The organism is Streptomyces arenae (assembly GCF_022343545.1).
Classification (GTDB): Bacteria; Actinomycetota; Actinomycetes; order Streptomycetales; family Streptomycetaceae; genus Streptomyces; species Streptomyces humi.
The window spans coordinates 1-56,396 of the sequence record NZ_JAKQYH010000016.1 but is presented as its reverse complement, the minus strand read 5'-3'; the positions used below and the strand labels follow the sequence as shown (position 1 = coordinate 56,396).

At 72.9% G+C, this 56,396-nt stretch carries 52 protein-coding genes (1 of these 52 running past the window's edge); 24 read left to right on the top strand and 28 right to left on the bottom strand.

Features of this window, described 5'->3' with window-relative positions; all coding sequences use genetic code 11:
- Positions 1 to 204, top strand: the 3' portion of a protein-coding gene (locus MB828_RS08705) for an FHA domain-containing protein (RefSeq protein ID WP_046728356.1). It extends 186 nt beyond the left edge of the window; the window shows 204 of its 390 coding nt (coding positions 187–390); its start codon lies off the left edge, out of view; it ends in the stop codon at positions 202 to 204.
- A gap of 26 nt (positions 205 to 230) precedes the next feature.
- Here MB828_RS08705 and MB828_RS08700 read toward each other — a convergent pair whose 3' ends face one another.
- From MB828_RS08700 to MB828_RS08690, 3 genes are all read right to left on the bottom strand, one after another.
- Positions 231 to 902, bottom strand: coding sequence for an O-methyltransferase (locus MB828_RS08700; protein WP_301647659.1), 672 nt, complete (start codon positions 900 to 902; stop codon positions 231 to 233).
- A 111-nt stretch (positions 903 to 1,013) separates the two neighbouring features.
- Positions 1,014 to 2,225 carry a DUF2330 domain-containing protein gene (locus MB828_RS08695; protein WP_301647658.1) on the bottom strand — a complete coding sequence of 404 codons (1,212 nt, stop codon included), beginning with the start codon at positions 2,223 to 2,225 and terminating at the stop codon, positions 1,014 to 1,016.
- Positions 2,226 to 2,585: 360 nt separating this feature from the next.
- A complete protein-coding gene (locus MB828_RS08690) occupies positions 2,586 to 3,971 on the bottom strand; it encodes an MFS transporter (RefSeq protein WP_133022163.1) in 1,386 nt (461 codons plus the stop codon).
- Positions 3,972 to 4,349: 378 nt separating this feature from the next.
- Here MB828_RS08690 and MB828_RS08685 point away from each other — a divergent pair, with 378 nt between their 5' ends.
- Together MB828_RS08685 and MB828_RS08680 are read left to right on the top strand one after the other, a co-directional pair.
- Entirely contained in the window at positions 4,350 to 6,380 is a 2,031-nt protein-coding gene (locus MB828_RS08685) for a bifunctional glycosyltransferase 87/phosphatase PAP2 family protein (RefSeq protein WP_430381352.1), read from the top strand.
- Positions 6,381 to 6,506: 126 nt separating this feature from the next.
- On the top strand, positions 6,507 to 7,988 hold the full coding sequence (locus MB828_RS08680; RefSeq protein ID WP_301647656.1) for a glycosyltransferase family 39 protein: 1,482 nt from the start codon (positions 6,507 to 6,509) through the stop codon (positions 7,986 to 7,988).
- Positions 7,989 to 8,134: 146 nt separating this feature from the next.
- On the opposite strand, the gene MB828_RS08675 is transcribed toward MB828_RS08680, so the two are convergent.
- Positions 8,135 to 9,304, bottom strand: a complete 1,170-nt coding sequence (locus MB828_RS08675; protein ID WP_301647655.1) for a steroid 3-ketoacyl-CoA thiolase — start codon at positions 9,302 to 9,304, stop codon at positions 8,135 to 8,137.
- Positions 9,305 to 9,564: 260 nt separating this feature from the next.
- Between MB828_RS08675 and MB828_RS08670 the strand changes: the two genes are divergently transcribed.
- A complete protein-coding gene (locus MB828_RS08670) occupies positions 9,565 to 10,800 on the top strand; it encodes a cytochrome P450 (RefSeq protein ID WP_301647654.1) in 1,236 nt (411 codons plus the stop codon).
- Between the two features lie 104 nt (positions 10,801 to 10,904).
- Here MB828_RS08670 and MB828_RS08665 read toward each other — a convergent pair whose 3' ends face one another.
- The 8 genes from MB828_RS08665 to MB828_RS08630 form a co-directional block, all read right to left on the bottom strand.
- Positions 10,905 to 11,591, bottom strand: coding sequence for a YoaK family protein (locus MB828_RS08665; RefSeq protein ID WP_301647753.1), 687 nt, complete (start codon positions 11,589 to 11,591; stop codon positions 10,905 to 10,907).
- A gap of 136 nt (positions 11,592 to 11,727) precedes the next feature.
- Positions 11,728 to 12,141: a transglycosylase SLT domain-containing protein gene (locus MB828_RS08660; RefSeq protein ID WP_301647653.1), complete on the bottom strand. Its 414-nt coding sequence runs from the start codon at positions 12,139 to 12,141 to the stop codon at positions 11,728 to 11,730.
- A gap of 288 nt (positions 12,142 to 12,429) precedes the next feature.
- Positions 12,430 to 13,239, bottom strand: coding sequence for an ECF transporter S component (locus MB828_RS08655; protein ID WP_046728348.1), 810 nt, complete (start codon positions 13,237 to 13,239; stop codon positions 12,430 to 12,432).
- Positions 13,236 to 15,137 (bottom strand): ABC transporter ATP-binding protein, encoded by a 1,902-nt coding sequence (locus MB828_RS08650; protein WP_301647652.1) that lies wholly within the window; start codon positions 15,135 to 15,137, stop codon positions 13,236 to 13,238. Before MB828_RS08650 ends, MB828_RS08655 begins: the two co-directional genes overlap by 4 nt.
- Positions 15,134 to 16,306, bottom strand: a complete 1,173-nt coding sequence (locus MB828_RS08645) for an energy-coupling factor transporter transmembrane component T (RefSeq protein ID WP_301647651.1) — start codon at positions 16,304 to 16,306, stop codon at positions 15,134 to 15,136. The genes MB828_RS08650 and MB828_RS08645 overlap by 4 nt, the downstream gene beginning before the upstream one ends.
- Complete coding sequence (locus MB828_RS08640) at positions 16,299 to 16,937, bottom strand: SCO2322 family protein (protein ID WP_430381351.1); 639 nt, start codon at positions 16,935 to 16,937, stop codon at positions 16,299 to 16,301. The genes MB828_RS08645 and MB828_RS08640 overlap by 8 nt, the downstream gene beginning before the upstream one ends.
- Positions 16,934 to 18,136: a prenyltransferase/squalene oxidase repeat-containing protein gene (locus tag MB828_RS08635; RefSeq protein WP_301647650.1), complete on the bottom strand. Its 1,203-nt coding sequence runs from the start codon at positions 18,134 to 18,136 to the stop codon at positions 16,934 to 16,936. The genes MB828_RS08640 and MB828_RS08635 overlap by 4 nt, the downstream gene beginning before the upstream one ends.
- A 324-nt stretch (positions 18,137 to 18,460) precedes the next feature.
- Positions 18,461 to 19,504 (bottom strand): hypothetical protein, encoded by a 1,044-nt coding sequence (locus MB828_RS08630; protein WP_301647649.1) that lies wholly within the window; start codon positions 19,502 to 19,504, stop codon positions 18,461 to 18,463.
- 269 nt (positions 19,505 to 19,773) lie between these two features.
- Here MB828_RS08630 and MB828_RS08625 point away from each other — a divergent pair, with 269 nt between their 5' ends.
- The 4 genes from MB828_RS08625 (at position 19,774) to MB828_RS08610 (ending at position 23,998) form a co-directional block, all read left to right on the top strand.
- On the top strand, positions 19,774 to 20,355 hold the full coding sequence (locus MB828_RS08625) for an XRE family transcriptional regulator (RefSeq protein WP_133022174.1): 582 nt from the start codon (positions 19,774 to 19,776) through the stop codon (positions 20,353 to 20,355).
- An 84-nt stretch (positions 20,356 to 20,439) separates the two neighbouring features.
- Entirely contained in the window at positions 20,440 to 21,015 is a 576-nt protein-coding gene (locus MB828_RS08620) for a hypothetical protein (RefSeq protein WP_301647648.1), read from the top strand.
- Between the two features lie 102 nt (positions 21,016 to 21,117).
- Positions 21,118 to 22,479 (top strand): MAB_1171c family putative transporter, encoded by a 1,362-nt coding sequence (locus MB828_RS08615; protein WP_301647647.1) that lies wholly within the window; start codon positions 21,118 to 21,120, stop codon positions 22,477 to 22,479.
- Complete coding sequence (locus MB828_RS08610; protein WP_301647646.1) at positions 22,472 to 23,998, top strand: NAD(P)/FAD-dependent oxidoreductase; 1,527 nt, start codon at positions 22,472 to 22,474, stop codon at positions 23,996 to 23,998. The genes MB828_RS08615 and MB828_RS08610 overlap by 8 nt, the downstream gene beginning before the upstream one ends.
- 4 nt (positions 23,999 to 24,002) lie before the next feature.
- Here the strand turns inward: MB828_RS08610 and MB828_RS08605 are convergent, their stop codons facing one another.
- The 3 genes from MB828_RS08605 to MB828_RS08595 form a co-directional block, all read right to left on the bottom strand.
- Positions 24,003 to 25,052 (bottom strand): MBL fold metallo-hydrolase, encoded by a 1,050-nt coding sequence (locus MB828_RS08605; protein ID WP_301647645.1) that lies wholly within the window; start codon positions 25,050 to 25,052, stop codon positions 24,003 to 24,005.
- A gap of 59 nt (positions 25,053 to 25,111) precedes the next feature.
- On the bottom strand, positions 25,112 to 25,687 hold the full coding sequence (locus MB828_RS08600; RefSeq protein WP_301647644.1) for a GNAT family N-acetyltransferase: 576 nt from the start codon (positions 25,685 to 25,687) through the stop codon (positions 25,112 to 25,114).
- 79 nt (positions 25,688 to 25,766) lie between these two features.
- Entirely contained in the window at positions 25,767 to 26,570 is an 804-nt protein-coding gene (locus MB828_RS08595; protein ID WP_301647643.1) for a FadR/GntR family transcriptional regulator, read from the bottom strand.
- Between the two features lie 95 nt (positions 26,571 to 26,665).
- Between MB828_RS08595 and MB828_RS08590 the strand changes: the two genes are divergently transcribed.
- The 4 genes from MB828_RS08590 to MB828_RS08575 all read left to right on the top strand — a co-directional run bounded on the left by MB828_RS08590 (position 26,666) and on the right by MB828_RS08575 (position 30,726).
- Positions 26,666 to 27,553, top strand: coding sequence for a carbon-nitrogen hydrolase family protein (locus tag MB828_RS08590; RefSeq protein ID WP_301647642.1), 888 nt, complete (start codon positions 26,666 to 26,668; stop codon positions 27,551 to 27,553).
- Positions 27,547 to 28,908 (top strand): APC family permease, encoded by a 1,362-nt coding sequence (locus MB828_RS08585; protein ID WP_133022386.1) that lies wholly within the window; start codon positions 27,547 to 27,549, stop codon positions 28,906 to 28,908. Before MB828_RS08590 ends, MB828_RS08585 begins: the two co-directional genes overlap by 7 nt.
- A gap of 120 nt (positions 28,909 to 29,028) precedes the next feature.
- Positions 29,029 to 30,486 carry an aldehyde dehydrogenase gene (locus MB828_RS08580; RefSeq protein ID WP_301647641.1) on the top strand — a complete coding sequence of 486 codons (1,458 nt, stop codon included), beginning with the start codon at positions 29,029 to 29,031 and terminating at the stop codon, positions 30,484 to 30,486.
- A 6-nt stretch (positions 30,487 to 30,492) separates the two neighbouring features.
- A complete protein-coding gene (locus tag MB828_RS08575; RefSeq protein ID WP_046728337.1) occupies positions 30,493 to 30,726 on the top strand; it encodes a ferredoxin in 234 nt (77 codons plus the stop codon).
- A gap of 17 nt (positions 30,727 to 30,743) precedes the next feature.
- Here the strand turns inward: MB828_RS08575 and MB828_RS08570 are convergent, their stop codons facing one another.
- Both MB828_RS08570 and MB828_RS08565 read right to left on the bottom strand, forming a co-directional pair.
- Positions 30,744 to 31,370 carry a maltokinase N-terminal cap-like domain-containing protein gene (locus MB828_RS08570; RefSeq protein ID WP_133022182.1) on the bottom strand — a complete coding sequence of 209 codons (627 nt, stop codon included), beginning with the start codon at positions 31,368 to 31,370 and terminating at the stop codon, positions 30,744 to 30,746.
- A 353-nt stretch (positions 31,371 to 31,723) separates the two neighbouring features.
- Positions 31,724 to 32,365 carry a TetR family transcriptional regulator gene (locus tag MB828_RS08565; RefSeq protein WP_301647640.1) on the bottom strand — a complete coding sequence of 214 codons (642 nt, stop codon included), beginning with the start codon at positions 32,363 to 32,365 and terminating at the stop codon, positions 31,724 to 31,726.
- Positions 32,366 to 32,584: 219 nt separating this feature from the next.
- Between MB828_RS08565 and MB828_RS08560 the strand changes: the two genes are divergently transcribed.
- The 3 genes from MB828_RS08560 to MB828_RS08550 are packed head-to-tail and all read left to right on the top strand — an operon-like array spanning position 32,585 to position 35,819.
- Positions 32,585 to 33,988, top strand: coding sequence for a glycosyltransferase family 4 protein (locus MB828_RS08560; protein ID WP_301647639.1), 1,404 nt, complete (start codon positions 32,585 to 32,587; stop codon positions 33,986 to 33,988).
- Positions 33,982 to 34,752, top strand: a complete 771-nt coding sequence (locus MB828_RS08555) for a class I SAM-dependent methyltransferase (RefSeq protein ID WP_133022185.1) — start codon at positions 33,982 to 33,984, stop codon at positions 34,750 to 34,752. The genes MB828_RS08560 and MB828_RS08555 overlap by 7 nt, the downstream gene beginning before the upstream one ends.
- Entirely contained in the window at positions 34,749 to 35,819 is a 1,071-nt protein-coding gene (locus tag MB828_RS08550) for a prenyltransferase (RefSeq protein ID WP_301647638.1), read from the top strand. The genes MB828_RS08555 and MB828_RS08550 overlap by 4 nt, the downstream gene beginning before the upstream one ends.
- A 99-nt stretch (positions 35,820 to 35,918) precedes the next feature.
- Here MB828_RS08550 and MB828_RS08545 read toward each other — a convergent pair whose 3' ends face one another.
- Positions 35,919 to 36,206 (bottom strand): hypothetical protein, encoded by a 288-nt coding sequence (locus tag MB828_RS08545; protein ID WP_133022187.1) that lies wholly within the window; start codon positions 36,204 to 36,206, stop codon positions 35,919 to 35,921.
- A gap of 137 nt (positions 36,207 to 36,343) precedes the next feature.
- On the opposite strand from MB828_RS08545, the gene MB828_RS08540 reads away from it, so the two are divergent.
- A complete protein-coding gene (locus tag MB828_RS08540) occupies positions 36,344 to 36,910 on the top strand; it encodes a hypothetical protein (RefSeq protein ID WP_301647637.1) in 567 nt (188 codons plus the stop codon).
- A gap of 13 nt (positions 36,911 to 36,923) precedes the next feature.
- On the opposite strand, the gene MB828_RS08535 is transcribed toward MB828_RS08540, so the two are convergent.
- The 3 genes from MB828_RS08535 to MB828_RS08520 all read right to left on the bottom strand — a co-directional run bounded on the left by MB828_RS08535 (position 36,924) and on the right by MB828_RS08520 (position 40,079).
- Positions 36,924 to 37,934, bottom strand: coding sequence for an LLM class F420-dependent oxidoreductase (locus MB828_RS08535; protein WP_301647636.1), 1,011 nt, complete (start codon positions 37,932 to 37,934; stop codon positions 36,924 to 36,926).
- Between the two features lie 99 nt (positions 37,935 to 38,033).
- Positions 38,034 to 38,849, bottom strand: a complete 816-nt coding sequence (locus tag MB828_RS08530) for a hypothetical protein (protein WP_301647635.1) — start codon at positions 38,847 to 38,849, stop codon at positions 38,034 to 38,036.
- Positions 38,850 to 39,164: 315 nt separating this feature from the next.
- Entirely contained in the window at positions 39,165 to 40,079 is a 915-nt protein-coding gene (locus tag MB828_RS08520; protein ID WP_301647634.1) for an N-acetylmuramoyl-L-alanine amidase, read from the bottom strand.
- Positions 40,080 to 40,397: 318 nt separating this feature from the next.
- Here MB828_RS08520 and MB828_RS46815 point away from each other — a divergent pair, with 318 nt between their 5' ends.
- Positions 40,398 to 40,538 carry a hypothetical protein gene (locus MB828_RS46815; RefSeq protein ID WP_430381350.1) on the top strand — a complete coding sequence of 47 codons (141 nt, stop codon included), beginning with the start codon at positions 40,398 to 40,400 and terminating at the stop codon, positions 40,536 to 40,538.
- Between the two features lie 111 nt (positions 40,539 to 40,649).
- Here the strand turns inward: MB828_RS46815 and MB828_RS08510 are convergent, their stop codons facing one another.
- The 3 genes from MB828_RS08510 to MB828_RS08500 all read right to left on the bottom strand — a co-directional run bounded on the left by MB828_RS08510 (position 40,650) and on the right by MB828_RS08500 (position 42,578).
- Complete coding sequence (locus tag MB828_RS08510; RefSeq protein WP_093496951.1) at positions 40,650 to 40,853, bottom strand: cold-shock protein; 204 nt, start codon at positions 40,851 to 40,853, stop codon at positions 40,650 to 40,652.
- Positions 40,854 to 41,228: 375 nt separating this feature from the next.
- Positions 41,229 to 41,696 (bottom strand): hypothetical protein, encoded by a 468-nt coding sequence (locus MB828_RS08505; protein WP_301647633.1) that lies wholly within the window; start codon positions 41,694 to 41,696, stop codon positions 41,229 to 41,231.
- A gap of 228 nt (positions 41,697 to 41,924) precedes the next feature.
- Complete coding sequence (locus MB828_RS08500; protein ID WP_301647632.1) at positions 41,925 to 42,578, bottom strand: class I SAM-dependent methyltransferase; 654 nt, start codon at positions 42,576 to 42,578, stop codon at positions 41,925 to 41,927.
- 212 nt (positions 42,579 to 42,790) lie between these two features.
- Here MB828_RS08500 and MB828_RS08495 point away from each other — a divergent pair, with 212 nt between their 5' ends.
- Entirely contained in the window at positions 42,791 to 43,843 is a 1,053-nt protein-coding gene (locus MB828_RS08495; RefSeq protein WP_301647631.1) for an aldo/keto reductase, read from the top strand.
- 102 nt (positions 43,844 to 43,945) lie between these two features.
- On the opposite strand, the gene MB828_RS08490 is transcribed toward MB828_RS08495, so the two are convergent.
- On the bottom strand, positions 43,946 to 45,691 hold the full coding sequence (locus MB828_RS08490; protein WP_133022194.1) for an MFS transporter: 1,746 nt from the start codon (positions 45,689 to 45,691) through the stop codon (positions 43,946 to 43,948).
- A gap of 179 nt (positions 45,692 to 45,870) precedes the next feature.
- Here MB828_RS08490 and MB828_RS08485 point away from each other — a divergent pair, with 179 nt between their 5' ends.
- Both MB828_RS08485 and MB828_RS08480 read left to right on the top strand, forming a co-directional pair.
- On the top strand, positions 45,871 to 47,067 hold the full coding sequence (locus MB828_RS08485; RefSeq protein ID WP_301647751.1) for a lipid-transfer protein: 1,197 nt from the start codon (positions 45,871 to 45,873) through the stop codon (positions 47,065 to 47,067).
- 63 nt (positions 47,068 to 47,130) lie between these two features.
- The gene (locus MB828_RS08480; RefSeq protein WP_301647630.1) at positions 47,131 to 48,561 is read left to right on the top strand and encodes an MFS transporter; all 1,431 of its coding nucleotides are present in this window, start codon (positions 47,131 to 47,133) and stop codon (positions 48,559 to 48,561) included.
- A gap of 115 nt (positions 48,562 to 48,676) precedes the next feature.
- On the opposite strand, the gene MB828_RS08475 is transcribed toward MB828_RS08480, so the two are convergent.
- Positions 48,677 to 49,330: a response regulator transcription factor gene (locus MB828_RS08475; RefSeq protein ID WP_133022196.1), complete on the bottom strand. Its 654-nt coding sequence runs from the start codon at positions 49,328 to 49,330 to the stop codon at positions 48,677 to 48,679.
- A gap of 239 nt (positions 49,331 to 49,569) precedes the next feature.
- On the opposite strand from MB828_RS08475, the gene MB828_RS08470 reads away from it, so the two are divergent.
- On the top strand, positions 49,570 to 51,141 hold the full coding sequence (locus MB828_RS08470; protein WP_301647629.1) for an alpha-L-arabinofuranosidase B: 1,572 nt from the start codon (positions 49,570 to 49,572) through the stop codon (positions 51,139 to 51,141).
- On the opposite strand, the gene MB828_RS08465 is transcribed toward MB828_RS08470, so the two are convergent.
- Positions 51,119 to 52,441, bottom strand: a complete 1,323-nt coding sequence (locus MB828_RS08465) for a sensor histidine kinase (RefSeq protein ID WP_301647628.1) — start codon at positions 52,439 to 52,441, stop codon at positions 51,119 to 51,121. The genes MB828_RS08470 and MB828_RS08465 overlap by 23 nt on opposite strands.
- 344 nt (positions 52,442 to 52,785) lie before the next feature.
- Between MB828_RS08465 and MB828_RS08460 the strand changes: the two genes are divergently transcribed.
- Genes MB828_RS08460 through MB828_RS08450 form a run of 3 tightly spaced genes read left to right on the top strand, consistent with a single transcriptional unit; the run spans position 52,786 to position 55,731 of the window.
- Positions 52,786 to 53,643, top strand: coding sequence for a MaoC/PaaZ C-terminal domain-containing protein (locus MB828_RS08460; RefSeq protein ID WP_301647627.1), 858 nt, complete (start codon positions 52,786 to 52,788; stop codon positions 53,641 to 53,643).
- Between the two features lie 53 nt (positions 53,644 to 53,696).
- Positions 53,697 to 54,773 carry a Zn-dependent alcohol dehydrogenase gene (locus MB828_RS08455; protein WP_301647626.1) on the top strand — a complete coding sequence of 359 codons (1,077 nt, stop codon included), beginning with the start codon at positions 53,697 to 53,699 and terminating at the stop codon, positions 54,771 to 54,773.
- 10 nt (positions 54,774 to 54,783) lie between these two features.
- Complete coding sequence (locus MB828_RS08450; protein WP_133022201.1) at positions 54,784 to 55,731, top strand: 3-oxoacyl-ACP reductase; 948 nt, start codon at positions 54,784 to 54,786, stop codon at positions 55,729 to 55,731.
- 71 nt (positions 55,732 to 55,802) lie between these two features.
- On the opposite strand, the gene MB828_RS08445 is transcribed toward MB828_RS08450, so the two are convergent.
- Positions 55,803 to 55,955 carry a hypothetical protein gene (locus MB828_RS08445; protein WP_165941407.1) on the bottom strand — a complete coding sequence of 51 codons (153 nt, stop codon included), beginning with the start codon at positions 55,953 to 55,955 and terminating at the stop codon, positions 55,803 to 55,805.
- Positions 55,956 to 56,396 lie beyond the last annotated feature (441 nt).

Sequence of the window (56,396 nt, the reverse complement as noted above, 5' to 3'; positions counted from 1 at the left end):
ACCGAGGGCGGCTGGCAGGTCACCTGGCTGCGCGGCTCCCAGGCGGAACCCTCCTCCGAGGTGCTGCTGAAGGTCGGGGAGTACGCCCAGGCCATCACCTACGGCGGCACGGTCGCGCTGCCGCGGGGCGGCTCCGGCGAGATCGTCGTCCGGGACCGCACCGCCCCGCGCAGCGTCAACGTGGGCTTCTACCACGAGGGTTGACCGGGGCGAGGGCCGGTAACGGCCGGTCAGGCCAGGACGCGGGCCAGGGCGAAGCCGTCGTACCCCTTGCTGCCGACCGTCTGGATCGCCGTGCCGCTCAGCCTCGGGTGCGCGGCGATCAGCTCGATCGCGGCACGGGTGCCGACCACGTCCGGCTCGGCACTCCCGGCGTCCACGACCCGGCCGCCGCGCACCACGTTGTCGACGACGATCAGGCTGCCGGCCCGGGTGAGTCGCAGCGCCCACTCCACGTAGTGCGGGTTGTTGGCCTTGTCGGCGTCGATGAAGACCAGGTCGAAGGGGGCCGGGTTCTCGTCGGCGAGCTTGGGCAGCGACTCCAGGGCGGGCCCGACCCGCACCTCGACGAGCCGGTCCAGACCGGCGCGGGCGATGTTGCGGACCGCCACCTCGGCGTGCCGGGCGTTGTACTCAAGCGAGACCATCCGGCCGTCGGCGGGCAGCGCCCGTGCCAGCCAGATGGTGCTGTACCCGCCGAGGGTGCCGATCTCCAGGATGCTGTGGGCGTCCTGGATCTGCGCGAGGAGCTGGAGGAGCTTTCCCTGGTTGGCGGTGACGCTGATGTGCGGCAGCTCGTTCGCCTCGCTCTCGCGCAGGGCCGCCTGGAGCGCCTCGTCGTCCGGTGACAGATGGCTGGTGAAGTAGAAGTCGACGTCGTCCCAGAGCTGAGAGCCGCTCATGCGTCCGCTGCCTTTCGCCTGTCCAGGAGGCTGTCCCCTGACAGCCACCTGGATAGCACTACTGAGACGGCCGCCGCCACGGTGATCCACCGCCCCGGCGGCGGCCGGAACTCAGCCGATCGGCGCAGGGGGCTGCGGCGGCTGCGGCGGCTGCCCAGGGGGCTGTGCCGGTGGCGGCGGCTGAGTGGGCGGTGGCTGAGTGGGCGGTGGCGGCCCGGCGGGCGGTGGCGGCGGTACCGGACGGCGGGAGCGCCGTACCGCGGCCAGCGACATGACCGTGACGACCAGCAGCAGCGCGCCGCCCACCGTCGCCAGCCAGGCCGGGACGCCCGCCACCGTGCTCAGCCGGTCCGTGTAGACGACCTGCTGGAACGGCGTGTCGGAGGCCGCCCGCCGCAGCACGTGGTCGCCGGAGATCCGGGACGGGTACGGGAACTCCTGGCCGATCGCCGTCAGGTACGGGGTGCCGGTGGCGAGCTCGCGCAGGACACCGGCCGGACGGCTGAGCCGGCCGGCGTAGACGACCCGGGGGCGTTCGCCGCCGATCGCGGTGCGCGGCTCCATACGGTGCGCGGCGAGGACGTACAGGCCCAGCGACTGCGGGGTGGCGGCGAGCCTGGACAGCCGCATCGGGTAGACCGGCCGGTCGCTGGCGAACGCGAGGCGCAGGGGGTCCAGGGCGCCGTGCAGGGTGGTGTTCGCGGTCTCGGGGGCGAGCTTGACGGCTACGTACTCCCAGCGCTCGGCGACGTACGGGGCGAGGGCGCCGCTCAGCCGGGGCGGGAGCGCGAAGCCGTTGCCGCGCAGCCAGCCGTCCAGGGCGCCGGGGTCGGTGGCGGTCAGCTGGGCCACGTCGAAGGGGCCGAGCCGCTGGCGCTCGACCACGCCGACGCCGGGGGGCTGGGCGCCGACGCCGGGCGGGACCGGTGAGGTGGCGCCGCCGGTGGTCAGCGGCCAGTCGCCGTCCGCGGGCCAGAAGTGGTGGCGGGTGCGGTGCACCGGGGCGGTGAGGGTGTGCAGCTGGTCGAAGAGGGCCGGGTCGGCGAGGGTGACCGTGGCGCGGTGCGGGACGGGCATGATCCAGGCGGCGCGGTCGGCGTCGCCGTCCACCGTCAGGCGCATCACGATCTGCTCGCGGGTGCCGTCCCAGCGCAGCACCGACTCCTCCCGGCCGACGGTGACCTGCCGGGTGGCGTCGGGCACCAGGGCGCCGCAGGCGCAGGCGTACGCGGGGGCGGCGAGGGAGCCGAGCTGGAGGGCGGCGAGGACGAGCAGGACCGCGAGTAAACGTGTGCGTCGGCGGGGTCGCCGCTGGCCGCTCATGAACCGATGCCCTCCGCTGCCGTCGAACAGGACTTCAGACGGTATAGCGGAGGGCGTGGTTCCGGGGCCGTTCCGTACAGCTACCGCCTGGCGACCGAGGGTACGGACGGGGCGGTCGGTTGGTTCGAAGGGGCTGGTGAAAGGGGCTGGGGGAAGGTGGTCGGCCGGTGGGTCGGTCGGGTGCGGGCCGGTGGGTCGGTCGGGTGCCGGCCCGGTGGGGGCTGGTCGCGCAGTTCCCCGCGCCCCTTCGGGGCGCGTTCAGCGGGCGCGTCTGCGGGGGTGTGTCCTGCGCGGGGCGTGTCCTGCGGGGGTGTGTCCTGCGCGGGGTGTGTCCTGCGGGGCGCGTCTGCGGGGTGTGTTTCAGTGGGGCTGTTCGATCGACGGGGCCGAGCCCGGCAGCGGCTTTCCGGCCGTCTCCGACATACGCCAGGCCGCGAAGCCGCCGATCACCGCCGCCGCCATCATGTAGTAGGCGGGCATCATCATGTTGCCGGTCGCCCCGATCAGGGCCGTCACCACCAGCGGGGTCGTGCCGCCGAAGAGGGAGACCGAGACGTTGAAGCCGATCGACAGGGAGCCGTAGCGGACCCGGGTCGGGAAGAGGGCCGGGAGGGCCGCCGGCATCGCCGCGGTGAAGCAGACCAGGAGCAGGCCCAGGGCGCCCATGCCGAGGCCGACCGCGAGCAGGCTGCCCTGGCGGATCAGCAGCAGCGCCGGGACGGACAGGGCGAGGAAGCCCGCGCAGCCCGCGGCGATGACCGGACGGCGCCCCACACGGTCGGTGAGCGCTCCGGCGAACGGCTGGACGATCATCATCAGCGCCATCACACCGAGGACGACCAGCAGGCCGTGCGTCTCGTCGTACTTCAGCTCGCTCGTCAGGTAGCTCGGCATGTACGACAGCAGCATGTAGTCCGTGACGTTGAAGACCAGGACCAGGGCCATGCACAGGAGCAGGGCCTTCCACTGGCCGGTGATCATCTCGCGCAGCGGGACCTTCGGGCGGGACTGCTCGGCCTTCGCCACCTCCGCCGCGAACGCCGGGGTCTCCTCCAGGCGCATCCGCAGGTAGAGGCCGACGATGCCCATCGGGCCCGCGATCAGGAACGGGACGCGCCAGCCCCAGGACGTCAGGTCGTCGGAGGACAGCAGTGCCGTCATGAGGGTCACCAGGCCGGCGCCGCCGATGTAGCCGGCCAGCGTGCCGAACTCCAGCCAGCTGCCGAAGAAGCCGCGCTTCTTGTCCGGCGCGTACTCGGCGATGAACGTGGACGCGCCCGCGTACTCGCCGCCGGTGGAGAAGCCCTGCACCAGGCGGGCGGCGAGGAGCAGGACGGGGGCGCCGACGCCGATCGCCGCGTAGGAGGGGATCAGGCCGATCGCGAAGGTGCCCGCCGCCATCATGATCATGGTCACGGCGAGGACCTTCTGGCGGCCCACGCGGTCGCCGAGCGGTCCGAAGACCATGCCGCCGAGCGGCCGCACCAGGAAGGCCGCGGCGAAGGCGCCGAACGTGGAGAGCAGCTGGGCGGTGGGGCTCCCGGACGGGAAGAAGACCTTGCCCAGCGTCACCGCGATGTAGCTGTAGACGCCGAAGTCGAACCACTCCATGGCGTTGCCCAGCGCGGCCGCCTTCACGGCGCGTTTCACCAGCGCGGGGTCGGTGACCGTGGGCGCGGGTGCCGGCGCGGCCGGACGGGGGCCGGGGACCTTGAGGGACGGGGTGACGGCTGTGACGGTCGCCAAAACGGGGCTCGCCTACCTTTCGACGGGGACGGGGCGCGGCCCGTACGGCGCCGGACGGGTCGGAAAGCGACGATAGGAGCACTTGGTGCCGTTACGTCGCGTACGCGAGTAGCTGCACTGTGCAGCTAAATACGCTGTATGCAGGGGCGTATGCCCGCTCGCGGAGCCTCATGCGGGCCGCGCACTGTGATCCTTCTCGCGCTCCGCCGGCGCAACCGGGTCCCGTACCGCCGTCTTCAGGTCGTCTTCGGGACAAAACGCGGGCGGCTGTCAGGTGAGGAGGGGGTTGCCCGCGTCCTCCTCAGGCGGGGGTGGGAGCCTCAAGGGGTTCTCGGAGCAAACGAGTGAACGCCGGACGGGGCGGGAGGCCGACGGGGCGTGGCGAAGGTGGAGCACGGCGGACGACCGGAGGAAGCAGTCATGGGGGCCGGGGCCGGGGCCCGGCTCAGAGCCGCCCGGCTCGGCCTGTGGGCGGTGGCGGCCGTGCTCGCCGTACGGCAGCTGGCCGTGGTGCTCGCCACCCCCAGCGGGCAGCGGCTGACCGACCTGGAGACCTGGGTCGGCCCCGGCGGCGTGCTGCACGTCAAGGGATCGCTGTACGACTCGACGACGTTCACGGGCACGCCGTTCGGCGGACTGGCGCTCAAGCCGCTCACCAAGGCCGCCCAGCAGGCCCTCGGCTGGGGCTGGACCTTCGGCACGCTGCTGCTGGTGGTCGCCCTCGGCCTGGTCGCCGCGCGGGCGCTGCCCCAGCCGGTGAGCCGTCGTACCTCGCTGCTGGCCACCCCCGTCGCCATCAGCCTGCTGATGCTCTCGCTGCCGGTCCGCAACACCCTCTGGCTCGGCCAGACCAGCATCATCCCGGTGCTGCTGGTGCTGCTCGGCTGCTTCACCGCCCGCGGGCAGCGCGACGGCGGCCTGTGCGTCGGCCTGGCCGCCGCGCTCCAGCCCGCCCTGCTGCTGTTCGCCCCGCTGCTGTGGTTCACCGGCCGCCGCCGGGCCGCCCTCGCCGCCGGCCTGACCTTCGCCGCGTGCACGGCACTGGCCTGGGCGGCGATGCCGCACGACTCGTACACCTACTGGATCCACCACATCGCGGGCACCGGGCTCGGCGGCGCGGCCGACGCGCTCGCCAACCAGTCGCTGCACGGCGCCCTGCTGCGGCTCGGGCTGAGCGGACCGCTGGAGACCGTGCTGTTCCTGGCGCTCGCCGCGGTCGTGGCCGGCGTCGCGCTGCGCCGCGCGGTGCGCTACGCCCGCGACGGACAGCTGCTCCTCGCGGTCGCGATCACCGGCTGCGCGGTGGTGGCGGTGTCGCCGACCGCCTGGCAGCACCAGCTGCTGTGGGTGCTGCTGGCGGTGGTCGGACGGGTCGGCAGGCGGGCCGCGGACCAGTACCTGTGGCCGGTCGCGGTGGTCCTGGTGGTGACGCTGCCGACGGAGATGCTGCTGCCGAACGTGTCCGCGCTGTACTCCCTGCGCGACAACCTGGTGCTGCTCGCCGCGCTCGCCGCGGCCACCGCCGTGCCGTTCCTGTCGACCGCCTCGCCGTACTACCGCTCACCGGTGCCCACCCGGTACGCGGCGCCGGCCGCGGCCCGCTGGTCCCGGGTACCGCTGCTGCCGTTCTGGCGCAGGGCGCTCACCCGGCCCAGCCTGCTGCTCGAACTGCTGCTGATCCGGGTCTGCTACGCCGCGTACTCCTCCGTGCGGACCGCCGCGGGCGGCGGCCGGGCCGTCGCGGAGCGGCACGGGCACCAGGTCCACGCGCTCGAGAAGGCCCTCCACGTCGACATCGAGCAGTGGGCCAACCACGCCGTGGTCCGGGTGCCGTGGCTGGAGCGCTTCCTCGGCTTCTACTACGAGTCGTTCCACTTCGTGGTGCCCCTGACGGTACTCGGCGTGCTCTACGCCCGGCGCCCCGCCGACTACCGGTGGGCGCGCACCTCGCTCGGCATCGCCACGCTGCTCGGCCTGCTCGGCTTCTGGCTCTACCCGCTGGCCCCGCCCCGCCTGATGCCGGGGCTCGGTTTCGTCGACACCGTGCACGGCGTCCAGAACTTCAGCAAGCCCGACTACGGCGCGATGACCGAGGTCACCAACCAGTACGCGGCCATGCCCTCCCTGCACTTCGGCTGGTCGCTGTGGTGCGGTGTGGTCATCGCTGTGCTGGCGCCCAGATGGTGGCTGAAGGCGCTCGGGCTGCTGCATCCGCTGTTCACCGTGTGCGCGATCGTCGGGACGGCCAACCACTGGGTTCTCGACGCGGTCGGCGGCGCCACGGTGGTGGCCGCGGGGTTCGCGCTGACGTACCTGCTGTCGGGACCGCGCCCCGGCCCGGCGGCCGGGGCGCCCGCCGACCGCGACGGCGGTGAACCGGTACCACGTCCGGTACGAACAGCGGTGTGAACCGCCGACCCGGAACCACCCGTCCATTCCGCCCCGATCACGGACGCCTCGACCACCCCGATCACAGACGCCTCGACCACCGAGGAGCAGACCATCAGCCGGCGCACGGATCTCCTGCCGGCCCCCGTGGCCGGAACGCCCCCGCCGACGCCCGCGCGCGCTCGCCCGGCGCCGGCGGCCGGCGCCGTCCCGGCCGTCGCCGCCGTGGTCCTGGGGCTCTGGGGCATCGGCCGCCGGAACAGCATGTGGCGCGACGAATCGGTCACCTACCAGGTCGCCCACCGGTCCCTGGGGGAGCTGTGGCACCTGCTGCACCACATCGACGCCGTGCACGGGTTGTACTACCTCCTCATGCATGCCGTCTTCGCCGGCTGGGACGGAGGCCTGCTCGCCCTGCGGCTGCCCTCGACGGTGGCGACGGCCCTGGCGGCGGCCGGGGTCGGGCTGACCGGTGCCCGCCTGGCCGGTGCCCGGGCCGGAATGCTCGCCGGGCTGGTGTTCGCGGTGCTGCCGGCGACCCAGCAGTACGCGCAGGAGGGCCGCTCGTACGCGCTGGTCACCGCAGGTGTCACCGGGGCGACGTACCTCCTGCTGCGGTCCGTCGAAGCGGTGGGGCCCGGCCGCCGCTGGTGGACGGCGTACGCCCTCGTCCTCGGACTGGCCTGCTGGCTGCACGAGTTCGCCGCGATGGCGGTGGTGGCCCACGGGCTGACGCTGTGGTGGTCGCGGGTGCCCCGTGCGATATGGCGGCGCTGGCTGGTCGCCTCGGCCGCGGTGCTGGCGGGCGTTCTGCCGCTGGCCGTGGTGAGCGCCGGGCAGGCCGGCCGGCAGCTCGGCTGGCTCGGGCGGCCCGGCGTGACGGCCTGGCTGGGGTTCCTGCTGATCGCCGCGGCCGGGGTGGCGCTCTGCCGGTTCCCCGCCGGGGGACCGGAGGGCACGGGGCCGGTCGCGCTGACCGCGCTCGCCCTGCCGCTGCTGATCGCACCGGCCGGTCTCCTGATGACCGTCTCCCTGGTGAAGCCGTGGTACGTCGACCGGTACGTCCTGTACGGCATGGTGGGGCTGGCGCTGCCCGCCGGGGCCGCGCTCGACCGGGCGTTGGCGGAACGGCACCGGCTGGCACCCGCCGCCCGCGCGCTGACCGCCCTGCTCCTCACCGCCGTCGCGGTCGCGGTGCTGCTGCCGTGGTCACTGTCGGTGCGCTCACCGGGGAGCCGCAAGGACGACGTGGTCGCCGTCGTGCACGCCGTCGAGCGGACCGCGCGCGCGGGGGACGGGGTGCTGTTCATGCCCGCCAGGCGCCGTGAGTGGCTGTTGTCGTACCCGTCCGTCTACGGCCGCCTCGACGACCTGGCTCTGGCCGGGTCGCCGCGCGCGTCCGGCACCCTCGAAGGCGTCGAACTGCCCGCGGCCGGCATTCGGAGGCGCATCCTGGCGTCCCGGCGCATCATCGCGCTGACCGACCCCGTCGGCCAGCCGCTCGACCCCTTCCCCCAGGAGGAGGTCAAACGGCGGACGCTCGGGGCCGGCTTCCAGGTGTGTTCCCGAATGGAGCTGCACGGTGCCCGTGTCGTCGTGTACGCCCGTTCCGGGCACTGCGCCGGCTGATCCGAACTCGACTGGGTTTCGGGCCAGTTCGAATGTCTCTTGTCCCGCGGACGCGGGAGGGCAGTCGGGTGTACCACCGCCGGGGGAGCGGTGGTCGGCCCGTCGGTGCGCTGCCCGGGCGGGCCGCGTCCGGCGGGCCCGGTCCGCTACAGCCGCTGGATGATCGTCCCGGTCGCGAGGCCGCCGCCGGCGCACATCGTGACCAGGGCGAACTCCTTGTCCGCGCGCTCGAGTTCGTGCAGCGCGGTGGTGATGAGCCGGGCGCCGGTGGCCCCCACCGGATGGCCGAGGGCGATCGCGCCGCCGTTGACGTTGACCTTGTCCAGGTCCTGCCCGAAGACCCGGGCCCAGCTCAGCACCACCGACGCGAACGCCTCGTTGATCTCGACCAGGTCGATGTCCTTCAGGGTCATGCCCGCCTTGCCGAGCACCGTCCGGGTGGCGTCGATCGGGCCGTCGAGGTGGAAGTGCGGGTCGGCGCCGACCAGCGCCTGGGCGACGATCCGGGCCCGGGGGCGGAGCTTCAGCGCCCGCGCCATCCGCTTCGACGCCCACATGATCGCGGCCGCCCCGTCGGAGATCTGCGAGGAGTTGCCCGCGGTGTGGACCGCGGTGGGCATGACCGGCTTCAGGCCCGCCAGCGCCTCCGCCGACGTGTCGCGCAGCCCCTCGTCCTTGTCGACGAGCCGCCACATGCCCTGCCCGGCGTGCTGCTCCTCCTCCGTCGTCGGCACCTGCACGGCGAAGGTCTCCCGCTTGAAGCGCTCCTCGGCCCAGGCGTGCGCCGCCCGCTCCTGCGAGAGCAGCCCGAGCGCGTCGACGTCCTCCCTGGTCAGGCCCCGGTTGCGGGCGATGCGTTCGGCGGCCTCGAACTGGTTGGGCAGGTCGACGTGCCACTCGTCGGGGAACGGCTTGCCCGGCCCGTGCTTCGAGCCGGAGCCCAGCGGCACCCGGGACATCGCCTCGACCCCGCAGCTGATCCCGACGTCGATGACCCCGGCGGCGATCATGTTGGCGGTCATGTGCGAGGCCTGCTGCGAGGAGCCGCACTGGCAGTCGACGGTGGTGGCCGCGGTCTCGTACGGCAGCCCCATGGTCAGCCAGGCCGTGCGCGCGGGGTTCATGGACTGTTCGCCGGCGTGGGTCACCGTGCCGCCGACGATCTGCTCGACGGCGTCGGCGGGGATGCCGGTGCGGCCGAGGAGTTCACGGTAGGTCTCGCCCAGCAGGTAGGCGGGATGCAGATTGGCCAGCGCGCCACCGCGCTTGCCGATGGGGGTGCGTACGGCTTCGACGATCACGGGTTCCGCGGCCATGGGGGCTCGGTCCTCTCCTCGGTCACCCGCGCGGCGCAGGGGCGTCCCGGCCCGGCCCGCCACGCAGAACTAGAACGCGTACTAGTTCTGTGTGCAGTCTGCTGACAGGCTGTCCGCAACCGCAAGGGGCTTGCGCGCAATTGGGGCGACCGTGCCTCTTGCGACTTGTAGAACTCGTTACTACCGTCACGGCAACCGTCATTTTCTGACGGATCGTCAGAATGTTTCTCAGGCCTGTACACGGTGGGAGTGAGCCGCCCATGCCCTGTCCCGCGCTGCCCGACGGGTTCGACCTCACCGACCCCGACCTGCTCCATCACCGGGTGCCGCTCCCGGAGTTCGCCGAACTGCGCCGGGCCGAACCGGTCCGCTGGATCGAACAGCCGCACGGCCTCGCCGGGTTCGCCGACGACGGCTACTGGGCCGTCACCCGGCACGCGGACGTCAAGTACGTCTCCACGCACCCGGAGATCTTCTCGTCCTGGCTCAACACGGCGATCATCCGCTTCGGCGAGCACATGCAACGGGACGCGATCGACGCCCAGCGGCTGATCCTGCTCAACATGGACCCGCCGGAGCACACCCGGGTCCGCCAGATCATCCAGCGCGGATTCACCCCGCGCTCCATCCGCGCCCTGGAGGAACGGCTGCGCGCCAGGGCCGGGGCGATCGTCGAGGCGGCCCGCGCCCACTTGGGCCCCTTCGACTTCGTCACCGAGGTCGCCTGCGAGCTCCCTCTCCAGGCGATCGCCGAACTGATCGGCATCCCGCAGGACGACCGGGCCAAGATCTTCGACTGGTCCAACAAGATGATCTCGTACGACGACCCGGAGTACGCGATCACCGAGGCGGTGGGCGCCGAGTCGGCCACCGAGCTGATCGCCTACGCGATGAACATGGCCGCCGACCGCAAGCAGTGCCCGGCCAAGGACATCGTCTCCACGCTGGTGGCGGCGGAGGACGAGGGCAACCTGAACTCCGACGAGTTCGGTTTCTTCGTGCTGATGCTCGCGGTGGCCGGCAACGAGACCACCCGCAACGCCATCACGCACGGCATGCACGCCTTCCTGACCCACCCCGGGGCCTGGGACCTCTACAAGCGCGAGCGCCCGGCGACCACCGCCGAGGAGATCGTCCGCTGGGCCACCCCCGTCAACTCCTTCCAGCGCACCGCCACCCAGGACACCGAACTGGGCGGTAAGCACATCCGCAAGGGCGACCGGGTCGGCGTCTTCTACGCCTCCGCCAACCACGACCCCGAGGTCTTCACCGACCCGGACACCTTCGACATCACCCGCGACCCCAACCCCCACCTCGGCTTCGGCGGCGGCGGCCCGCACTACTGTCTCGGCAAGTCCCTGGCCGTCCTCGAGATCGACCTGATCTTCAACGCGATCGCCGACGCGATGCCGGACCTGCGGCTGGTCGGCGACCCGGACCGGCTCCGCTCGGCGTGGATCAACGGCGTGAAGCACCTGAGCGTCACCACGGCTTGACCCCTCCCGACGCGGGCCGACGGCTCCCGGCGCCGCCGGCCCGTCCCGAGGGAGGCAGGAGCAACCCCCCTACGCCCCGTTCCTGCCTCCCCCGAGGCGTCGCCTCACTCCCGCCCCGACGCGGCCACCGTGAACACCCCGGAGACCGCCGCCGCCACGAGCAGCGGAATGCCCAGGCCGTGGTGGAGGACCAGGAACGCGCCCAGTACGGCACCGGCGATCAGGGCGAGGACCGCGGCCGCACGGCGCGGGGAGCGGCTGCTCGTGGCGTCGCCGAACCGGGACTCGGAGACCAGCCCGGTCAGGGTCGTCGTCAGGACCGTGGTCGCCGTGAGGTCGGGCACGCCCAGCTTGCGGACGTTCGCGTTGCGCAGGCCCATCGCGAAGGCGGTCAGCGCGATCAGGGGGTACGTGGTCGCCGTGCCGTCCGGCAGGGCGAAGGCCAGCGCGGCGGACCCGGCCAGCAGGGCCGCCTCCGCCGCCAGGATCACCCGCGTCCAGGTCCGCCGGGAACCGCCGCCGAACCGGCCCGCGACCCGGCCGCCCAGCGTCGCGCCCGCGACGAAACAGGCGAGGGAGGTCGCGGAGCGCGCGACGGAGAACCCGGGTGCGCCGGCGGTGGCGAAGCCGAGGATCACGATGTTGCCGGTCATGTTGGCGGTGAAGACGTGCCCCAGGCCGAGGTAGCTCACCGCGTCGATCAGGCCGCTCACCGTCATCAGTGCCAGCAGCACGACCACCAGCCGCACGCCGCGGGTCTCGGGATCGCGGTTCGGGGTCGCCGCGGACATCGCTCCTCCGGGGGTGTGGCGCGGGGCCGGGTGGCTCCGGGCGACCAGTCCACCACGTCCGGACATGCGTCGGCACCCTCGCCCCGGGAGGAGGGGGGCGAGGGTGCCGGAGTGCGGGGGAGAGGCGCCGGGCGGCTCAGTACCAGCCGTTGGCCTGCCAGAAGCTCCAGGCGGCGGTCGGGCTGCCGTAGCGGGAGTTCATGTAGTCCAGGCCCCACTTGATCTGGGTGGCCGGGTTGGTCTTCCAGTCGGAACCCGCGGATGCCATCTTCGAGCCCGGCAGCGCCTGGACCAGACCGTAGGCGCCGGAGGACGAGTTGGTGGCGGAGGGGTTCCAGCCGCTCTCGTGCGAGACGATCTTGCTGAACGCGCTGAACTGCGCGGCGTCCGGAATCATCTTGTGCGCGATCGCCTGGGCGGAGGAGGCCGAGCCGGTGGCGGCCTGGGCGGGCGCCGCGCTCAGTGCCATACCGGCGGTGGCGGCGGCCACGGCGGCGGCGGTGAGGACCTTCTTCGGGGAAGCGATGCGGCGGATGATGTTCGCGGACACGGAGAACCTCGTTCGTCGGGGGCAGGGGGTCGCCGTGCTCCGGAAGCCGGTGGTGCCTGGCGACGTCGTCCAGAGAAACAGGCCGGAAACCTGTCCGCAATCACCCCTTTTACTAGTTGTGGCCGCATAGCGGGTGATGGTGCGCTGTGTGACGTGGCTCTCAAGCCGCAGGTCGGAGGGGGTGTGGAAACGGACATACCGGAAAAGGGTGGCTACTGTTCCGGATCGTAGGTGACGTGCGTCATGTGGGGTGCTTCACCGGTCCGGTCACCCCGCGCCCACGACGCCTCACGCACCGGGACCGTCGAATGTGACCGCGGTCTCGAAGGCGGCCCGCCTCGTCGCCCGGCGCAGCGCCCGCAGCAGGGCCGGGCCGAGGAGGAGGGTCAGCACGACCGTGCACAGGGCCCGGCCCAGGTTCCAGCCCATGGCGGTGGCCAGGCTGTAGGCGAGGAAACGGGCCAGGTTGGCGGCGGCCCCGGCGTGCGGATCGAAGGCGATGTCCGAGGAGGTACCGGACAGCAGCGGCCAGCCGGCCAGGTCCACGACCATGCCGTAGGCGAACGCGGCCGCGAACCCGTAGCCCGCGAGCAGGACGAGCTCCGCCCGCCCCCGCAGCCGCACCGGCCCCGGCAGCAGCCCGGCCCCCATCGTGAACCAGCCCATCGCCAGCATCTGGAACGGCAGCCACGGCCCCACCCCGCCGGTGAGCAGCGCCGACGCGAACATGGTGAGCGAGCCCAGGGTGAACCCGAAGCCCGGTCCGAGCACCCGCCCGCTGAGCACCATCAGGAAGAACATCGGCTCGATCCCGGCGGTGCCCGCGCCGACCGGCCGCAGCGCCGCCCCGGTCGCGGCCAGCACACCGAGCATGGCGACCGCCTTCGGACCCAGCCCGGACTCCGAGATCGTCGCCGCCAGCACCGCGACCAGCAGCACCAGCAGCCCCGCGAAGAGCCAGGGCGCGTCCTGGGCGTGCGAGGCGATCCGGGAGGTGGGCGGGGCGAGGAAGGGCCAGCCGATCGCGACCACGCCGACGGCACTGACGAGCAGCAGCGCGGCGAGGGAGCGGGGGCCGAGCCGGACCGGACCGCTCACGCCGACGCCTCCGGCTGTGCCTCGGTCTGTGTTGCCTGGGTCTGTGCCTGAGCCTGTGTCTCCGTCTGTGCCTGAGCCTGTGTCTCCGTCGGTGCGTCCGCCAGGGCCTCGCGGACCTGGGCCACCGTGAGCCATCGCTGCGGGGCGAGCACCTTCGTCACCTGCGGGGCGAAGGACGGCGAGGAGACCACGATGTCGTCCGTCGGTCCGTCCGCGATCACCTCGCCGTCCGCCAGCAGCACCACCCGGTGCGCGATCTCGGCGGCCAGCTCCACGTCGTGGGTGGCCAGCACGATCGCGTGCCCGTCGGCGGCGAGCGCGCGCAGCACGCCCACCAGCCGGGCCTTCGCCGCGTAGTCCAGGCCCCGGGTCGGCTCGTCCAGCAGGAGCAGCGGCGGCCGGGCGGTCAGTACGACGGCCAGCGCGAGCGCCAGCCGCTGCCCCTCGGACAGATCCCGCGGATGCGTGCCGTCGGCGACCCCGGGCAGCAGCCCGGACACCAGCTCCCGGCAGGTCCCGGGCGCCGCCCCGGCGTCCCGGTCGGCGGCCGCGCACTCGGCGCCGACCGTGTCGGCGTACAGCAGGTCACGGGGTTCCTGCGGCACCAGCCCGACCAGGCGTACGAGGTCACGCGGGCGGCTGCGGTGCGGGACGGCGCCGCCGACCCGGAGGCCGCCCGCGCTCGGCGTGACGAGCCCGACCAGGGCGCCGAGCAGGGTGGACTTTCCGGCGCCGTTGCGTCCCATGAGCGCGACCGTCTCACCGGGCGCGACCGTGAGGTCGACCCGCCGGAGCGCGTCGATCCCCTCCCGCCGCACGGCGAGCCCCCGCACCTCGGCCGCCGGCTCCGCAGCCCCGCCGGCCGGCCCCTGGTGAGGGACCCGCGCCCGCCGGGCCTCCGGGGCCCGCCCGCCGAGCCGGTTCAGAACCCGCAGGGCAAGCGACGCCGGGGCGGTCCCGGGAGGCTGATCGGTGACGTGCTTCGGCTGATCGGCGATGTGCTTCGGCTGCTCGGTGGCGTGCTTCGGCGTCCGCTCGGCGGGCCGGTGCGGGACTCGCGTGCTGTGCTGCCGCGGGGACCGGTCGGTGAGGCGGTCGCGCAGTGCGGCGGCCCGGCGGCGGGCGTCGCGCACCGTCATCGGCAGCGGGGTCCAGCCGGCCAGCCGGCCCAGCTCCACCACCGGCGGACACACCGGGGACACGGCCATCACCTCGGCGGGGGTGCCGGTCACCGGCGCCGCTCCCGCACCCGGCAGCAGCACCACCCGGTCGGCGTACTGCACCACCCGCTCCAGCCGGTGCTCCGCCATGAGGACCGTCGTCCCCAGGTCGTGCACCAGCCGCTGGAGCACGGCCAGCACCTCCTCCGCGGCCGCCGGATCCAGTGCCGAGGTCGGTTCGTCCAGCACCAGGACCCGGGGATGCGGGGTGAGCACCGAGCCGATCGCGACCCGCTGCCGCTGCCCGCCCGAAAGCGTCGCGATCTGCCGGTTCCGCAGCTCGGCGAGCCCCAGGAGATCTAGGGTCTCCTCCACCCGGCGCCGCATCACGGCCGGTGCGATCCCCAACGACTCCATTCCGTAGGCGAGTTCGTCCTCGACCGTGTCGGTCACGAAGTGGGCGAGCGGATCCTGCCCCACCGTGCCCACCACGTCGGCGAGTTCACGTGGTGGGTGGGTGCGGGTGTCCCGGCCCGCGACCGTCACCCGGCCGCGCAGGGTGCCGCCGGTGAAGTGCGGCACCAGTCCGCTCACGGAGTTGAGTACCGTCGACTTGCCGGTCCCGGACGGCCCCACGAGCAGGACGAGTTCACCCTCCGGCACCTCGAAGTCGATGCCCTGGACGGCCGGCCGGGCGGCGTCCTCGTACGTCACGGAGACATCCTCGAAGCGGATCACGACGGCTCCTCCTTCGGGTCCTTCAAAACGATCAGGGCGGGCAGCAGCCCGAGCAGTACGGCGGCCGCCGGCCACAGTGGAAGCGTCGGGGCGACCAGCGGTACGACCCCGGGACGCAGCGCGTCCGGATCGCGGGCCCCGGCGAGCGTGAGCAGCCCGGCGACGGCCGCCCCCGCCCCGGACACCAGCCAGGCCCGCGCGTCCCAGGGATCCGGCCGGTAGCGGGTCCGCAGCGAACGGCGGCCGCCCAGCCGCAGTCCCGCCAGCGCGGCCCCGACCCCGGCCAGCAGCAACGGCAGTCCGTAGCCGCCGCCCTCCGCGGTGAGCAGCCCGTACGTGCCCGCGCACACCCCGAGCAGCCCGCCGAGGGTGAGCGCGGCCGTCGTACGGCGGACCCGGTCCGGTACGTCGGCGCTGCGGCCGTAACCGCGCGCGTCCATCGCGGCGGCGAGCGCGACCGAACGCTCCAGAGCCCCCTCCAACACCGGGAGTCCCACCTGGAGCAGCCCGCGGAACCCCGAGTCGGGGCGGCCGCGCAGCCTCCGGGCGGCCCGCAACCGCTGGGCGTCGGCGATGAGATGCGGCGCGAAGGTCAGCGCGACGACCACGGCCACCCCCATCTCGTACAGGGCCCCGGGCAGCGACTTCAGCAGCCGGGCCGGATGGGCGAGGGCGTTCGCGGCACCGACGCAGATCAGCAGGGCGGCGATCCTGAGACCGTCGTACAGGGAGAAGACGAGCCCCTCGGCGCTGACCCGGCCGCCGAGCCGGATGCCCTGGGCCCAGTGGGGGAGGGGAACTTCGGGAAGGGTGACGAGGGTGTGCGAACCGGGGACGGGCGAGCCGAGCACCACGGTGAAGGCGAGGCGCACGACCAGCACGGCGAGGGCGAGCCGGGCGAAGGCACCGTAGGAACGGGACCACGGGGACGAGGTGCGGCACGCGGCCACGACGTACCCGGTCACCGTGACGAGGAGGGCGAGGAGCAAGGGGTTGGAGGTACGGGACGCGGCCACCCCGAGCGACAACGACCAGACCCACCAGGCACCGGGGTGCAAGTGACCGGGGCGACCGTGGCGCCCCTTCAGGGGCGCGGGGCTGTCGCCCTCAGCGGCTCCGCCGCGAGGCGCGATCAGCCCCCGCGCGCCCGCACGGTCACTGTCACGCATTCTTCCGCCGCCGCGCCTGCCAGAACGCCCCCGCCGCCAGCAGCACGACCACCCCCGCCCCGGTCAGCAGCCCCACCGACGGCCCGCTGTCCGGCTTGCCTCCCGCCGTCGCCGTCACCTGCTCCCCGCACCCCTTCGCGGGATACCCGGCGATGGCGCACAGCAGGGCGTTCGTGTCGTACCGCAGCGGCTTCGCCACCGCGGCCAGCGCCTCCGCCGACGTCGCGTCGCCGGACACCACCGCGCACGCCGTACGGCGCGCCGGCGGCCTCTCACCCGACGGCGCGTCCGCCGGTGTACCGAAGTCGAGGACCAGCGCGACCCGCTTCTTCCCCCGGACCGCGTCCGTCCCGGCGCAGATCGTGCTGAAGCCGGCAGCCCCGCGGGGCCGCGACGCGTCGCCCGAGTCCTCGCTCACCGCGAAGCGGAACCCCTCCACCGTGCCGTCCGCCGGCCGCGCCGTGGCCGGACCCTGCGTGGCGTACGTCCACCGTGTGCCGTCCCGCTCCCAGAAGGACCAGTAGCGGTAGCCGGCGGCCTGCGCCTGCCCCGCCGAACACAGGACCAGCAGGACGCCGAGGGCCGGCAGCAGGGTCAGGAGCAGCGGCTGCGCACGGCGGCCCGCCGTCACGGCTGCTGCTTCCGGCGGCCGCTGAACAGGAAGCCGATGCCGATGCCGGCCACCAGACCCGTGCCGACGATCCACCAGACGCCGGCGCCCGACGACGTCCGCTCCTCGGTGTGGGCCGCGGCCGTCCGCGGCGCCGGCCCGGTCGCGGCGAGCGACGCCACCAGATCCGTACCGCCGAAGTCACGCGGGTTCGCGCCCATCGCGTGCGCGGCGAAGACCAGTTCGGCGTAGGCCGCGGGCCCGCTCAGCTTCGCCCACGGCGTGGCATGGGCCGCCAGCCAGGCGTACGGCTTCCTCGCCTGCTCCGTCCAGCCCTGCGCGGCCAGCGCGACGACCGCGTCGGCGGTGTTGCCGTAGTCGGGCTGCGGCGCGGCACCGGCGAGCGCGGAGACCAGGTAGCCCTTGGCGGCCAGGGTGTCCGTCAGGTAGGCGGCGCCGTTGCGCGCCACCTCCGTCCGCGTCAGCGCCTTGCCGGAGTCGGCGCAGGCAGGACCCCGCGCCGAGGCCTTCCCGGCGGTCGTCACGAACCCCTTGCCGAGTGCGGCCAGCACCCCGGCCGCGGTCGCGTCCGCGTTGGCGGCGAGCCCGCCCTTCTTGTCCGGCTGGTAGGCGAGCCCGCCGCCGCCGTCCTGGTCGCAGCGGACGGACCACTTCGACAGCAGGTCGTACGGCGTCCGGTCGGCCCGCGCGCCGGCCGCGGTGAGCGCGCCGACGACGACGGACGTCGAGTTGGTGTCGCTGCCGCCGCCGGGCGTGTAGCTCCAGCCGCCGTCCGTGTTCTGCACGGACTTCAGCCAGGTCACCGCCTTGCCGACGGCGTCGTCGTGGCCGCCGACCGCCTTCAGGGCCTGGACGGCGGCCGCCGTGCTGTTCGTGTCGACCGTCACCTTGGCGTCGCACGCGGCCGTCGGCTCGGCCCGGAACGCGGCGAACGAGCCGTTCGCGCACTGCTGCCCGGTCAGCCAGTCCACCGCCTTCGCGGCCGGGGTCACCCCGACCGTGCGCTGGGCGAGCAGGGCGAGGGACTGCCGCCAGACACCGTCGAACTTGGGGTCCGCGCTGCCGTACAGCCCCGAGGGGCGGACCGTCGAGGCGGACGGGGACGGGGTGCCGGCGGCCAGGGCGGCCGTCGCGGGCGTGGCCGCGCCGATGACGGCGGTGGCCGCCAGCACCGCGGCGCTGCGGCGGAGGACGTTCATGATCGGCGGCTGCCTCTCCCTGCTCGGGAGCCGGGCAGCGCGGGACACCCCGGCGGCTCGGCTCCGTGACCTCGACGGTGCCGTGTGCCGACGGACGCCGGCACACCTGAGCCGTGCAACGTCCCGAGCGGGGTGGTCCGGCTTGCCACACGGTGGCTCACGGACAGGGGTCTCCCCGGTTCGAGCGAAGCCGAGAATCGGGGAAGGGTCAGCGCCGGGTTTGCACCGGCTTTCCCCCGTACGGGTGATGACGACCCCGCTACCTTACCGGCCGGTTCGGGGAGGCTGAGAGGCGGCTGTGCGGCGAGGGCCGGACGGACGTCGTCAGGCCGCGGTGGCGACCGGGTCGATGGCCGCCGACAGGTGGCGGGCCATCCGGCGCAGGGCGCCTTCGCAGTCGGCCGGGGTCTCGCCGACCGCGACCCAGAGCGCGAGCCGGTCGGCGTCGGTCGCGTGCGGTCCGGCGGTGACGAGGCTGCCGGGCTCCCGGGTGAGGATCATGCGGTCGGCGCCGGGCTCCCGGGCCGCGTCGGGGGAGAGTTCCAGGTGGTCGAGGCGGCCGGTGACGGCCGGATAGGCGAACTGGACCGCGGCCGCCCGCTGTCGGGTCGGCGTGGTGTCGGGCAGTTCGCCGGTGGCGAGCGCGGCCGCGGCCTGCGCGAGGTCGACGCCGGTGGCCCGTCTGACGAGCAGCGGGATCAGGTCGCCCGGCAGGTGCGGGGTGACGTCGGTGACCCGCGGGCCGCGGTCGGTGAGCTGTAAGCCGATGTGCAGGACGCCCCGGGTGACGCCGAGGGCGTGCACGGCACGGTCGACGGCCAGCCGCAGGAAACGGTTGTGCAGCAGGCCGTCGTGGGCGTGCACGGTGTGCCGCAGCGGCCGCCGGGCGGGCGCCGGGCCCGGCACCGTCCGGGTGATGGCGGCGATCCGGATCTCGCCGTCCAGGACGACGGTCTCGGCGCTCACCCGTGGCGTGCCGGGGTCCTCGGCGGGGTCGCCCGTGGGGACGTTGCCGGCGGTCAGCAGCGCGCGCAGGGCGGCCGGGTCGGCGCAGGCGGCGGCCGTGGCGGGGGAGAGGCCGGGCAGCCCGGACTGCGCGGCGATCCGGGCGGCGGCGACCCCGTACTCGTCCGACTGGGTCAGCACGCCACGGACCCGGTGCCGGGCCGCGAACCGCACCACCGCCGAAGCCGTCGCCCCGCCCTTGCCGGGGTCCGCCGCGAGATGACCGGCCAGGTGCGGGAGCGCCCAGGCGGGCGGCGCGGCGTCCACCAGCAGCACCGGGCGGACCGCGGCGATCCGGGCCAGCGTGAACTCGTCGTAGGCGCGCCGGCGGCCGACGCCGAGGAGCAGGACGGGCTGCGGCATCGGTTCGCCTCACCTTCGCGGGGAGGAGGCGGGGCGGCGGTTCGCCCCCGGCCGCCACTCCCCCGTAGGCGGCACCCGGAGCGGTTCGGTTCGACCGTGGCCTGGTGGGGGTGATCCTTTCCTGCCGTACCGTCACATGTCAACGATTGCTGCCCAATTCCGCAGTGGACCTTGTCATCTCTGGTGAACCGTACGGGTGATTGGGTAGCCTCGCGTCTGCCCGGCCGAGCGACCGCCGAGCGCCCGTCGACGCGTCCAGGGGGACCTTGGTGAGTGACGCCCATGCCCCGCTGACCGATGTGCTGGCACGGCTCGGGGAGCTGACCGGACGCCACGGCCGGCTGTCCGAGGTGCTGGACGTGGCCGATCTGTCGCACCGCACCGGCATCCCCGTCGGAGTCGTCGCCGAACTGCTCGCCGGCGGCACCGCACCGCAGACCGGACTCGCCGAACGGGTGCGGCAGCGGCTGGACTTCATCCGCGAGAACCGGCGCAGGCCGGACGGCAAGCGGTACTCGCTGGGCGAACTCGCGGCGATCGCCGGCACCAGCAGGCAGTGGCTGAGCGAGTGGCGCAAGAGCGGCCTGCCGAGCCTCGAACACACCGACCGGCTACGGCGGTTCTTCGAGCTGCCGGCCGGGTTCTTCACCGCCGACGAGCCCGAGGCGCTGTACGAGGCGTTGCAGCCGGTGCTCCAGGGCCTGGAGGCCCAGGCCGACCCGCTGTCCCGGCTGCGCGACAGCGGCCTGGTCCGGCTGGCCGCCCGCGCTCCCCAGATGAACGCCCGGCAGCTGGCCACGCTCGCCGACCTGGCGGAGCTGATCATCACCTCCGAGGGTGCCGTCAACTAGGCCCGGCCAAGGGCGACTTACCATGTCAGGAATACCGAGACCGATGCCGATGGGAACGCCGACCGCCAGCGAGGACGCCGACGCATGAGCCCGACCCGATCGCCCAAGCGGTTCCTCGCCCGGCTCGTCCGGGACACCGCCCGCACGCTGGAGCCGCCGACCCGGCCCGAGGCGTTCCTGCACGCGCTGTGCGCCACGCTCAGCCCGCGCCTCGACCGTCCGGTCAGACTCAGGTTCCTCGCCTTCCCGCCGGGACTGGACGTCTCCGGGATCACCCTCGCCAAGGACGACGAGTACATCGTCGTGGTCGAGAAACGGGCCGCCGACGCCCACAAGTTCGTGATCGCCGGACACGAGATCGGGCACATCCACTACGGCACGCTGGACGTCCACTACGACGTCGGCCTGCCCGCCGCCGCGCGCCGGCTGCTCGACCGGTCCGACGAGGACATCCCCTGGGACCGGGTCGTCGCGCTGGCCACCCGGTCGCCGGCCGCCTCCGCCGCCGACGCCGAGTGGGAGGCCGAGGAGTGCGGGCTGCGGCTCGCCGCCAAGTTCCACAAGGTCGTGGGACCCTACGCGGCGACCGGCCGCCGGTTCTCCCAGGACACCCTCACCGACCGCCTGTCGTCCTCCCTGGGCAACATCGGCGGCCCGTGATGCGCGGGACGTCCGGCGGCACGGACGCGGGTGCGGCCATGCCTGGAGCGGTTTCCGTGACGCACCCGGGGCGGCTCCGGTGACGGGCCCGGGGCGGCTCCGGTGACGGGCCTGGGCCGGCACTGGGACATGGCGGGCTCCTTCGCCGCCTACGCGATCCCGGCCGTGCTGATGGCCGTGGCCTTCGTGATCAAGCTGCCGCTGCTCCGGCGCGCCTGGCAGGACCCGATCCTGCGGGCCACCGCGCTGCTCCTCGGCATCGGCGCGCTCATCTTCGCGTCCCTCCCGCCGGGCAACCTGCACCGCATCAACGAGGCCACCGGCGTGCCCAACTTCGCCGGCGTCTGGGTCTACTCGCTGCTCACCGCGTACTGCGGCGCCTGCCTCTGGCTGATCATCACCTGGCGCGAGCCGCCGTCCGCCGTGCGGCGCCGCAGGACCCGGCTGGTGTGGATCGCGTACGCCGTCATCATCGTCGGCCTCTGGGTGACCTTCGCGCTCGGCGACCACCACGTGGAGCGGCTGCGCGACCTGGACACGTACTACGCCAACACCCCCTGGATGCGCGAGCACACGATGCTCTACCTGGTCGCGCACATGGTCTCGGCCGTGGTCGCCGCGGCCATCCTGTGGGCCTGGTTCCAGGAGGTCGCCGACAAGTGGCTGCGCCGGGCCGTGGTCTGCCTCCAGGTCGCCTACGCCCTCGGGTTCATCTTCGACGTCGCCAAGGTCGCCGCGATCGTGGCGCGTTGGGCGGGCCGTGACTGGGACTACCTCTCCACCTACGTGGCCCCGCCGTTCGCGATCGCCGAGGCCTTCCTGGTCTCGGTCGGCTTCATCGCCGGGCAGGCCGGCCCGTACTGCGACGAACGCCGGCGCCTGTGGCGCACCCACCGCAGCCTGGAGCCGCTGTGGCGGGAGATGCTGACGGTCGGCGCGTCACCGGCCCCGGCCACCGGCCGGGTCTCGGGCGCCGAACTCCGGCTGGAGCTGCGCCGGGCCGCCATCAACGACGGGCTGCTCAGGCTGTCCCCGTACCTGAGCGGGGCCCGGCGCGAGCGGGCCCGGCGGCAGGCGGTGGCCGCCGGGCACACCGAGTGCACCGCGCGGGGGATAGCGGGGGCGGTGGACATCCTGGTGGCGGTGGACGCGCTGCGGACCGCCGCACGGGGCCCGGCCGGCCTGGCCGGCCCGGCCGGGGAGACGCACGACCCCTACGCCTCCGGCACCCCCCACGCCTCCGATACCCCTGACGTGCCCGACGTGCCCGACCTCCCCGGCGTGCCCGACACGGGTCCGCATCCGCATCCGCAGGTGCGGCACGCCGCTCATGACGACTCCCCGACCGACCTCCCCGACCGTGAACTGGAGTCCGTGGCGTACGCGTTGCGGGTCCACTCGCCCGTCGTGGAAACACTCCGCCGGCAGGCGGCCGCCACAGAAGGTCTCATCACCCATGCCTGACCCCACGTCCGACAGAGCAACCACGGCGGGCCGTCGTACCGCGATCGTCGTCGGCGGCAGTACCGCCGGACTGCTCACCGCGTCGGTCCTCGCCACCCGCTTCGACGAGGTCACCGTCGTGGAGGCCGACCGGCTCCCGGAAGGTCCCGAACGCCGCAGGGGCCTGCCGCAGGCCCGGCACGCCCACCTCGTGTGGTCCGGGGGCGTGGCCGCCCTGGAGGACCTGCTCCCCGGTGTCACCGGCGAGCTCACGGCGCAGGGCGCCGGCCTGATCGACGTGATGAAGGACCTGGTCAGCAAGGCGCCGACGGGACAGTGGTTCCGGCGGTTCACCGACTCCCGGCACAGCATGATCGTGTGCAGCCGGGACCTGCTGGACGCGGTGGTCCGCGCGGCCGTCCTCGACAGGGGCGGGGTGACGCTGCGCGACGGCACCCGGGTGGCGGGCCTGGTGGGGGACCGCGACCGGGTGACCGGGATACGGCTGTCCACCGGCGCCGGTGAGGACGACGGCCGGGGCGAGGGTGACGGCCGGGGCGAGGGTGACGGCGGCGATGAAGGCGCCGGCCGCGGTGAGGGTGCCGGCCGCGGCGAGGGCGGCGGCGTTCTCCGTGCGGACCTGGTGGTCGACGCGACCGGACGGGCCTCGCAGACTCCCAGGTGGCTCACGGAACTCGGCCTGCCGCAGGTCGTGGAGCGCGTCGTGGACGCCGGTGTGGCCTACGCCAGCCGGGTCTACGAGGCCCCGCCCGCCACCTCCGCCCTGCCCCGCTACCCGGTCGTCAACGTCCAGGCCGACCCGCGCGACGCGCCCGGCCGCGGCGGAGTCCTCGTGCCCATCGAGGGCGGCCGCTGGCTGGTCACCGTCTCCGGCACCCGCGGCGGCCAGCCGAGCGCCGTCCCGGCCGAGTTCGAGCACTTCGCGCTCACCGGTCTGCGGGACCCGATCATCGGCCGGCTGATCGCGAACGCCAAGCCGCTGACGGACCCGGTGACCACCCGCTCCACCGCCAACCGCCGCCGCTACTACGAGAACGTCCGCTCCTGGCCGGAGGGGTTCGCGGTGGTCGGCGACGCGGTCGCCGGCTACAACCCGGTCTACGGCCACGGCATCTCGGTCGCCGCCCAGAGCGCGATCGCGGTCCGCGAGGTCCTCGACAGGCACGGTCCGGACGCCCCGGGCGTCGCCCGCCGCATCCAGCGGGCGGTGGCCCGGCCCGTGGGCAACGCCTGGAACCTGGCCGTCGGACAGGACGCGTACTACCCCGAGGCGGCACCGGAGCCGCCGAAGGCGGTGGAACGCCTGCTCACGGCCTACGTCGACAAGGCGGTGGCGGCGGGCTCGGCGAACCCGCGCGCCCTGCACGGCCTCCTGGACGTGATGAGCCTGATGACCCCGCCGACCAGGCTCTTCGCCCCCGACATGCTCTGGCACACCCTCTTCGGCCCCCGCAGGACCCCCCTGACGGAGGCCCCCCTGTCAGCAGCGGAACGCGAGGCGGCGGGCCTGGAGAGCTGACGGCCTACCGCACCGCCACGTACGTCACCGGTTCGCTGTCCGGTACCGGTTCCGCGCGGCCCAGTTTCACCAGGCGGCGCAGGTGGGCCTCGGCCTCGGAGACCGCGATGTTCCGGGAGCCGTAGGGGATCTGCTCCCAGGGGCGGTTCCACTCCATCCGGGTGGCCAGTTCCCAGGGGGTGAGGGGTTCCCGGAGAAGGGTCAGCAGGTCCGTCAGCCGGTCCTCGTGATGGGCCAGCAGCTCCCGGACCCGGCCCCCGGCGTCGGCGAAGGCGTGCTGGTGGGCGGGGAGGACCTCGGCGGGGGCGAGGCGGCCGACGCGTTCCAGGGAGTCGAGGTAGTCGCCGAGGGGGTCGGTCACGGTGGCGTCGTCGGGATCCTCGTACAGGCCGATGTGCGGGGTGATCCCGGGAAGCAGGTGATCGCCGGAGAACAGCCGTCCGTGGCCCGGGAGCTGACCGGGGTGCTCCTCCTCCAGGTGCAGGCAGACATGGCCCGGGGTGTGTCCCGGCGTCCAGATCGCCCGGATCCGCCGGCCGGGCAGGTCGAGCAGCTCGCCGGGGACGATCTCGCGGTCGGGGAGGGCGGGGGAGAGGCCGGGCAGGGACCGCCGGCGGCCGCCGCGCAACGGCGCTATGTGCTCCTCGGGTGCCCCGGCGGCCGTCAGCTTCGCCGCCATGTACGTGAACCACCGCTCGGGCCGGGTCTCCCGCGTCCGCCGGACGATCGCCGCGTCGGCGGCGTGCAGCGCGACCCAGGCCCCGGAGGCCTCCCGCACCCTGCCCGACAGCCCGTGGTGGTCCGGGTGGTGATGCGTGATCACCACCCCGTGCACCTCGCCCACCCCGGTCCCGCAGGCCGCCAGCCCCGCCACCAGCACGTCCCACGACCCGGGGTCGTCCCACCCGGTGTCGACCAGCACCGGCCCGCGGTCGGTGTCGACGACGTACACCAGCGTGTACCCCAGCGGGTTGTCCGGAATGGGCACGGCCACGGACCGCACGCCCCCGCCGAGGTCCCGTACCGCCGCCGACTCGCCCCGACCGTCCGTCATCAGCCCGCCTCCGCACCCGCCCGTCCCACGGCCACCGCTCACTATAACTAGAACTGGTTTCACATCCGACGGTGTGCGGTGAAGTTCCCGCTCCCCGTGGCCGCGTCCGCCGCCGTGATCCGGTACAGCACGTTCGGGCGGAGCGGGCCGGCGGGCGCGGCGGGGTCGTCGAAGTCGCCGTCCGGGTCCCGGGTCATGCCGATCCGGCGCATGACCGCCTGCGAACGGAGGTTGGCGGCCGTGGTCACCGCGAGGATCTCGGGCAGCGCGAGCGCGCCGAACCCGTGGGCCAGCACCGCCAGCGCGGCCTCGGTGGCGTAGCCGTGGCCCCACGCCGGCCGGGCCAGCCGCCAGCCGATCTCCACCCCGGTGAACGGCAGGCCGTCGTCGACGTCGTCCAGGCCCGCGAAGCCCGCGAACTCGCCGGTGGCCCGCACCTCGACCGCCCACCACCCGTAGCCCCGGAGGTCGAACTCGGTCCGGAACCGCGCCACGGAGGCGTCGCTCTGCTCGCGGGTGAGGAGGTCGCCCAGGTGCTCCCGGACCTCCGGGTCGGCGTTCATCGCCGCCCAGGGTCCGAGGTCGGCGTCCCGCCAGCGGCGGAGGGTGAGGCGGTCGGTGCGCAGTTCGGTCATGCGGCCCAGCCAACGCGAACCCGCCGCCCGGGACAATCCGGTTTTCACCGGCGGGACGGCGTCACCCGGCGGGACGGCGTCACCCGTCGGTGCGTTCGGTGCGTTCGGTGCGTTCGGTGCGTTCGGTGCGTTCGGTGTGTTCGGTGAGCAGGCCGACGTACATCGTCCGGTGCAGGGTCCCGACGTGCCGTGCGGCGATCGCGGCGGCCGTGCCGGCGTCGCGGGCGCGGAGGGCCTCCACCAGGTGCCGGTGCTCGGCGTTCGACTCGCGCAGGGCGTCGATCGGGTACGGCAGGTAGTAGCGGTAGAGCTCACGCAGGACGCCGCGGTAGGGGCCGTCCGCACCGGGGGCGCCGGCGGCCGCCGACGTCGCCAGGTGGAAGCGCTCGTCGAGGCCGTGGAACTCGGCCCAGCTGTCCGCCCCGTCCATGGCGTCCACCAGCTCCTGGAGCTCCGCCAGGGCCGCGTCGTCGGCGTGCTCCGCCGCCAGGTGGGCGATCCCGCACTCCAGGACCAGGCGGTGGTCGATCAGGCGGTGCACGGCGGCCGTGTCGGCACGGTACGCGGTGGTGGTGCCGATGACGCCGGTCGCCGGCCGCTCGGCGACCAGGGTTCCGCCGTTGCGGCCGCGGCGCCGCTCCAGCACGCCGTCCTCGCACAGGGAGACCAGGGCCCGCCGGGCGGTGATCTCGCCGACGCCGAGTGCGGCGGCGATCCGGTCGCTGCCGGGCAGCCGCTCACCGGGCGCCAGCAGGCCGAGGTCCACGGCGAGCGCGATCCGCGCCCGCACCGCCTCCAGTGCGGACAGCCGCCGGATCCCGCTGAGCTGGGGAGCCTCGAGGTGCGCGGTCGGGGCGGCGGAGTCGGTACGGCGGCCAGGCATGCCGCCACCTTAACCACCCGCACGGCGTCGGCCCCAAAAACAGCTCAGAATGAGCACTCTTGTTTAAGTACTCATCTTGACCTATTTTCATCGCCATGCCCCGTGCACTTCCCCTGGCACTCGGCCAGCTGCCTCCCCATCTGGCCGGTGACCCGCTGTCCGACTTCACCGCCGAGGTCGAGCGGATGCTCCGCGACGCGCCCGGCACCCTGATGGCCGTCTTCCCCGAGCTCCATCTGTACGGGGTCACCGGCCCGTCCGCCGCGGCCGCGGACCTGCTGCGGGAGGCCGCCGAACCCCTGACCGGCCGGCGGGCCGGGGAGCTGGCGCAACTCGCCGGCGACCTGGGCATCTGGCTGCTGCCCGGCACGGTCCCCGAACGGGGCCCGCGGGGCGAGCTCTACAACACCGCGCTCGCCTTCTCACCCGAGGGCCGCCTGGTGGCGTCGTACCGCAAGGTCTTCCCCTGGCGGCCAGCCGAGCCGTACGACCCGGGCGACCGCTTCGTCGTCTTCGACGTGCCCGGCACCGGCCGGATCGGCCTCGCCATCTGCTACGACGCCTGGTTCCCGGAGGTCGCCCGCCATCTGGCGTGGATGGGCGCCGAGGTCGTCGTCAACCCGGTGATGACGACGACGCCCGACCGGGAGCAGGAGGTGGTCCTGGCCCGTGCCAACGCCATCGCCAACCAGGTCTTCGTCGTCAGCGTGAACACCGCGGGCCCGGTCGGCACGGGCCACAGCCTGGTCGTCGACCCGGAGGGCCGGGTGCGCGCGGAGGCGCCGTCCACCGCGCCGGCCGTCCTCACCGACGTCCTCGACCTGGACCACGTCACCCGCGTAAGGGAGCACGGCACCGCCGGGGTCACCCGCATGTGGGACCACTTCACCGACACCGACCGCCCCATAGAGCTGCCGCTGTACGGCGGCCGTATCGAACCCCGCCGCTGGCACCCCGCCCCGTCCCCCGGAGCCGCATCGTGAACTCACCCGCCCCCGCGCTGGCCCGCACCCTGACCCTGAGATCGGTCGTCCTGTTCGGCCTCGCCTACATGACCCCGATGATCGTGCTCGGCACCTTCGGCGTGGTCGCCGACGAGACCGGCGGCACGGTGCCCACCGCCTACCTGCTCGCCCTCGCCGCCATGCTGTTCACCGCGCACAGCTACGGCCGGATGGCCGCCGCCCACCCGGTGGCCGGCTCCGCCTACACCTACGTGCGGCGGGCCGTCGACTCGCGCGTCGGCTTCCTCGTCGGCTGGGCCACGCTGCTCGACTACTTCTTCCTGCCGATGGTGATCTGGCTGATCGGCGGCGCCTACCTGCACGCCCAGTACCCGGGCGTGCCGAACTGGGTGTGGATCGTCGCCTTCATCGCCGTGACGACCGCGCTGAACGTGCGCGGGATCAAGACCGCCGAACGCGTCAACGACCTGCTCATGGTCTTCCAGATCCTGGTCATCGGGATCTTCGTGCTGCTGTCCCTGCGGCACGTGGTGTCGGCCGGCGGGGCCGGTGCCCTGGCCAGCGCCACGCCCTTCGCCAACGGCGCCACGACCGCCACGGGCATCTCCGCCGGCGCCGCGCTCGCCGCCTACTCCTTCCTCGGCTTCGACGCGGTCACCACCCTCACCGAGGAGACCCTGGAGCCCGAGCGGACCATGCCCCGGGCGATCCTGCTGACCGCCCTGATCGGCGGCGCGATCTTCGTCGCCGTCGCCTACACCACCCAGCTCGCCCACCCCGGCTCCCACTTCGCCGACTCCGGCTCGGCCGCCTTCGAGATCGCCAAGGTCATCGGCGGCGACCTGTTCTCCTCGGTCTTCCTCGCCGGGCTGGTCGTCGCGCAGGCCGCGTCCGGCATCGCCGCGCAGGCCAGCGCCGCCCGGCTGATGTACGCCATGGGCCGTGACTCGGTGCTGCCGCGCCGGATCTTCGGCCGGGTCCACCCGCGGTTCCGCACCCCCGCCTTCAACGTGCTGCTCACCGGCGCGATCGGCCTGATCGCGCTGCGCCTGGACGTGGCGACCTCGACCTCCTTCATCAACTTCGGTGCCTTCACCGCCTTCACCTTCGTCAACATCAGCGTCATCGCCACGTTCGTCCGCGAGCGCCGGTCCGGTACCCGGCACGGCGTCCTGTCGTACGTGGTGGTCCCGGCGGTCGGCGCGGCGGTCGACGTCTGGCTCCTCGCCCACCTCGACGGCAGGGCCATCACGCTGGGCCTGATCTGGCTGGCCCTCGGCGTCGTCCAACTGGCCTGGCTCACCCGCCTGTTCCGCAAGGCCCCGCCGGAACTGACCCTGACCGAGGACGAACGGCTCCCCGAGCCGGTCTGACACCCTGCCCTCACCGGCGGCGAAACCGCTGGTGAGGGCCTATTCGTTCCCGCCCCTGGCTTACTTGAACTAGAACTGATATCAGTTCTGAGACATCGTCAGGAAGGGTGGCGGGGCGCCATGACCGAGTTCCTGGAGCACGGACAGCTGTTCATCGGCGGGGAGTTGACCGACCCCCTCGGCAAGGACGTCATCGAGGTGATCTCGCCGCACACCGAGGAGGTCTTCGGGCGGGTGCCGCACGCCTCCCGGGAGGACGTGGACCGGGCGGTGGCGGTGGCGCGGCGGGCCTTCGACGAGGGGCCCTGGCCGCGGATGTCCCTGGACGAGCGGATCGAGGTCGTCACCCGGATCAAGGACGCGATCGCCGTGCGGCACGAGGAGATCGCCCGGGTGATCTCCTCCGAGAACGGCTCCCCGTACTCCTGGAGCGTCCTCGCCCAGGCGCTCGGCGCGATGATGGTCTGGGACGCGGCGATCAGAGTGGCGCGCGACTTCACCTACGAGGAGACGCGCGACGGCGTGCTGGGCAGGATCCTGGTGCGGCGGGAGCCGGTCGGGGTGGTGGCGGCCGTGGTGCCGTGGAACGTCCCGCAGTTCGTCGCCGCCGCCAAGCTCGCCCCCGCGCTGCTCACCGGCTGCACGGTGGTGCTCAAGCCGTCCCCGGAGTCCCCGCTGGACGCCTACATCCTGGGGGAGATCACGAAGGAGGCCGGGCTGCCGGACGGGGTCCTGTCCATCCTCCCGGCGGACCGCGAGGTGAGCGAGTACCTGGTGTCCCGTCCCGGCGTCGACAAGATCTCGTTCACCGGGTCGGTGGCCGCGGGCCGGCGCGTGATGGAGGTCGCGTCGAGGAACCTCACCCGGGTGACCCTGGAGCTGGGCGGCAAGTCGGCGGCGCTGGTGCTGCCGGACGCGGACGCGGCCGGCGCCGTCGCCGGGATCGTCCCGGCCGCCTGGATGAACAACGGCCAGGCGTGCGTCGCCCAGACCCGCATCCTCGTCCCGCGCTCCCGCTACGACGAGTTCGCCGAGGCCTTCGCGGCCGCCGCGAGCGCCCTCGAGGTCGGCGACCCGCTGGACCCGGCCACCCAGGTCGGACCGCTGGTCGCCCGCCGCCAGCAGCAGCGGAACCTGGACTACATCCGGATCGGCCTGGAGGAGGGGGCGAAGATCCTCACCGGCGGCGGCCGTCCGGCGGGCCTCGACAAGGGCTGGTACGTCGAGCCGACCCTCTTCGGCGACGTCGACAACTCCATGCGGATCGCCCGGGAGGAGATCTTCGGCCCGGTGATCTGCCTGCTCCCCTACGGCGACGAGCAGGAGGCCCTGAAGATCGCGAACGACTCGGACTACGGGCTCAGCGGCAGCGTCTGGACGGCGGACGTGGCGCACGGCATCGAGGTCGCGCGCCAGGTCCGTACCGGCACCTACTCCGTCAACACCTTCAGCCTCGACATGCTCGGGCCGTTCGGCGGCTACAAGGACTCCGGTCTCGGGCGAGAGTTCGGGCCCGAGGGCTACGGCGAGTTCCTGGAGCACAAGATGATCCATCTGCCGGCCGGCTGGGAGGCGTGACGGACCATGGGTGACCGCTGGCACGTCGAGGTCGACCGGTCGATCTGCATCGGCTCGGCCCAGTGCGTCCACCGCGCCACCGGGGCCTTCCGCCTCGACTCCGCCATGCAGTCCCATCCCGTGGACCCGGAGACGGACGCCAACGGCAGAGTCCTCGACGCCGCGGAGAACTGCCCGGTGGAGGCGATCACGATCACCCTGCTGGACAGCGGGGAGCCGGTCTTCCCGCCGGAGGACTAGGGCTTTCGCAACCCGCCCTAGCGGGGCCGGAGGCCGGCGAACAGGGCGCGGGTGCGGGTGTTCGCGGAGTGCTCCCAGACGCCGGTGACGTGGCCGACCGCGTCCTCGGGCGGTGTCGACCCGGGCGTCAGCACCCGCCGCAGCTCCAGCACCAGGCCGGTGTCCGGTACGGCGAACTCGGTGCTCTCGTCGGTGTCGACGGGGGCGCCGAGGCCGGGCAGCGGGCCCTCGCCCTCGTACCCGCGGGCGACCTCGTGGTCCGGCGTGTCGGTGAGGCTCTGGGCCTGCGCCTGGGCGCGCCCCTCGATCAGGGCGAGCAGCCCGGCCGTCAGCACGGGGTCGTGGCAGCCGTCGTAGGTCCAGCGAGTACCGAGCACCCCGTGCTCCATGGTGCCGACGAGCGCGTGGTCGGCGCCCTCCAGGGGCGCGGCGCGATAGGTGAGCGGTACGAGGTACGCCCCCGACTCCTCGGTGACGACCATGAACTCGATCCCGACCTCGCCCGCCGGGTCGTCCAGCCGGAATCCGCCGGCCTTCACCAGCTCCGGTGCGGCGGAGCCGCGGTACCAGGGGCGGGTCGGGAGCCAGCCGGCGAGGAGTTCGACCTTGGTGGGCTTGAGGGTGGTGCGGTGGATGAGTGCCATGGAGGGATTCTCGGGGCGGACGGGGCTGCCTCGCCAGGGGCTTTCCGGCGACCGGTACCAGGAAAAGCGGAAAAAAAATCCAGCTTTGGGGTGGTTTATCCGGCTTCACGCGTTCTATGCTGATACCAGCCTACGAGGCGAGTGAGGGAGTCCGAGCGGAGTAGCCGACGCAGGCGTGACGCAGATGCAGAAGCATCCGCCGGTGCCGACGTCGACGGTCGGGCTGAGAGGCCGGAAGGCAGTGGTTGAGCCGTACGGCGACCCCTACCACCTGATCCGGACCATACCGGCGAAGGGAACCCGTCTCGTAGGTCTTCGCATGCCCGGCCTGCGTGTGCCCGGCCTTCATGCGCCTAGCTCTTCTTCCCCTCCGTCGCGCCCGGTTCCGTCAGGTCGATCAGGCGGCACACCGTCTCGATGTCGATCTTGACCTGGGCGATGGAGGCGCGGCCCGAGAGCCAGGTGATCAGCGCCGAGTGCCAGGTGTGCTCGATGACGCGGACGGCGGAGAGCTGGGCGGGGGTCGGGTCGGTCAGGCCCATCGCGTCCAGGATGATCGCCGTGGTCTGCCGGGAGACCTGGTCGACCTCGGGGGAGACGCTGCGGTCGGCGAAGGTCAGCGCCCGGACCATCGCGTCGGCGAGGTGCGGCTCGCGCTGCAGGGCCCGGAACGCCCGCATCAGGGTCTCGGCGACCCGCTCGGACGCCGTCTCGCCCGCCGGCGGCTTCTTCCGCAGGGTGCCGTGCATGTGTTCCAGCTGGTCCTGCATGGTCGCGACCAGCAGGTGGACCTTGGACGGAAAGTAGCGGTACAGGGTCCCCAGCGCGACCTGGGAGGACTCGGCCACCTCGCGCATCTGCACCGCGTCGAAGCCGCCCCGGCTGGCCAGTTGCGCGCTCGCGTGCAGGATGCGGCGGCGCCGGGCCTCCTGGCGCTCGGTGAGCGGGGGTGAGGCAGGCCGGGCGCTGATGTCCACCTTGGCTTCCGCAGGCATGGGTCCCGTCCGTGACAGTCGGTGAGGGCAGTGCTCAGGGCGAGTGATCAGACAGCATGGCAGGGGTCGCGTCGTGGCGCGAATCACCTGATCCACTGCTCACTCCGCCCCTACCTGCCGGTAGATTCAGAGCCTCCTGAACGATCAAGTCTGTAACTTGTTCTAGATTAGCGTCCCGGCGTAACCTCGCGGGAAAGTGCAGACAGAAGGGGGCCCGGAGTGACCGCTGAGGCCAGGCGGGCGGGTACCAAGGAGGAACCCGCCGCCGACGGCGAGCGACCGCTCGACATCGCGCTCCTCACCTATAAAGGGAACCCGTTCTGCGGCGGCCAGGGCGTCTACGTGCGCCACCTGTCGCGTGAGCTGGCCCGGCTCGGCCACCGGGTCGAGGTCATCGGCTCGCAGCCGTACCCCGTCCTCGACGTCCTCGACGGGGGACACCCCGGCCCCACCCTCACCGAGCTGCCCAGTCTCGACCTCTACCGCTCCCCGGACCCCTTCCGGACGCCGAAGCGGGGCGAGTACCGGGACTGGGTCGACGCCCTCGAAGTGGCGACCATGTGGACCGGCGGCTTCCCCGAACCGCTGACCTTCTCCCTGCGCGCCCGCCGCCATCTGCGCGCCCGCGCCGGGGAGTTCGACGTCGTCCACGACAACCAGACGCTCGGGTACGGACTGTTGGGGGACATCGGCGCGCCGCTCGTCACCACCATCCACCACCCCATCACCGTCGACCGGCAGTTGGAGCTGGACGCCGCCGAGGGCTGGCAGCGGCGCTACTCCGTACGGCGCTGGTACGCCTTCACCCGGATGCAGAAGCGGGTCGCCCGCCGGCTGCCCTCCGTGCTCACCGTCTCCGGCACCTCCCGCCAGGAGATCGTGGACCACCTCGGCGTCCGCGAGGACCGCGTGCACGTCGTCCACATCGGCGCCGACACCGACCTCTTCGCGCCGGATCCCGCCGTACCCCAGGTGCCGGGCCGGATCGTCACCACCTCCAGCGCGGACGTCCCCCTCAAGGGTCTCGTGTACCTCGTCGAGGCCCTCGCCAAGGTACGGACCGAGCACCCCGCCGCCCACCTCGTGGTCGTCGGCAAGCGGCCCACCGAGGGGCCCGTCGCCCAGGCCGTGGAGCGGTACGGCCTCGGCGGCGCCGTCGAGTTCGTGAAGGGCATCTCCGACGCCGAACTCGTCGACCTGGTCCGCTCGGCCGAGGTGGCCTGCGTGCCCTCGCTCTACGAGGGCTTCTCGCTGCCCGCCGCCGAGGCCATGGCCACCGGCACCCCGCTGGTCGCGACCACCGGCGGCGCGATCCCCGAGGTCGCCGGACGCGACGGGGAGACCTGCCTCGCGGTACCGCCGGGCGACGCGGACGCGCTGGCCGCCGGGCTCGGCAGGCTGCTGGGCGACCCGGAGCTGCGGGCCCGGCTCGGCCGGGCGGGCCGGGAGCGGGTGCTGCGCAACTTCACCTGGGCACGGGCCGCGGAGGGCACCGTGGCCCGCTACCGCGAGGCCATCGCCGGCCGCCCCGCGGCGCGTCCCGCACCCATGACCCCCGGCCGCCCGGCGGCCGCTCCCCTCGCAGACGTTGCATCCACTCCCGAAAGCAGGGCCACGTGCTGACCGTCGACTTCTCCCGGTTCCCGCTAGCCCCGGGCGACCGCGTCCTGGACCTCGGGTGCGGGGCCGGCCGGCACGCCTTCGAGTGCTACCGGCGCGGCGCCCAGGTCGTGGCCCTCGACCAGAACGGCGAGGAGATCCGCGAGGTCGCCAAGTGGTTTGCGGCGATGAAGGAGGCCGGCGAGGCCCCCGCCGGCGCGACCGCCACGGCCATGGAGGGCGACGCCCTCGCCCTGCCCTTCCCCGACGAGTCCTTCGACGTCGTCATCATCTCCGAGGTGATGGAGCACATCCCCGACGACAAGGGCGTGCTCGCCGAGATGGTGCGGGTGCTCAGGCCGGGCGGGCGGATCGCGGTCACCGTGCCGCGCTACGGCCCCGAGAAGGTCTGCTGGGCGCTCTCCGACGCGTACCACGAGGTCGAGGGCGGCCACATCCGCATCTACAAGGCCGACGAACTGATCGGGAAGATCAAGGAGGCCGGGCTGCGGCCGTACGGCACGCACCACGCGCACGCGCTGCACTCGCCGTACTGGTGGCTGAAGTGCGCGTTCGGCGTCGACAACGACAAGGCGCTGCCGGTGCGGGCGTACCACAAGCTGCTGGTCTGGGACATCATGAAGAAACCGCTGGTCACGCGGGTCGCCGAGCAGGCGCTGAACCCGGTCATCGGCAAGAGCGTCGTCGTCTACGCGACCAAGCCGCACCTGCCCGCGACCGGCGCCGGCACCGGCGCCACGTCGGACGCCGGGGTGGCCGCCAAGTGACCACCCCCCGGACAGAACACCTCGTCCTGCCCGGGGTCCTCACCGCCGAGCAGGCCGCCGCGACCGTCCGCGGCATCCTCGCCGTGCAGCGGGAGGACGGCGCGATCCCGTGGTTCCGGGGACACCACCTGGACCCCTGGGACCACACCGAGGCCGCGATGGCGCTGGACGCGGCCGGCGAGCACGAGGCCGCCGAGCGGGCGTACACCTGGCTCGCCCGGCACCAGCACGAGGACGGCTCCTGGTACGCGGCCTACGCCGACGGCGCCCACGACGACGTCACCGACCGGGCCCGCGAGTCCAACTTCGTCGCCTACATAGCCGTGGGCGTCTGGCACCACTACCTCTCCACCGGCGACGACACCTTCCTCGACCGGATGTGGCCCGCGGTCTACGCGGCCGTCGAGTGGGTGCTGCGGCTGCAACAGCCGGGCGGCGAGATCGGCTGGCGCCGCGAGGACGACGGCACGCCCGCCGACGACGCGCTGCTGACCGGGAGTTCGTCCGTCCACCACGCGCTGCGTTGTGCCCTCGCCATCGCCGAGCAGCGCGAGGAGCCGCAGCCGGACTGGGAGTTGGCGGTGGGCGCGCTGCGGCACGCGATCCGCAGGCACCCCGAGCGGTTCCTGGACAAGGACCGGTACTCGATGGACTGGTACTACCCGGTCCTCGGCGGGGCGTTGACCGGCGCGGAGGCGAGCGCGCGGATCGCGAAGGACTGGGACCGGTTCGTGGTGCCCGGGTTCGGGGTGCGGTGCGTGGTCCCCAACCCGTGGGTGACGGGCGGGGAGTCGGCGGAACTGGCGCTGGCGCTGTGGGCGGTCGGCGAGTCCGACCGGGCGCTGGAGATCCTCCAGTCGATCCAGCATCTGCGGGACGCCGAGTCGGGGCTGTACTGGACCGGGTACGTGTACGAGGACGACGCGGTGTGGCCGCGGGAGCTCACGACGTGGACGGCGGGGTCGTTGCTGCTCGCCGTCGCCGCGCTCGGGGGGCACGACGCCACCTGCGCCGTCTTCGGGGGCGGGGAGCTTCCGAACGGGCTTGAGGTGGATTGTTGCGCCTAGTGGGGCACGGGGGGCCGTGGTGGCGCGGGTGCGGCGCCGTCGTGGCTTGTCGCGCAGTTCCCCGCGCCCCTTCGGGGGCGCTTCACTGACCGGTGTTCGTCAGTGGCGGTGCATGCGGTTGGCTATCGCGTGGCCGATGAACAGGTAGACGACGGCCGCCAGGCCGTACCCCGCCACCACCCTCGCCCACGCCTTGTCGAAGGTGAACAGGTCGCGCGACCAGCCGGCGAGCCAGGCGGCGACGTCATGGACGAACTGGACCAGGCTGTTCGCCCGGTTCGCGTCCAGCAGATACATCAGGATCCAGAGGCCCAGGATGAGGGCCATGACGTCGGCGACGACCGCGACGACCCTACCGGCCTGATTGGCACCGCGTTCAGAGGACATGTCCTGCGGCTTGCCGCCGAACGGTCCTTGAAACCTGTAACGCGTCGTCCCGAGTGGCGAGGTGCCGCCATCTGGGTGAGGCTGCCGGAAGAAGCATCCGCTCGGGGAGGACATCGAGAGACACACGGGAGGACCCCGTGCCCGTACCGATACGGCGCCTCGTCGTCGCGCTGACCCTCTGCTGCGCCCTGGTCGCGGGCGCCACCGCCTGCTCCGGCAACACCCAGAGCAAGTCGACCGACACCGGCATGGCGGCGGTCCCCGTGGCCGACACGCCCAGTCCGAGTACGTCCGCGGAGAAGCAGAAGTTCGCCAAGACGCGGTTCGTCGCGAACGCGGGCCTGGCGGCCGGAGCGACCTACCAGTGGATCGTCAAACCGTGGAAGGCCGGCAAGTTCAAGAAGGGCGCCCACGGCCGCACCTTCACCCTGATCAAGGCCGGCGCCGCGGGCGCCTTCGCCTACAACCGGCTCAAGGCCGCCAAGCGGAACGCCCAGGGCGACCCGCTGCTGTCCAAGGCCATCGCGCCGCTGACCGCCGGCATCGACGCGCTGAAGGACCTGCCGGCCAAGCTCCGCAAGGGCGACGGCAACGCGGCGAGCGCGTTCGACGACGTCATCAACAAGGTGAAGCAGGCAGGCGCGAGTGCCGGCGCCCCGGTCACCGACCAGGTCCCCTCGGCCGGCCAGCTCACCGGAGGCTAGGCACTGTCGTCAGCTAGGAGTTCAACTCGGCCAGCACCCGCAGGGTGTGGGGGTCAGGTGCCACGGCCAGCAGGTCCGTCACCGGGCCCTTGCGCCACAACTCCAGCCGCTCGGCGATCCGTTCGCGCGGGCCGACCAGGGAGATCTCGTCGGCGAACGCGTCCGGCACGGCCAGCACCGCCTCCTCCCGGCGCCCGGACAGGAACAGTTCCTGGATCCGCCGCGCCGCCCCCTCGTACCCCATGCGTGCCATCAGGTCGGCGTGGAAGTTGCGGGCCGCGTGCCCCATCCCGCCGATGTAGAAGCCGAGCATCGCCTTCACGGGCAGCAGCCCCTCGGCCACGTCGTCGCAGACCCTGACCTGGGCCATCGGCGCGACGAGGAAGCCCGCCGGCAGGTCCGCCACCGCCGGCCCGTACACCTCGGGCCGGCTCGGCGCCCAGTACAGCGGCAGCCAGCCGTCGGCGATCCGGACCGTCTGGGCGACGTTCTTCGGCCCCTCGGCACCGAGCAGGACGGGCAGGCCGGCACGGAGCGGGTGGGTGATCGGCTTCAGCGGCCTGCCCAGACCGGTGGCGTCGGGACCGCGGTAGGGGTGGGAGTGGAAGCGGCCCTCGGAGACGACCGGCCCCTCCCGGCGCAGCACCTGCCGTACGACGTCCACGTACTCCCGTGTCGCGGTCAGCGGGGACCTCGGGAACGGGCGGCCGTACCAGCCCTCGACGACCTGCGGCCCGGACAGCCCGAGCCCCAGCAGCACCCGGCCGCCCGACAGGTGGTCCAGGGTCAGCGCGTGCATCGCCGTGGTGGTCGGCGACCGGGCCGCCATCTGGGCGACGGCCGTCCCCAGCCGGATGGTCGACGTCCGCGCGGCGATCCAGGTGAGCGGGGTGAACGCGTCCGAGCCCCAGGACTCCGCCGTCCACACCGAGTGGTACCCGAGCCGCTCCGCCTCCCGCGCCAGCGGCACATGGTCCGGGGATGGACCGCGCCCCCAGTAGCCCAGTGCCAACCCGAGCCGCATGACCGCCTCCTGACATACCGTCAGACAGTTGCCGGGCGACTGTACGACAACGGCCCCCCACCCGGAAGGGCGAGGGGCCGTACGTGCGGCTCGGGCGGGTCAGCCGCGCTGGATCCCGGAGGTGTCCTGGAGCACACCACGGCGGCCGTCCTGGGTCTGGGCGACCAGTGCGGCACCACGCTGCTCGACCGCCAGGTACCAGGTGCCGGGCGCCAGTTCGGCGATCGGCGCGGTCGAGCCGTCCTCCGCGAACAGCGGTCGCGCCACCGGCACGGCGAACCAGAACGGCGAGAAGTCGGCGGCCGGCTGCGGCTGCTGGGCGGCGGGAGCCGGGGGCTGCTGCTGCCCGAACGGCTGACCCGGCTGAGGCTGCGCACCGTAGGGCTGGCCGGGCTGCGGGGCGGCGGCACCCGGGTAGCCGTAGCCACCGGGGGGCTGGGCGCCGTACGGCTGGGGGGCCTGCGGCTTGGGAGCCGGGATCAGGGCCGCCTGGAGGGCGGGCACCAGCGGGGTGGCCACCGCGGCCGCGGCCAGCACGAGCGCCCCGATCAGGCCGAGGATCAGACCCGAACCCGCGCCCACGTCAAGGCTCTTGAACTCGTCGGTGAACGGGCCCAGCGGGTCGATGGTCGACCAGAAGGCGGTCCACAGCGAGAACACGGTGAGGCCGACGCCGATCTGGCCCAGGTCGAGTCCGACCACCTTGAACGGCTGTGGCAGTGCGCGGGACAGGACGATCAGGACCGCGCCGGCGATACCGCCGACGTACATGCTCATCACCAGGCCGAGGTTGTCCCAGGCGTTCGGGGCACCGCTGCCGGACTTGTCGAACGTGTCGAGGAACGACGCGATGAACAGCAACACCGCTGCTCCGATCACCACGCCGTCGCCTCTAGTGAGGGAGCGGATATTCACTTCAGGTCCTTCGTAGGTCGTCTCGTCGGCGGAGGAGGCGTCACACGGGCCCCTCATCGTAGAAGGACACTATCGCCCGGACGATCAGGGTGTCCGCCCGGACCAGCCCGCACTTGCCCACCCGTGCAGGAAACTCACGATTTCCTCAGAGATCCCCTGCGCTGCCTGCTGCCGCCCGGCACCGCTGGTCGACGGTGCCGCGTCCTTGCTACCGCGCGCGGCGCCGCCCACGGCGAACAGCGCTGGAACCGTTGACAGATCGAGACCGCCCGGCGGCCGGACCGCGGGCCCGTCCGCGGGTCGGCCGCGGGTCCGTCACGCGCCGTGCAGGAAACCCGTGATTCCGTCCGAGATGCCCTGCGCGGCCTTCTGGCGCCAGGCGCCGCTGGTCAGTCGGGCCGCGTCCTTGCTGTCACGCATGTTGCCGCACTCGATGAACACCTTGGGAACGGTCGACAGGTTGAGGCCGCCGAGGTCCTTGCGCACGTCGAGCCCGGTGCCGCCGCCCACGTAGTTGGACGGAGCGCTGCCGGTGACCGCCGCGAAGTCCTTCTCGACGCGCTCGCCGAGGGTGCGCGAGGAGGCGACGATCGGACGGGTGTCGGCGCCGCCGGAGTGCACGGACGCGGGCAGGATGACGTGGAAGCCGCGGTCGCCCTCGGGGGCGCCGTCGGCGTGGATGGAGATGGCCGCGTCGGCGTGCGCGTCGTTGCCGATCTGTGCGCGCCGGGTCACGCACGGCCCCCAGGCGGGGCGGTCCCCGTCGTGGGTCAGCTTCACGGTGGCGCCCTGCCGCTCCAGCAGGGTCCGCAGCCGGTGCGCGACGTCCAGGGTGAACCGGGCCTCGCTGTAACCGGCGTTGGTGGAGGTGCCCGTCGTGTCGCACTCCTTCCAGTTCGTGCCGATGTCCACCTTCTGGTTGATCTCGGACGTGTGCTGGAAGTTCCCCGGGTTGTGCCCTGGGTCGATGACCACGACCTTGCCCTTCAGCGGCAGGGCCGCCGCGGTAGGACCCGGCACCTTGGCGTCGTCGCTCGCGGAGGCGGACGCCGACCGGGTCGTCGTCCCGCCGGCCTGCCCGGCGTCGCTCCCGCCGGGCTTGCCCACCCCCTCGTACACCACCCATCCGAGCAGTGCGCCGGGCACCAGCGCGGCAAGACCGACGGCAAGCGGCGCCCGCCGGGGCCGGCGCTGCTGGGGAGGATCGAATTCCGGGCCTGAGTACGACACGTCTGCCACCCTAACCGCCGTCCGGGGTGTCCATACGGTCCATGGCGGCCGTTGGGATGACGGTGTCGGGGACGGTTTTGCAGAGCTCGACAGCCTGGAGGCGGACATCCACCGCCACGTCGTCACGTCTTCGACGAACACGTTCGCGAGGCAGCACTCAAGGCGAGCGAGGCGATCTCGCGGGCCATCTCCGACGCGCTGCGGGGAGGAACGCTCGAGTACCGGGAGACGAACGACGTCCAGCGGCCCGCGGTCGAGGGCTGCTACGGCTGCCAGGCCTCGTACATCCCGCGCGGCGACGACGAGGACCCGCTCGTCGTGAAGCGCTGGGACTACGAGCCGGACGGCTGGGAGCGCCTGCTCCACGAGCACGGGTACACGGACGTTGACGCGCGCGTGCTCGCCGCTCCGCCCGGCAACCGGACCATCGGAACCCTCATCGTCCGGGCCCGCGCCTGAGCGCCTGGCCCTCGATCCCCCGCCTGTCCCCGGTCGTCCCCCAGGCGATGGGGGCGGGCGGGCTCCAGGCCCCAGCCGGTAGGTGCATCCCGGCCAGGGCCAACCCGTGCGTCAGGCGGGAGTGATGTTCTCCGCCTGCGGGCCCTTCTGGCCCTGCGTGATGTCGAAGTTCACCTTCTGTCCTTCCTGAAGCTCACGGAAGCCCTGGGCGGCGATGTTCGAGTAGTGGGCGAAGACGTCAGGGCCGCCGCCGTCCTGCTCGATGAAGCCGAAGCCCTTTTCCGAGTTGAACCACTTCACAGTGCCTGTAGCCATGTGCCTGTCTCCTTCGAGGGGAGTCGTATCGGCTCCCGCACCGTGCGGGAACCGGAGGTGATCGCCTGGTCCGGAGAGGCCTTGAACAGCAAAAACGCCCGTGAATGCGATCACGGGCGAACGGGACTTCGGAACCACGACTGCTGATCACGACGCTACACCGGCTGCTGGGACTCGGCCACTGGGACACGGAGTTGCCTGAGCACGTCCGAAGGCATCGTGTGCCCTACGCCCTCGTCGCCCACGCTGCGGTGCTGACATTCCGACAGCTTCCGGGCGGGAGTGAGTAGCTTGAAACTGCGGGCTCCGGGGTGGCGTTCTTGAGCCCACTCCCGGATTTCCCCCGAGAGACCCGGAGGCCAGCCGGCCCTGTGATCAGCAGCCCGGTCCGGCAGCCATCTGCACTTTTTTCAACCGGGCGGCCGGCGTGGCATCGGTGTTGTAGCCCGGGTTGTCACTCGCCCACGCCGCTTCCGTACACGCGCCCGGCTCCGTCACCGCGGTCTTCTGCAGCCACTCGAACGTCGACTCGCAGGTGGCCAGGTAGTAGTTCCCCAGCCGCTGCGCGCTGTTCGGCAGGCCGGGCGTCTTGTACCAGACGAGGACGTCCCTCGTCGGCTCGCACGTCTTCTTCTTCGCGGCCGCTTTCGCGGAGGCCTTCGGCTTCGGCGTGGACTCGGGCTTCGAGGTGGATTTCACAGCAGCCGGGTTACTCCTCGACTCGCTGGCCTTGGTGGCGGCGTGACTGCTCGGCTCAGCCTGCGAGGACGTCGTATGCCCCGGGGCGGCCCCGCAAGCGGCGCTGAGCAGGATGGCAGAGACGGGCAGGATGAAGCGGCGCACGAGGCCCCCCAAGGCAGTGCCGTAACGGCGTCCAGCCGCAGCGGCAGCCCTGCATCGAGACGACATACAGCTGTGGTTGAACTGTGAAGACGGGCAGCGTGGGCACGCGGCCGGCCGAGGCCGCCGGGCAGCCGCTCACGACTCGCGACCTTCTGAGGGTGAGAAACCAGCTCTGATCTGCGGTGAAGGTGTGAGCCGTACAGCACGTCTGCGACGCTGACCGCGCCCTCAGATCCCCGCCCCCGTTCGCCGCAGGACGCGCAGCGAGTCGTGGGCGGCGATCTCGGTGAACGCTCCCGATGCCAGGGCGCGGAGGTAGACGCGGTACGGGGCCTGGCCGGTGAACTCGTCCTCCGGGTCCGGGAAGACGTCGTGGATGAGCAGGAGGCCGCCCTGGGCCACATGGGGGGCCCAGCCCTCGTAGTCGGCGGTGGCGTGCTCGTCGGTGTGGCCGCCGTCGATGAAGACCAGGCCGAGGGGGGAGTTCCAGAACGCGGCGATCTGCGGGGAACGGCCGACGACCGCGACCACGTGGTCCTCCAGGCCGGCCCTGTGCAGGGTCCGCCGGAAGGTGGGCAGCGTGTCCATCAGCCCGAGCTCCGGGTCGACCGTCCCCGGGTCGTGGTAGTCCCAGCCGGGCTGCTGCTCCTCGCTGCCCCGGTGGTGGTCGACGGTGACCGCGGTGACGCCGGCCGCGCGGGCCGCGTCGGCGAGCAGGACCGTCGAGCGCCCGCAGTACGTCCCGACCTCCAGCAGCGGCAGACCGAGCGCGCCCGCCTCGACCGCTGCCGCGTACAGCGCGAGGCCCTCGCCGACGGGCATGAACCCCTTCGCCGCCTCGAACGCGGCCTGGATCTCGGGCTTGGGTGCTGCCGCGGTCATGGTGTCCTTCCCTCGGGTCACTGGTCGTACACGCCGTACCCGTCGTGCTGTCCGGACGCCCATGCTGCCGCACGCTCCGCCCGGTGCCCGACGGGGGGTGCGCCCCGGTGCTCGCCGTGCCCGCGCACCGGCCGGGAACTGGCTCTCAAGCGCACTCCAAGTCCTACACTGACGCCGCCAATCCCCGCCCCCTCCCGTGACGGAGCACCGGTATGCGCTATCGAGTCCTCGGCAAGACCGGCATCGAGGTCAGCACCCACTGCCTGGGCACGATGATGTTCGGGGCCATCGGCAACCCCGACCACGAGGACGGCGCCCGGATCATCCACGCCGCCCTCGACGCCGGCGTCAACTTCGTGGACACCGCCGACATGTACTCGGCCGGCGAGTGCGAGGAGATCGTCGGCAAGGCGCTCAAGGGCCGGCGTGACGACGTGGTGCTCGCCACCAAGGTGCACTTTCCGCTGGGGGAGGGCCGCAACCGCAGTGGCAACTCGCGCCGTTGGATCGTCAGGGCCGTCGAGGACAGTCTGCGGCGCCTCGACACGGACTGGATCGACCTCTACCAGGTGCACCGCCCCGACCACACCACCGACGTCGAGGAGACGCTGTCCGTCCTCAGCGACCTGGTGCGGGCGGGCAAGATCCGGGCGTTCGGCAGTTCCACGTTCCCGGCCGAGGACCTCGTCGAGGCGCACCATGTCGCGGAGCGGCGGGCGCTGATGCGGCTGCGCACGGAGCAGCCGCCGTACTCGATCCTGGCGCGTGGCGTCGAGCGGGCCGTGCTGCCCACCGCGCGGCGCCTGGGCATGGGAGTGCTGACCTGGTCGCCGCTGGCCTCGGGGTTCCTCTCCGGTGCCCACCGCGAGGGCCGGCCCGTGGACTTCGGCACCGGCCGCGCCAAGCTCACCCCGCACCGCTTCGACCCCGAACTGCCGGGCAACGCCGCCAAGTACGCGGCCGTGGAGCAGCTCGTCGCGCTCGCCGCGGAGACCGGCCGCACCCTCCCGGAGCTGGCCGTCGCCTTTCCGCTGGTGCACCCGGCCGTCACCTCGGTGATCATCGGCCCGCGCACCATGGACCAGCTGACCGCGCTGCTCAAGGGGGCCGACCTGGAACTGGACGACGCGGTGCTGGACCGCATCGACGAGATCGTGCCGCCCGGGACCGACCTGTACCGGGCCGACGGGGTCTGGCAGCCCCCGTCCCTCACCGAACCCGCCCGTCGCAGGCGCCCGGCCGGGGAACGAGCGGCCGCGGACTGAACCGCCGCCCCCTGAGACAGCGGCGGGCGGTGCTCCGTCGAGTGGAGCACCGCCCGCCCGGGCCGCGGCGCGGAAGAACCGGGGGCCGTCGGTCCCGTGTCGTTACGCCGGGACCGTCTCGCCGGGGAGCGACAGGTCCAGGTCGACCGCCCGCTCGTCGCCCGCGTGCGTCGCCGACGACGCGTGCGGGCCGTGTCCGGCGGCCTTCGCGGCCAGCACGTACGCCCCCTCGGCCGGTACCGCGAGCGCGTACGTCCCGTCCGCGGCGGACAGCGTCGCGCCCGCCTGCCGGCCGCGCCGGTCGATCAGCGTGACCTTCGCGCGGGCCACCGGCGCCCCCTCGGCGTCGAGGACCCGGCCGCGGAAGCCCCGCAGGATCTCCTCGGCGTCGGCGAGCACGGCGGCGTCCTGCTCGCTGCTGGCCTGCGGCTGCGTGCCCAGGGCCGGCCGGTTCTGCTTCGGCAGCAGCAGCGCCAGCAGCAGACCCACCGCCACCGCGGCCGTCGCGATCAGGAAGGAGACCCGGAAGCCGTGCATGGTCGGGACGGCGACCCCGCCGACGTGGTTCGCCGTGTTGGCCAGCACCATGCCGATGACGGCGCTGGAGACGGACGTGCCGATGGACCGCATCAGCGTGTTCAGGCCGTTCGCCGCACCGGTCTCGGACGCCGGGACCGCGCCGACGATGAGCGCCGGCAGGGAGGAGTAGGCGAGGCCGATGCCGGCGCCGAGGACGACCGCGATGACCGCGCTCTGCCAGGGCGCGCTCATCAGGCCGAGGCCCGCGCCGTAGCCGATGCCGATGATCAGCATGCCGAGGATGAGGGTGAGCTTGGGGCCGTACCTGGCGGACAGCCGGGCGTAGACCGGGGCCGTGAACATCATCGTCAGGCCGAGCGGGGCGACCAGCAGGCCCGCGACGACCATCGACTGGCCGAGGCCATAGCCGGTGGCCTTCGGGAGCTGGAGCAGCTGCGGAAGGACCAGCGAGACGACGTAGAAGCTGACGCCGACCATGATCGAGGCGAGGTTGGTGAAGAGCACCGCCGGGCGGGCCGTGGTGCGCAGGTCGACCAGCGGGGCCTTGTGGCGCAGCTCGAAGACGCCCCACAGGAGCAGTACCGCGACCGACGCGCCGAACAGGCCGAGCGTGGTGCCCGAGGACCAGCCCCAGTCGCTGCCCTTGGTGATGGGCAGCAGGAGCAGCACCAGGCCGGCGGACAGGCCCAGCGCGCCCAGCACGTCGAACGAGCCCTGCGCGCGCATCGGGGACTCCGGTACGACCAGCAGGGTCAGGGCTATGGAGAGCACACCGAGGGCGGCGGCGCCGTAGAACAGGGCGTGCCAGTCCATGTGCTGCGCGACCAGCGCCGCGGCGGGCAGCGCGAGGCCGCCGCCGACGCCGATCGAGGAGCTCATCAGGGCCATCGCCGAGCCGAGCTTCTCGCGGGGCAGCATGTCGCGCATCAGGCCGATGCCCAGCGGGATCGCGCCCATGGCGAAGCCCTGGAGGGTACGGCCGGCGATCATCGTGAGCAGGTCGCTGGTGAGGGCGCTGACCAGCGCGCCCACCACCATCACGGCGAGGCTGAGGATCAGCATCCGGCGCTTGCCGTAGAGGTCGCCGAGGCGGCCCATGATCGGAGTGGCCACGGCGCCCGACAGCAGCGTCGAGGTGAGGACCCAGGTGGCGTTGCTGGGCTCGGTGCCCAGCAGCTGTGGCAGATCCTTGATGACCGGGACGAGCAGGGTCTGCATCACCGCGACCACGATGCCCGCGAAGGCGAGGACCGGGACCACGGCCCCGCTCGCGCCCCGGGCGGGCTGGTCGGTCGTCGTGTGCGTCATTGAGTGAGGCCTCCCGATTGGTAAGTACCGGCTAAACCTCGTATGCACAGGCAACTATTCCGTTGCTTCGAGCTGCTAACGAATCCTTGACCGTCCCATGGGTTTCTGACCTGGCGTCAGGGGCTGGTCTGTTTGTGGAACGTGTTCTAATCTCCCGCGTCATGAGTGCCGTGAGCGCCATGAAGGCGTATGTCGCCGGGGTCGGGATGACCAGGTTCGAGAAGCCCGAGACCCGTGACTGGCAGTACTGGGACATGGTCCGGGAGGCGGCCGGCTCCGCCCTCGCCGACGCGGGGATCTCGTACGACGATGTGGAACAGGTTCCGATCGGCTACTGCTTCCAGCCCTCCACGGCCGGCCAGCGCGCCGTCTACGAGCTGGGTCTCACCGGGATCCCCGTCTACAACGTCAACAACAACTGCGCCACGGGAGCCACCGCCCTGATGCTGGCCCGGCAGCTGGTCGAGGGCGGTGCCGCCGACTGCGTCCTCGCCGTCGGCTTCGAGAAGATGAAGAAGGGCTCGCTCGGCGGCGGCGCCGACGGGGGCGACTTCTCGGCCTCCCCCGTCGCCCGGCACTACGGGATCATGGCCGCCCGGCACGGCTTCGAGACGACCCCGCCCACCGCGCAGATCTTCGGCGACGCGGCCCGCGAGCACATGGAGCGCTACGGCACCACCCGGGAGCAACTGGCCGCGGTGGCCGCCAAGAACCACCGGCACTCGGCGGACAACCCCTACGCCCAGTTCCGGGACGTCCACGACGTCGCCGGCGTCCTCGCCGCCCCCACCGTCCACCGGCCGCTCACCAGACTCCAGTGCTCGCCCACCTCCGACGGCGCGGCGGCGGCGGTCGTCGTCTCCGAGCGGTTCGCCGAGCGGCGCGGGCTCACCGGCGCGGTCGAGATCGTCGCGCAGGCCATGACCACGGACACCGGCGAGTCGTTCGCGTCGGGCTCGTGCATCGACGTCGTCGGGCAGCCGATGTCCCGGGCGGCGGCCCACCGGGTGTACGACCGCTCCGGCCTCGGCATCGAGGACGTGGACGTCGTCGAACTGCACGACTGCTTCTCGGTCAACGAGCTGCTGACCTACGAGGCCCTCGGCATGTGCGCGGCCGGCGAGTCGGGCAAGCTGGTCGAGTCCGGCGCCACCACCTACGGCGGGCGCTGGGTGGTGAACCCCTCCGGAGGGCTCATCTCCAAGGGGCATCCGCTCGGCGCGACCGGGCTCGCGCAGACCGCCGAACTGGTCTGGCAGCTGCGCGGCACGGCGGGGGACCGGCAGGTCGAGGGGGCCAGGGTGGGGCTCGCCCACAACATCGGACTGGGCGGCGCGGCGGTCGTCACGCTGTTGCGGGCGACGACCCGGCCGTAGGGCCCAGGACCCAGGACGGCTGGGCCGAAAAGCCGATGCAAGGACCGTAACCGGCTTGAGAGCATGACAGTCATGCTGGAGACCGCGGACACCTCGCACATATCCCGCCGCACGGCGGCCCCCACCTGGCTGGTGGTGGCGCTGGCGTGCGCCGGGCAGTTCCTGGTCGTGCTCGACGTGTCCGTGGTGAACGTGGCGCTCCCGTCGATGCGGGACGGCCTGGGGCTGAGCGCCACGGGCCTGCAGTGGGTCGTCAACGCGTACGCCATCGCCTTCGCCGGGTTCATGCTGCTCGGCGGACGGGCCGGTGACCTCTACGGCCGCAAGCGGATGTTCCTGGTCGGGCTCGGCCTGTTCACGCTGGCCTCGCTCGGCGGCGGGCTCGCCCAGGACGGCTGGCAGCTGCTGCTGGCCCGGGGCGCCCAGGGGCTCGGCGCGGCCGTCCTGGCGCCCTCGACCCTGACCCTGCTGACGGCGGCCGTGCCGGAGGGCGCGGCCCGGGCCCGGGCGATCGCCACCTGGACGGCGGTCGGCGCCGGCGGCGGCGCGGCCGGCGGACTGGTCGGCGGGGTGCTGGTGGAGGTGCTCTCCTGGCGGTGGGTCCTGCTGATCAACGTGCCGGTGGGCGCGCTGGTCCTCGCCGGTTCCGTGCGGTGGCTGACGGAGAGCCGGGCCGGGGACGGCCGGCGGCTCGACCTGCCCGGCGCGCTGCTGGTCACGGCGGGCCTCGGGACCCTGGCGTACGGCATCTCGCAGACCGAGGCCGAGGGGTGGGCGGCGGCGGGCACCCTGGTCCCGCTGGCCGCCGGGCTCGCGCTGATCGGGCTGTTCCTGGCCGTGGAGGCGCGCACGGCGGCCCCGCTGATGCCGCTCGGACTGCTCGGCAGGCGGTCGGTGGCGTCGGCCAACGCGGCCATGCTCGTCTCCGGTTCGGCGATGTTCTGCATGTGGTACTTCATGACGCTCTACGCCCAGAACGTCCTCGGCTACACCCCGCTGGAGGCGGGCCTCGCCCTGGTGCCCAGCTCGGTCGCGGTGCTCGTCGGCTCCAAGTCGGCGCCCCGGCTGATGCGGCGCTTCGGGACGCGGACGGTGGCGGTGTCGGGCACGCTGGTCGCCGCGACCGGGTTCGCCTGGCAGTCGACGATGGGCCCGCACGGCGCCTATGCGACCGCCATCATGTGCCCCGGCGTCCTGATGATGCTCGGCGCGGGCCTGGCCGCGACCCCGCTGGCCGCGCTGGCCACGTCCGGGGCGGCGCCCGCCGAGGCCGGGCTGCTGTCGGGGCTGATCAACACCTCGCGCACGATGGGCGGTTCGCTCGGGCTCGCGGTGATGTCGACGATCGCGGCGGCCCGGACCGGCACCACCGGCGGGCCGGTCGCCCTGACGGAGGGCTACGCGGCGGCCTTCCGCACCAGCACCGGTCTGCTGCTGGCCGGAGCGACCCTGATGCTGCTGTGGCTGCCACGCCGGGAGAGCCGGGCGGGTTAGGGGCGCGCGCCGGGAGGCCCGGGTGGGGCAGGGGAGCGCGCCGGGAGGTCGGGCGGGTTAAGGGGCTTGCCTGGAGGCCTGGTTGGGGCTGGGGATTCGGTCGTTGGCCGACTGGTCACAGCCAGCCCTGCTGCCGGGCCTCCCGTACCGCCTCCGTGCGGTTGCGGGTGCCGGTCTTGCCGATCGCGGCGGAGAGGTAGTTGCGCACCGTCGACTCCGACAGGTGCAGCTTCGCGGCGATGTCGGCGACGGTCGCGCCGTCCACCGACGCCTTGAGCACATCGCACTCGCGGGCCGTGAGCGGGTTCGGCCCGGCGCTCAGCGCGGCCGCCGCGAGCGCCGGGTCGACCACGGTCTCCCCGGTGAGCACCCGCCGGATCGCCCGCGCCAGGTCCTCCACCGGTCCGTCCTTGACGAGGAACCCGGCGGCCCCGGCCTCCATCGCCCGGCGCAGGTAACCGGGCCGCCCGAAGGTGGTGAGGATCAGCACCCGGCAGTCCGGCGCCTGCTCGCGCAGCTCCGCCGCCGCGTCCAGACCGCTGCGGACCGGCAGTTCGATGTCGAGGAGGGCCACGTCGGGCCGGTGGACCAGCGCCGCGTCCACGATCGCGTCACCTGAGGCGACCTGGGCGACGACCTCGATGTCCGGTTCCATGCCGAGCAGTAAGGCGAGCGCCCCGCGCATCATCCCCTGGTCCTCCGCGAGGAGCACCCTGATGGACTTGGCGGGCCGGTGGTCCCGAGGCGTCTCGTTCGCAGGCTCGTACACAGCCCAAGCCTAGCCTCGGAACCGGCAATTAAAGAGTAGTCATTGTTCCGTACCGCAGGTCTTGACGGCGCTTGACCGTGCTCAAACAATCGCCTCTGCAATTCCCCGAATGGTCGGCGAACGGTCGGCATTTCGACAGCTGAATAGGTTCGGTATTTCGATCGAACGACGTTCGGTATACCGACCAGGCACCCGCACCGCCCTACGAGGAACCGAAGAAGAGGTGCATCGTGTTCTCAGTGTCCCAACGAGCCGCGCGCTCCTGTCCGCGGCGACTGAAGAGAGCCGTCCTGTCCGTGCTGGCGGCCTTCGCGACCGTCGCCGCGCTCGTCGTCGGGGCCGGCGCCCCTGAGGCCGCCGCCGCGAGTTCGCTGCCCTGTGACGTCTACGCCGCCGCCGGCACGCCGTGCGTGGCCGCGCACAGCATGGTCCGGGCGCTGTACTCGTCGTACAGCGGCTCGCTCTACCAGGTGCAGCGCGCCTCGGACAGCGCCACGGCCGACATCGGCCTGCTGTCCACCGGCGGGTACGCCAACGCGGCCGCGCAGGACTCCTTCTGCGCTGGTACCACCTGCATCATCACCAGGATCTACGACCAGTCCAGCAAGCACAACGACCTCACCGTCGAGGGTGCGGGCGGGGCCGGCGCGGCCGACGTCGGCGCCCCGGCGGACGCCCTGCCGGTGACCGTGGGCGGGCACCAGGTCTACGGCCTGGAGATCTCGGCCGGCATGGGCTACCGGGACAACTCCACCTCGGGGGTCGCCACCAACGGCGGCGCCGAGGGGATGTACATGGTCACCTCCGGCACCCATGTGAACGGCAGCTGCTGCTTCGACTACGGCAACGCCGAGACCAACAACAAGGACACCGGCAACGGCCACATGGACGCCATCAACTTCGGCACCGAGTGCTGGTTCTCACCCTGCTACGGCTCCGGCCCCTGGGTGCAGGCGGACCTGGAGAACGGGCTGTTCCAGTCCAATCTCGGCTACAGCACCAACTCGTCGAACACCGGCACCGGCGCGATCCCGTTCGTCACCGCGTTGCTGAAGAACAACGGGCAGGACCATTTCGCACTGAAATGGGGAAACGCCCAATCGGGCGGTCTCACCACCACGTATTCCGGCGGTGAGCCCAGCACCAGCAGCGGTTACTCACCGATGCACCAGGAGGGCGCGATCGTCCTCGGCACCGGCGGCGACAACAGCAACGGCTCGATCGGCTCGTTCTTCGAGGGCGTGATGACCTCCGGCATCCCGACCGACGCCGCCGACGACACCGTCCAGTCGAACATCGTCTCCGTCGGCTACGGCGGCGCGACCGGCTCCACCGGCTCCCTGGGCGCCGCCTCGGAGATCTCCCTGAAGGCGACCACGTCCTGCTGCACCGCCGACTACGTCCGCCACCAGAACAACGCCGGGGTGCTGTCCGCCGTCACCTCCGGCAGCTCCACCCTCGACAAGAACGACGCCACCTGGATCGTCCGCCCGGGACTCGCCAGCAGCTCGTGCGTCTCCTTCGAGTCCCGCAACTACCCCGGTGACTACCTCCGTCACTACAACTACAAGATCTACCGGCAGCCCATGGACGGCACCACCACGTTCAGACAGGACGCCACGTTCTGTCCGACGACCGGGAAGAGCGGCACCGGCACGTCGTTCGCCTCGTACAACTACCCGACGAAATACCTGCGTCACTACAACTACAACCTCTACATAGCGAGCGACGGCGGCTCCAACGCCTGGGACACCGGCACGTCCTGGAGCGACGACGTGAGCTGGGTCGTCAGCACGCCCTGGGCTCCGTAGCGGCCGCCGCCGGGGCGGGCGGCTCCAGCGCCTCGGTGGGGAGCTCCGCGGTGACCGTGAAGCCGCGCGGCGACGGGCCGGCCCGCAAGGAGCCGCCCGCCGCCGCGAGGCGCTCGGTCAGGCCCTTCAGACCGGTGCCGCCGACGCCGTCCGGCCAGGCGGCCCCGCCGGCGGCACCGGCACCCGAACCCGCACCGGCGTCCGCACCGCTGCCGGTGCCGGTGCCGGTGCCGTTGTCGGCGACGGTGAGGCGGACCCGTCCGGCGGTGCCGTCGACGGTGATCTCGCAGCGGCTCGCGCCGGAGTGCCGTACGACGTTGGTGACCGCCTCCCGCACCACCCAGCCCAGCAGCGCCTCGGTCCCCGGGGCGAGCGGGGCACCCGAGCGGCCGACCACCGCCTCCACCCCGGCCGCGTCCAGCACCGAGCGGGCCCGGTCCAGTTCGGTGCCGAGGCTGCCCTCGCGGTATCCGGTGACGGCCTCCCGGATCTCGGTGAGCGCCTGCCGGCCCACCGACTCGATGTCGGTGATCTGAGCGAGCGCCGCGTCCATGTCCCGTGGCGCGAGCCGCCGGGCCGCCTCCGACTTCACCACGATCACCGACATGGTGTGGCCGAGCAGGTCGTGCAGGTCGCGGGAGAACCGCAGCCGCTCCTCCGCCACAGCCTGGTGCGCCAACTGCTCGCGGGCGGCCCGCAGTTCCCGTACGGCCTCGGAGAGCCCGAGGATCGCCGCGGTCACCATCGTGGAGATCCAGGTGGCGTACGCGATGTTCAGGCCGTTCCAGCCGTCGCGCGCGGCGGAGACCGCACCGGCGAGCACGGCGACGGCCAGCCCGGCCCAGCGCAGGTGCTCGCCCCGCAGCGCCGCGCCCGTCGCCAGGCCGAGCAGCGGGAAGAACAGCAGCCAGTTGCCGCCGTAACCGCCGCCGAGACCACAGGTGATCGCGGCCATGGCGACCAGCGCCACCCGCGTCGAGGGAGCCCCGCGCTTCTCCTTCACGAAGGCGCGGACCGCCACGTAGATGTACAGCGAGTTGAAGGTGAGCAGCCCCAGACCGCCGACCCACGGGTTCGGGGTCTCGCCCTGGAACAGGTTGGAGAACGCGCCCAGCCCCAGCAGCAGCCAGGGCAGCAGGGAGAACGCGGTCGGCGGCGGCCCCGGCTGCTCGGGCACCGCCGCGCCGGTCCGGCGCGCCTCCTTCTCCGAGGCCCGGAAGGCCCGCATGTCCGCCTTCCACTGCTCCTGCGCCGCCCGCCACTCCCGCAGCCGGGCGCGCGCCCCACGCATCCAGGACATCTCCTGCTCCCCCCGTCGGCCGGCCCGTCCTGACCGGCGGTACGACAGCACAGCGTACGAACCGGACACGGTGGCACCCCGTGTCCGCGTCATGGGTACGACGCTACGGATCCGGCCGCCCGTCCGGCAGATGCGCATGTACGGACTCCGGCAGGACAAATGTCCCGGGTGCCAGTGCACCTGACACGCCGTCAGGAGCCTTCACAAGTCGCGGACGCTGGGCTATACAAGGGTCGCCGGACTGGAACGCGTTCTAGGTTCTGGACGCACGCCCCGTGGACGGCCTCGGTGCGGCCGACGGTGCGGACGGCCGTGCCGAGGTCTTGAGACACCTCAGGAGCCGTATGCCCATCGACGCAGCCAAGGCCCTCGCCGCCGGACCCCGGTCCGGGGAGATCCGCTGGGACCGCCGGGACGTCCAGCTGTACCACCTCGGCATCGGCGCGGGCCGCCCCGCCACCGACCCCGACGAACTCCGCTACACCCTGGAGACCCGGCTGCACGTTCTGCCCAGCTTCGCCACCGTCGCGGGCGCCGGCTCACCCGGCGTGATCAGCGGACTGTCCATGCCGGGCATCGACGTCGACCTCGCCAAGGTGCTGCACGGCGGCCAGCGGCTGGAACTCCACCGCCCCATCCCGGTCGCGGGCACCGCCACCGCCACCGGCCGGATCGCCGCCGTGTACGACAAGGGGAAGGCGGCCGTCCTCGTCATGCGCACCGAGGTCGCGGACGCCGACGGCCCGCTGTGGACCAACGACGCGCAGATCTTCGTACGGGGGGAGGGCGGCTGGGGCGGCGACCGCGGCCCCTCGGCCCTCCGGGAGCCGCCCGCGGGCGAGCCCGACCGGACCGTGGAGCGGCCGGTCCGCGAGGACCAGGCGCTGCTCTACCGCCTGTCCGGCGACTACAACCCGCTGCACGCCGACCCCGAGTTCGCCAAGCTCGCCGGTTTCGACCGGCCCATCCTGCACGGACTGTGCACCTACGGCATGACCCTCAAGGCCGTCGTGGACACGCTGCTCGACGGGGACGTGTCGCGGGTGCGGTCGTACGAGACGCGGTTCGCCGGGGTGGTGTACCCGGGGGAGACGCTGCGGATCCGCATGTGGCGCGCCGCGGAGTCGACCCGGGTGGCCGTGAGCGCCGTCGAGCGCGACGACGCACCGGTCCTCGCCGACACGATCGTCCAACACTCTTGATCCAGTAGCCAGTCGAGCACGTACTTGAGCAGGCAGTCGAGGGGAGCCGCACCATGCGCGCAGCCGTACTGCACGAGATCGGCCAGGAGAAGCTGGAGGTCCTCGACGACGTCGAGGCGGTGGGGTTCGGGCCCGGCCGGGTACGGATCCGGGTGCGCGCCACCGGGCTGTGCCACTCGGACCTGTCGGCGATGAGCGGGGTGCTGCCGCAGCCGGGGCCGTTCGTGCCGGGCCACGAGGGCGCGGGTGAGGTCCTGGAGGTGGGGGAGGGCGTCACCCGGGTGAAGCCCGGCGACCGGGTGGTGGTCTGCTGGCTCCCGGCCTGCGGCGCCTGTCCCGCCTGCGGACGCGGGCAGACCGAACTGTGCCTGGCCGGGTTCATGAACGCCGGCACCCCCAACTTCCGGCGCCCCACCGGTGACGTCTTCGGCTTCGCGGGCACCGGCACCTTCACCGAGGAGGTCGTGGTCGACGCCGGGTGCGCGGTGCCGATCCCGGACGACGTGCCCTTCGACATCGCCGCGCTGATCGGCTGCGGAGTCACCACCGGACTCGGCGCGGCCCTCAACACCGCCGATGTGGAGGCCGGTTCGTCGGTCGCCGTGATCGGGTGCGGGGGTGTCGGCATCTCGGCGATCCAGGGGGCCCGGCTCAAGGGCGCCGCCGAGATCGTCGCCGTCGACCCGGTGGCGTCGCGGCGCGAGTCGGCGCTCGGGTTCGGGGCGACCCGGGCCGTGTCGCCGGACGAACTGCCCGGCGCCAAGCAGGAGGTCACCGCGGGCGAGGGCTTCGACTACGTCTTCGAGGTCGTCGGCAGGTCCGCGACCGCACGGACGGCGTACGAGAACACCCGGCGCGGCGGCACCCTCGTGGTGGTCGGTGCGGGAGCCATGGACGACTTCCTCCAGCTCAACATGTTCGAGCTGTTCTTCGACGAGAAGCGGATCCTGCCGTCCATGTACGGCGGCGGTGACGTGGTCCGCTCCTACGAGCGCACGATCGCCCTGTGGCGGGCCGGCCGTATCGACCTGGAGGGCCTGATCACCCACCGGGTGCCGCTGACGGAGATCAACGAGGCGCTGGACCAGATGCGCACCGGCACCGCCCTGCGTACCTGCATAGAGATCTGAGGGCCGTCGGATGCCGGAAGAGAGGCCTCTGGAAGGGCTCAGCGCGATCGTCACCGGCGCGGGCCGCGGGCTCGGCCGGGCCGAGGCGCTGGAACTCGCCCGGCTGGGCGCGGCCGTCGTCGTCAACGACTTCGGCCAGTCCGGCCGGGACGGCTCGGGGGCGGCCTCGGCGGGCCCCGCCGAGCAGGTCGCGGAGGAGATCCGCGCGGCCGGCGGCCAGGCGGTCGCCCACACCGGTGATGTCGCGGACTTCTCGCAGGCGCGAGACCTTCTCACGCTCGCGACAACCACCTACGGAAAGCTGGACATCCTCGTCAACAACGCCGGCATCCTGCGCGACCGCATGGTCTTCTCCATGACCGAGGACGAGTGGGACTCGGTGATCCGGGTCCACCTCAAGGGCCACTTCAACACCACCCGCTTCGCGGCCGCGCACTGGCGGGACCGGGCCAAGGCGGCGGCCGGCGGCAGGGTGTACGGCCGGATCGTCAACACCTCCTCCGAGGCCTTCCTCGCCGGTTCCGCGGGCCAGCCCAACTACGCGGCCGCCAAGGGCGGGATCGTCGGCCTGACGACGTCCACGGCCCTCGCCCTCGCCAAGTACGGCGTGACCGCCAACGTGATCTGCCCGCGCGCCCGCACCCGGATGACCGAGGACGTCTTCGCCGGGTTCGAGCGGCCCGCCGAGGGCCTGGACCCGCTCGCCCCCGAGCATGTCGCCCCGCTGGTCGGCTACCTGGCCGCACCGGCCGCCGAACGGATCAACGGCCAGCTGCTCGTCGTGCACGGCGGCATGGTCGCGGTCGTCGGACGGCCCCGCGTCGAGGCGAGGTTCGACAGCAAACAGGACACCTTCGACCACGCCGAGCTCGACGCCCTGCTCACCCCGCACTACGCGGACCGGCCGCCGGGGGAGACCTTCGCGGCGGCGGAGGTGCTGGCGTTGCGACGCCGGTAGCACGACGTACGACGGCGGCCCCGCCCCCTGTTGACGAGGGGGCGGGGCCGCCGGGTCGTACGTACGTGCCGTCAGGCAGCGGCCTCGGCCGGTTCCGGCTTGCGGTGCCGGCCGCTGGGGGCCGATTCACCGTCCTGGGCCGAGACGTGACCACGGTGCTTCCCGTGACCGTCCGCCTCCTCAAGGTCGGCGGACAGCTGCTGGGACGTGCTGGCGTCGCTCATCGGAAGAATTCACCCCGTCAACATGATCTTTCTTACAGCGCGGCGAGTTTATCCGGACCGGCACGGGACGGATCCAGGCGGGCACGCCGACCGCAGCTACTTTGTTACAAGCGGCTCCGGCGGCCCCTGCCGCAACGGCGGCCCCACCGGACTCCGGTCCAACGTCTGCCCCACCGACGACGGTTGAAACCGCCGCTCCAGCCGCACCCACCGCACCGGCCGTTCCCAGGACACCGGCTCAGCCGGCCGCACCGGCGGCACCGGCCGTGACGGCCGCCCCAGCGGGGCCTGTTGCAACGGCACCGGCCGTGCCACGACAGGCGCCGGGTGATCCGGTTCCGCCGGCTCCCCGGACGCGCCCGGCGCCCCGGCAGCCCTGCCGTCCGGAACCGGATCCCCCGGACCCGCCGCATCCCCCGGCCCCCCGTGACCCCCGTGACC

Coding starts and splice junctions, on each gene's coding strand:
- MB828_RS08450 (WP_133022201.1), top strand. CDS start 54,784: ATGCCGGAAGAGAGGCCTCTGGAAGGGCTCAGCGCGATCGTCACCGGC.
- MB828_RS08645 (WP_301647651.1), bottom strand. CDS start 16,306: ATGCGTGACAGTGACCGTGCGGGCGCGCGGGGGCTGATCGCGCCTCGC.
- MB828_RS08635 (WP_301647650.1), bottom strand. CDS start 18,136: ATGAACGTCCTCCGCCGCAGCGCCGCGGTGCTGGCGGCCACCGCCGTC.
- MB828_RS08500 (WP_301647632.1), bottom strand. CDS start 42,578: ATGACCGCGGCAGCACCCAAGCCCGAGATCCAGGCCGCGTTCGAGGCG.
- MB828_RS08600 (WP_301647644.1), bottom strand. CDS start 25,687: ATGACCGAACTGCGCACCGACCGCCTCACCCTCCGCCGCTGGCGGGAC.
- MB828_RS08485 (WP_301647751.1), top strand. CDS start 45,871: ATGAAGGCGTATGTCGCCGGGGTCGGGATGACCAGGTTCGAGAAGCCC.
- MB828_RS08460 (WP_301647627.1), top strand. CDS start 52,786: ATGCCCATCGACGCAGCCAAGGCCCTCGCCGCCGGACCCCGGTCCGGG.
- MB828_RS08620 (WP_301647648.1), top strand. CDS start 20,440: ATGAGCCCGACCCGATCGCCCAAGCGGTTCCTCGCCCGGCTCGTCCGG.
- MB828_RS08565 (WP_301647640.1), bottom strand. CDS start 32,365: ATGCCTGCGGAAGCCAAGGTGGACATCAGCGCCCGGCCTGCCTCACCC.
- MB828_RS08695 (WP_301647658.1), bottom strand. CDS start 2,225: ATGAGCGGCCAGCGGCGACCCCGCCGACGCACACGTTTACTCGCGGTC.
- MB828_RS08665 (WP_301647753.1), bottom strand. CDS start 11,591: ATGTCCGCGGCGACCCCGAACCGCGATCCCGAGACCCGCGGCGTGCGG.
- MB828_RS08700 (WP_301647659.1), bottom strand. CDS start 902: ATGAGCGGCTCTCAGCTCTGGGACGACGTCGACTTCTACTTCACCAGC.
- MB828_RS08595 (WP_301647643.1), bottom strand. CDS start 26,570: ATGCCTGGCCGCCGTACCGACTCCGCCGCCCCGACCGCGCACCTCGAG.
- MB828_RS08675 (WP_301647655.1), bottom strand. CDS start 9,304: ATGGCCGCGGAACCCGTGATCGTCGAAGCCGTACGCACCCCCATCGGC.
- MB828_RS08480 (WP_301647630.1), top strand. CDS start 47,131: ATGACAGTCATGCTGGAGACCGCGGACACCTCGCACATATCCCGCCGC.
- MB828_RS08535 (WP_301647636.1), bottom strand. CDS start 37,934: ATGCGGCTCGGGTTGGCACTGGGCTACTGGGGGCGCGGTCCATCCCCG.
- MB828_RS08490 (WP_133022194.1), bottom strand. CDS start 45,691: ATGACGCACACGACGACCGACCAGCCCGCCCGGGGCGCGAGCGGGGCC.
- MB828_RS08575 (WP_046728337.1), top strand. CDS start 30,493: ATGGGTGACCGCTGGCACGTCGAGGTCGACCGGTCGATCTGCATCGGC.
- MB828_RS08495 (WP_301647631.1), top strand. CDS start 42,791: ATGCGCTATCGAGTCCTCGGCAAGACCGGCATCGAGGTCAGCACCCAC.
- MB828_RS08610 (WP_301647646.1), top strand. CDS start 22,472: ATGCCTGACCCCACGTCCGACAGAGCAACCACGGCGGGCCGTCGTACC.
- MB828_RS08605 (WP_301647645.1), bottom strand. CDS start 25,052: ATGACGGACGGTCGGGGCGAGTCGGCGGCGGTACGGGACCTCGGCGGG.
- MB828_RS08545 (WP_133022187.1), bottom strand. CDS start 36,206: ATGTCCTCTGAACGCGGTGCCAATCAGGCCGGTAGGGTCGTCGCGGTC.
- MB828_RS08455 (WP_301647626.1), top strand. CDS start 53,697: ATGCGCGCAGCCGTACTGCACGAGATCGGCCAGGAGAAGCTGGAGGTC.
- MB828_RS08590 (WP_301647642.1), top strand. CDS start 26,666: ATGCCCCGTGCACTTCCCCTGGCACTCGGCCAGCTGCCTCCCCATCTG.
- MB828_RS08670 (WP_301647654.1), top strand. CDS start 9,565: ATGCCCTGTCCCGCGCTGCCCGACGGGTTCGACCTCACCGACCCCGAC.
- MB828_RS08445 (WP_165941407.1), bottom strand. CDS start 55,955: ATGAGCGACGCCAGCACGTCCCAGCAGCTGTCCGCCGACCTTGAGGAG.
- MB828_RS08510 (WP_093496951.1), bottom strand. CDS start 40,853: ATGGCTACAGGCACTGTGAAGTGGTTCAACTCGGAAAAGGGCTTCGGC.
- MB828_RS08465 (WP_301647628.1), bottom strand. CDS start 52,441: ATGTCCTGGATGCGTGGGGCGCGCGCCCGGCTGCGGGAGTGGCGGGCG.
- MB828_RS08630 (WP_301647649.1), bottom strand. CDS start 19,504: ATGCCGCAGCCCGTCCTGCTCCTCGGCGTCGGCCGCCGGCGCGCCTAC.
- MB828_RS08570 (WP_133022182.1), bottom strand. CDS start 31,370: ATGGCACTCATCCACCGCACCACCCTCAAGCCCACCAAGGTCGAACTC.
- MB828_RS08580 (WP_301647641.1), top strand. CDS start 29,029: ATGACCGAGTTCCTGGAGCACGGACAGCTGTTCATCGGCGGGGAGTTG.